Origin of the sequence: Paenibacillus sp. Soil787, assembly GCF_001429545.1 — a bacterium.
GTDB lineage: Bacteria > Bacillota > Bacilli > Paenibacillales > NBRC-103111 > Paenibacillus_E.
Genome location: NZ_LMSP01000012.1, coordinates 230,686 through 288,356 on the forward strand (window position 1 = coordinate 230,686; position 57,671 = coordinate 288,356).

The 57,671-nt window shown below is 42.9% G+C and carries 58 protein-coding genes (2 of these 58 only partly in view); 3 read left to right on the forward strand and 55 right to left on the reverse strand.

From position 1 onward, the window contains the following. From ASG93_RS36340 to ASG93_RS13605, 7 genes are all read right to left on the reverse strand, one after another. On the reverse strand, positions 1 to 371 hold the 5' portion of the coding sequence (locus ASG93_RS36340; protein WP_235550846.1) for a DUF3892 domain-containing protein. The gene continues 316 nt to the left of window position 1, outside the view; 371 of the gene's 687 nt are visible here — the first part of the coding sequence; the start codon lies at positions 369 to 371; the stop codon falls past the left edge of the window. An 84-nt stretch (positions 372 to 455) separates the two neighbouring features. Further along, a complete protein-coding gene (locus ASG93_RS13580; protein WP_082614898.1) occupies positions 456 to 1,301 on the reverse strand; it encodes an ABC transporter permease in 846 nt (281 codons plus the stop codon). Then, positions 1,285 to 2,088, reverse strand: a complete 804-nt coding sequence (locus tag ASG93_RS13585; protein ID WP_056832741.1) for an ABC transporter permease — start codon at positions 2,086 to 2,088, stop codon at positions 1,285 to 1,287. The genes ASG93_RS13580 and ASG93_RS13585 overlap by 17 nt, the downstream gene beginning before the upstream one ends. Continuing rightward, positions 2,063 to 3,082 (reverse strand): ATP-binding cassette domain-containing protein, encoded by a 1,020-nt coding sequence (locus ASG93_RS13590; protein WP_056832743.1) that lies wholly within the window; start codon positions 3,080 to 3,082, stop codon positions 2,063 to 2,065. The genes ASG93_RS13585 and ASG93_RS13590 overlap by 26 nt, the downstream gene beginning before the upstream one ends. Before the next feature lie 297 nt (positions 3,083 to 3,379). Beyond that, positions 3,380 to 3,676 carry a hypothetical protein gene (locus tag ASG93_RS13595; protein WP_056832745.1) on the reverse strand — a complete coding sequence of 99 codons (297 nt, stop codon included), beginning with the start codon at positions 3,674 to 3,676 and terminating at the stop codon, positions 3,380 to 3,382. A 64-nt stretch (positions 3,677 to 3,740) separates the two neighbouring features. Beyond that, entirely contained in the window at positions 3,741 to 4,616 is an 876-nt protein-coding gene (locus ASG93_RS13600) for a DUF3298 and DUF4163 domain-containing protein (RefSeq protein ID WP_056832747.1), read from the reverse strand. A 1-nt stretch (position 4,617) separates the two neighbouring features. Then, positions 4,618 to 5,121, reverse strand: a complete 504-nt coding sequence (locus ASG93_RS13605) for an RNA polymerase sigma factor (protein WP_156410915.1) — start codon at positions 5,119 to 5,121, stop codon at positions 4,618 to 4,620. Between the two features lie 205 nt (positions 5,122 to 5,326). Here ASG93_RS13605 and xerS point away from each other — a divergent pair, with 205 nt between their 5' ends. Next, positions 5,327 to 6,409: a tyrosine recombinase XerS gene (gene xerS / locus ASG93_RS13610; RefSeq protein ID WP_056832752.1), complete on the forward strand. Its 1,083-nt coding sequence runs from the start codon at positions 5,327 to 5,329 to the stop codon at positions 6,407 to 6,409. 3 nt (positions 6,410 to 6,412) lie between these two features. Here the strand turns inward: xerS and mgrA are convergent, their stop codons facing one another. The 8 genes from mgrA to ASG93_RS35085 all read right to left on the reverse strand — a co-directional run bounded on the left by mgrA (position 6,413) and on the right by ASG93_RS35085 (position 14,123). Continuing rightward, positions 6,413 to 7,402 carry an L-glyceraldehyde 3-phosphate reductase gene (gene mgrA / locus ASG93_RS13615; RefSeq protein ID WP_056832754.1) on the reverse strand — a complete coding sequence of 330 codons (990 nt, stop codon included), beginning with the start codon at positions 7,400 to 7,402 and terminating at the stop codon, positions 6,413 to 6,415. 171 nt (positions 7,403 to 7,573) lie between these two features. Next, positions 7,574 to 8,602 (reverse strand): phosphotransferase, encoded by a 1,029-nt coding sequence (locus tag ASG93_RS13620; protein WP_056832756.1) that lies wholly within the window; start codon positions 8,600 to 8,602, stop codon positions 7,574 to 7,576. A 24-nt stretch (positions 8,603 to 8,626) separates the two neighbouring features. Then, positions 8,627 to 9,133 (reverse strand): hypothetical protein, encoded by a 507-nt coding sequence (locus tag ASG93_RS13625; protein WP_056832758.1) that lies wholly within the window; start codon positions 9,131 to 9,133, stop codon positions 8,627 to 8,629. A gap of 146 nt (positions 9,134 to 9,279) precedes the next feature. Then, the gene (locus ASG93_RS13630; protein WP_056832760.1) at positions 9,280 to 9,873 is read right to left on the reverse strand and encodes a ribonuclease H-like YkuK family protein; all 594 of its coding nucleotides are present in this window, start codon (positions 9,871 to 9,873) and stop codon (positions 9,280 to 9,282) included. A gap of 247 nt (positions 9,874 to 10,120) precedes the next feature. Beyond that, positions 10,121 to 10,414: a hypothetical protein gene (locus tag ASG93_RS13635; protein WP_056832762.1), complete on the reverse strand. Its 294-nt coding sequence runs from the start codon at positions 10,412 to 10,414 to the stop codon at positions 10,121 to 10,123. A 70-nt stretch (positions 10,415 to 10,484) separates the two neighbouring features. Continuing rightward, complete coding sequence (locus tag ASG93_RS13640) at positions 10,485 to 12,788, reverse strand: thiamine pyrophosphate-dependent enzyme (RefSeq protein ID WP_056832764.1); 2,304 nt, start codon at positions 12,786 to 12,788, stop codon at positions 10,485 to 10,487. A 34-nt stretch (positions 12,789 to 12,822) separates the two neighbouring features. Continuing rightward, the gene (locus ASG93_RS13645; RefSeq protein ID WP_056832766.1) at positions 12,823 to 13,833 is read right to left on the reverse strand and encodes a 2-oxoacid:acceptor oxidoreductase family protein; all 1,011 of its coding nucleotides are present in this window, start codon (positions 13,831 to 13,833) and stop codon (positions 12,823 to 12,825) included. A 113-nt stretch (positions 13,834 to 13,946) separates the two neighbouring features. Continuing rightward, positions 13,947 to 14,123: a hypothetical protein gene (locus ASG93_RS35085; protein ID WP_156410890.1), complete on the reverse strand. Its 177-nt coding sequence runs from the start codon at positions 14,121 to 14,123 to the stop codon at positions 13,947 to 13,949. 213 nt (positions 14,124 to 14,336) lie between these two features. Between ASG93_RS35085 and ASG93_RS13650 the strand changes: the two genes are divergently transcribed. Together ASG93_RS13650 and ASG93_RS13655 are read left to right on the forward strand one after the other, a co-directional pair. Then, positions 14,337 to 15,584 (forward strand): sensor histidine kinase, encoded by a 1,248-nt coding sequence (locus tag ASG93_RS13650; protein ID WP_056832768.1) that lies wholly within the window; start codon positions 14,337 to 14,339, stop codon positions 15,582 to 15,584. Positions 15,585 to 15,673: 89 nt separating this feature from the next. Beyond that, positions 15,674 to 16,072, forward strand: a complete 399-nt coding sequence (locus tag ASG93_RS13655; protein WP_056832771.1) for a hypothetical protein — start codon at positions 15,674 to 15,676, stop codon at positions 16,070 to 16,072. A 176-nt stretch (positions 16,073 to 16,248) separates the two neighbouring features. On the opposite strand, the gene ASG93_RS13660 is transcribed toward ASG93_RS13655, so the two are convergent. The 40 genes from ASG93_RS13660 to ASG93_RS13855 form a co-directional block, all read right to left on the reverse strand. Continuing rightward, positions 16,249 to 16,737, reverse strand: coding sequence for a low molecular weight protein-tyrosine-phosphatase (locus ASG93_RS13660; RefSeq protein ID WP_056832773.1), 489 nt, complete (start codon positions 16,735 to 16,737; stop codon positions 16,249 to 16,251). Next, positions 16,734 to 17,468, reverse strand: coding sequence for a phosphonate ABC transporter ATP-binding protein (locus ASG93_RS13665; protein WP_056833475.1), 735 nt, complete (start codon positions 17,466 to 17,468; stop codon positions 16,734 to 16,736). Before ASG93_RS13665 ends, ASG93_RS13660 begins: the two co-directional genes overlap by 4 nt. A gap of 147 nt (positions 17,469 to 17,615) precedes the next feature. After that, positions 17,616 to 18,005 carry a RicAFT regulatory complex protein RicA family protein gene (locus tag ASG93_RS13670; protein ID WP_056833477.1) on the reverse strand — a complete coding sequence of 130 codons (390 nt, stop codon included), beginning with the start codon at positions 18,003 to 18,005 and terminating at the stop codon, positions 17,616 to 17,618. A 109-nt stretch (positions 18,006 to 18,114) separates the two neighbouring features. Continuing rightward, on the reverse strand, positions 18,115 to 19,584 hold the full coding sequence (gene miaB, locus ASG93_RS13675) for a tRNA (N6-isopentenyl adenosine(37)-C2)-methylthiotransferase MiaB (RefSeq protein WP_414858870.1): 1,470 nt from the start codon (positions 19,582 to 19,584) through the stop codon (positions 18,115 to 18,117). A gap of 138 nt (positions 19,585 to 19,722) precedes the next feature. After that, positions 19,723 to 20,292 (reverse strand): phosphate propanoyltransferase, encoded by a 570-nt coding sequence (gene pduL / locus ASG93_RS13680; RefSeq protein WP_056832777.1) that lies wholly within the window; start codon positions 20,290 to 20,292, stop codon positions 19,723 to 19,725. A gap of 94 nt (positions 20,293 to 20,386) precedes the next feature. Beyond that, positions 20,387 to 21,253: a 2-oxoacid:ferredoxin oxidoreductase subunit beta gene (locus ASG93_RS13685; protein ID WP_056832779.1), complete on the reverse strand. Its 867-nt coding sequence runs from the start codon at positions 21,251 to 21,253 to the stop codon at positions 20,387 to 20,389. Beyond that, positions 21,241 to 22,989, reverse strand: coding sequence for a 2-oxoacid:acceptor oxidoreductase subunit alpha (locus tag ASG93_RS13690; RefSeq protein WP_056832782.1), 1,749 nt, complete (start codon positions 22,987 to 22,989; stop codon positions 21,241 to 21,243). Before ASG93_RS13690 ends, ASG93_RS13685 begins: the two co-directional genes overlap by 13 nt. 205 nt (positions 22,990 to 23,194) lie before the next feature. Continuing rightward, the gene (locus ASG93_RS13695) at positions 23,195 to 24,136 is read right to left on the reverse strand and encodes a dipeptidase (RefSeq protein ID WP_056832784.1); all 942 of its coding nucleotides are present in this window, start codon (positions 24,134 to 24,136) and stop codon (positions 23,195 to 23,197) included. A 122-nt stretch (positions 24,137 to 24,258) separates the two neighbouring features. Further along, positions 24,259 to 24,519 (reverse strand): stage V sporulation protein S, encoded by a 261-nt coding sequence (locus tag ASG93_RS13700; protein WP_028558349.1) that lies wholly within the window; start codon positions 24,517 to 24,519, stop codon positions 24,259 to 24,261. Between the two features lie 113 nt (positions 24,520 to 24,632). After that, positions 24,633 to 25,427, reverse strand: a complete 795-nt coding sequence (locus tag ASG93_RS13705) for a TIGR00282 family metallophosphoesterase (RefSeq protein ID WP_029195281.1) — start codon at positions 25,425 to 25,427, stop codon at positions 24,633 to 24,635. Positions 25,428 to 25,544: 117 nt separating this feature from the next. Continuing rightward, positions 25,545 to 27,086, reverse strand: a complete 1,542-nt coding sequence (rny, locus tag ASG93_RS13710) for a ribonuclease Y (protein ID WP_056832786.1) — start codon at positions 27,084 to 27,086, stop codon at positions 25,545 to 25,547. A gap of 384 nt (positions 27,087 to 27,470) precedes the next feature. After that, on the reverse strand, positions 27,471 to 28,163 hold the full coding sequence (locus ASG93_RS13715) for a regulatory protein RecX (protein WP_056832788.1): 693 nt from the start codon (positions 28,161 to 28,163) through the stop codon (positions 27,471 to 27,473). A 76-nt stretch (positions 28,164 to 28,239) separates the two neighbouring features. After that, a complete protein-coding gene (recA, locus tag ASG93_RS13720) occupies positions 28,240 to 29,283 on the reverse strand; it encodes a recombinase RecA (RefSeq protein WP_056832791.1) in 1,044 nt (347 codons plus the stop codon). Between the two features lie 175 nt (positions 29,284 to 29,458). Continuing rightward, on the reverse strand, positions 29,459 to 30,709 hold the full coding sequence (locus ASG93_RS13725) for a competence/damage-inducible protein A (protein WP_056832794.1): 1,251 nt from the start codon (positions 30,707 to 30,709) through the stop codon (positions 29,459 to 29,461). Positions 30,710 to 30,825: 116 nt separating this feature from the next. Further along, complete coding sequence (gene pgsA / locus ASG93_RS13730; protein WP_056832796.1) at positions 30,826 to 31,410, reverse strand: CDP-diacylglycerol--glycerol-3-phosphate 3-phosphatidyltransferase; 585 nt, start codon at positions 31,408 to 31,410, stop codon at positions 30,826 to 30,828. Next, entirely contained in the window at positions 31,407 to 32,735 is a 1,329-nt protein-coding gene (gene rimO / locus ASG93_RS13735) for a 30S ribosomal protein S12 methylthiotransferase RimO (RefSeq protein WP_056832798.1), read from the reverse strand. The genes pgsA and rimO overlap by 4 nt, the downstream gene beginning before the upstream one ends. 128 nt (positions 32,736 to 32,863) lie before the next feature. Continuing rightward, the gene (locus tag ASG93_RS13740; protein ID WP_047672977.1) at positions 32,864 to 33,355 is read right to left on the reverse strand and encodes a YajQ family cyclic di-GMP-binding protein; all 492 of its coding nucleotides are present in this window, start codon (positions 33,353 to 33,355) and stop codon (positions 32,864 to 32,866) included. Between the two features lie 142 nt (positions 33,356 to 33,497). Continuing rightward, positions 33,498 to 34,391 carry a helix-turn-helix domain-containing protein gene (locus tag ASG93_RS13745; RefSeq protein ID WP_056832800.1) on the reverse strand — a complete coding sequence of 298 codons (894 nt, stop codon included), beginning with the start codon at positions 34,389 to 34,391 and terminating at the stop codon, positions 33,498 to 33,500. A gap of 48 nt (positions 34,392 to 34,439) precedes the next feature. After that, a complete protein-coding gene (locus ASG93_RS13750; protein ID WP_373291262.1) occupies positions 34,440 to 35,183 on the reverse strand; it encodes a DUF3388 domain-containing protein in 744 nt (247 codons plus the stop codon). A gap of 128 nt (positions 35,184 to 35,311) precedes the next feature. Further along, positions 35,312 to 36,163, reverse strand: coding sequence for a hypothetical protein (locus tag ASG93_RS13755; RefSeq protein ID WP_056832801.1), 852 nt, complete (start codon positions 36,161 to 36,163; stop codon positions 35,312 to 35,314). A 93-nt stretch (positions 36,164 to 36,256) separates the two neighbouring features. Then, a complete protein-coding gene (locus ASG93_RS13760) occupies positions 36,257 to 36,508 on the reverse strand; it encodes a DUF3243 domain-containing protein (protein ID WP_047672971.1) in 252 nt (83 codons plus the stop codon). A 94-nt stretch (positions 36,509 to 36,602) separates the two neighbouring features. Beyond that, the gene (gene ymfI, locus ASG93_RS13765; RefSeq protein ID WP_056832803.1) at positions 36,603 to 37,358 is read right to left on the reverse strand and encodes an elongation factor P 5-aminopentanone reductase; all 756 of its coding nucleotides are present in this window, start codon (positions 37,356 to 37,358) and stop codon (positions 36,603 to 36,605) included. Beyond that, a complete protein-coding gene (yfmH, locus tag ASG93_RS13770) occupies positions 37,355 to 38,644 on the reverse strand; it encodes an EF-P 5-aminopentanol modification-associated protein YfmH (RefSeq protein WP_056832805.1) in 1,290 nt (429 codons plus the stop codon). Before yfmH ends, ymfI begins: the two co-directional genes overlap by 4 nt. A 3-nt stretch (positions 38,645 to 38,647) precedes the next feature. Next, entirely contained in the window at positions 38,648 to 39,928 is a 1,281-nt protein-coding gene (gene yfmF, locus ASG93_RS13775) for an EF-P 5-aminopentanol modification-associated protein YfmF (RefSeq protein WP_056832807.1), read from the reverse strand. Between the two features lie 101 nt (positions 39,929 to 40,029). Further along, entirely contained in the window at positions 40,030 to 40,824 is a 795-nt protein-coding gene (gene sleB / locus ASG93_RS13780; RefSeq protein WP_056832809.1) for a spore cortex-lytic enzyme, read from the reverse strand. Between the two features lie 124 nt (positions 40,825 to 40,948). Beyond that, positions 40,949 to 43,498, reverse strand: a complete 2,550-nt coding sequence (locus ASG93_RS13785; RefSeq protein ID WP_056832811.1) for a DNA translocase FtsK — start codon at positions 43,496 to 43,498, stop codon at positions 40,949 to 40,951. Positions 43,499 to 43,562: 64 nt separating this feature from the next. Beyond that, on the reverse strand, positions 43,563 to 43,802 hold the full coding sequence (locus tag ASG93_RS13790) for a YlzJ-like family protein (protein ID WP_056832813.1): 240 nt from the start codon (positions 43,800 to 43,802) through the stop codon (positions 43,563 to 43,565). Next, positions 43,799 to 44,533: a ClpP family protease gene (locus tag ASG93_RS13795; RefSeq protein ID WP_056832814.1), complete on the reverse strand. Its 735-nt coding sequence runs from the start codon at positions 44,531 to 44,533 to the stop codon at positions 43,799 to 43,801. The genes ASG93_RS13790 and ASG93_RS13795 overlap by 4 nt, the downstream gene beginning before the upstream one ends. A gap of 218 nt (positions 44,534 to 44,751) precedes the next feature. Continuing rightward, entirely contained in the window at positions 44,752 to 46,428 is a 1,677-nt protein-coding gene (locus ASG93_RS13800) for a ribonuclease J (RefSeq protein WP_056832816.1), read from the reverse strand. Between the two features lie 170 nt (positions 46,429 to 46,598). Then, positions 46,599 to 47,462: a 4-hydroxy-tetrahydrodipicolinate synthase gene (gene dapA, locus ASG93_RS13805; protein WP_056832818.1), complete on the reverse strand. Its 864-nt coding sequence runs from the start codon at positions 47,460 to 47,462 to the stop codon at positions 46,599 to 46,601. Positions 47,463 to 47,489: 27 nt separating this feature from the next. Continuing rightward, positions 47,490 to 48,707 carry an aspartate kinase gene (gene dapG, locus ASG93_RS13810; protein ID WP_056832820.1) on the reverse strand — a complete coding sequence of 406 codons (1,218 nt, stop codon included), beginning with the start codon at positions 48,705 to 48,707 and terminating at the stop codon, positions 47,490 to 47,492. Between the two features lie 53 nt (positions 48,708 to 48,760). Beyond that, complete coding sequence (locus tag ASG93_RS13815; RefSeq protein ID WP_056832822.1) at positions 48,761 to 49,798, reverse strand: aspartate-semialdehyde dehydrogenase; 1,038 nt, start codon at positions 49,796 to 49,798, stop codon at positions 48,761 to 48,763. A 36-nt stretch (positions 49,799 to 49,834) separates the two neighbouring features. After that, entirely contained in the window at positions 49,835 to 50,428 is a 594-nt protein-coding gene (locus ASG93_RS13820; protein ID WP_056832824.1) for a dipicolinate synthase subunit B, read from the reverse strand. Continuing rightward, entirely contained in the window at positions 50,425 to 51,324 is a 900-nt protein-coding gene (dpsA, locus tag ASG93_RS13825; protein WP_056832826.1) for a dipicolinate synthase subunit DpsA, read from the reverse strand. The genes ASG93_RS13820 and dpsA overlap by 4 nt, the downstream gene beginning before the upstream one ends. 158 nt (positions 51,325 to 51,482) lie before the next feature. Then, the gene (dut, locus tag ASG93_RS13830) at positions 51,483 to 51,938 is read right to left on the reverse strand and encodes a dUTP diphosphatase (protein WP_056832828.1); all 456 of its coding nucleotides are present in this window, start codon (positions 51,936 to 51,938) and stop codon (positions 51,483 to 51,485) included. Next, a complete protein-coding gene (locus tag ASG93_RS13835; RefSeq protein ID WP_056832830.1) occupies positions 51,925 to 53,181 on the reverse strand; it encodes a M16 family metallopeptidase in 1,257 nt (418 codons plus the stop codon). Before ASG93_RS13835 ends, dut begins: the two co-directional genes overlap by 14 nt. Before the next feature lie 106 nt (positions 53,182 to 53,287). After that, complete coding sequence (locus tag ASG93_RS13840; protein ID WP_056832832.1) at positions 53,288 to 54,340, reverse strand: polysaccharide deacetylase family protein; 1,053 nt, start codon at positions 54,338 to 54,340, stop codon at positions 53,288 to 53,290. A gap of 153 nt (positions 54,341 to 54,493) precedes the next feature. Continuing rightward, positions 54,494 to 56,596 carry a polyribonucleotide nucleotidyltransferase gene (locus tag ASG93_RS13845; RefSeq protein WP_056832834.1) on the reverse strand — a complete coding sequence of 701 codons (2,103 nt, stop codon included), beginning with the start codon at positions 56,594 to 56,596 and terminating at the stop codon, positions 54,494 to 54,496. A gap of 272 nt (positions 56,597 to 56,868) precedes the next feature. After that, positions 56,869 to 57,138 (reverse strand): 30S ribosomal protein S15, encoded by a 270-nt coding sequence (rpsO, locus tag ASG93_RS13850; RefSeq protein ID WP_029195252.1) that lies wholly within the window; start codon positions 57,136 to 57,138, stop codon positions 56,869 to 56,871. 167 nt (positions 57,139 to 57,305) lie between these two features. After that, positions 57,306 to 57,671: the 3' end of a bifunctional riboflavin kinase/FAD synthetase gene (locus ASG93_RS13855; protein WP_056832836.1), read on the reverse strand. Its footprint extends 570 nt past the window's final position; the window shows 366 of its 936 coding nt (coding positions 571-936); the start codon falls outside the window, past its right edge — the gene reads right to left on this strand; the stop codon is at positions 57,306 to 57,308.

Sequence of the window (57,671 nt, forward strand, 5' to 3'; positions counted from 1 at the left end):
TATCCCCCTTGAAAGCCTACATTTCTCGCATCTGCATTGTTGATTCCTGTGTTTCGTTGACCATATTCGGCATTCATGTTGCCCGAAGAACCTGGAACTGGCATTCCACCTTGGGAAGATTGGGTTCCGCTGTTACGAGCTTGTGGAATAAATGACTGCTGCCCGCTTTGTCCCGCTTGCTGGTAAATCTGAGCATTTGGAATCGGTTGACCATTCCATGCATAATTCGCGTTGTGAGTAGGTTCGACCGCATTGCTATAATTTTGACTGGGTTCAAACTGTGTATTCGTCAACCCATACGGTTGATTCTGCATCATCGGTTGTTGCATCGGTTGTTGCATTGATTGTTGTCCACGTCGGCGTCGTGCCATAGATATCAGCTCCTTTGTTAATTCTAAAGCGGCTTCCACCTATAGCATGCGTCACCTCTATGAAGCTTATCCCTTTTAACCCAATTAACGCCGAAGCCCCATCATATTGCCAGAGGCATATCTCCGGAGTCCTGTGTAAAACAAATAAATGCCGCCAAAACAAAGCAGGCTTGTTACAGCTATGGCACCTGATATATAAGGAATGTCAACCTGACGTAACAACCCAATTGGTAAGTAACTTATGAATCCCGCCGGTAAAACTGTAAAAAGCACGATTTTACCCATCCCCCGAAATATGCTCGTTGGATATGTGGTGAATGTTAGAAGCCCATTATAAAGCTGAAAACTCAGTCCATCTGCACTTCCTAACCAGAATGCAAGGCAGTTCACAATAACCGTGAAAAATAAGAAAATCAGCGTCGATAACAGCATCGCTAGACCAAATTTAATAAAGCCTATCATCGATTTATCTCCAAATGAAACGTAAATTAAAAGTGCGAATAAGACGTCCCCAATTGCACTTACCGACATGCGGCTGATGAGAACATGAAGCAGAACTGGCTTAGGTTGTGTTAAATAAATATCAAGCTGTCCAGTTGAAATCAGATTCGAAATTCGCATGGCATTACCGAAAAACGTTGCCATAACGCCAAAGCCGCCAGCTGCTACAGCCCATAGCATCATCACATCCTGCAGTTCCCATCCGTTCAATACTTGAAATCGGCCAAAATAAAGTCCCCAGAACACGATCCAAACCACATTATTGATAATCATCATACCTGCCGTGAGAAAGAAGCTCATCCGAAACTCCATAGCGCCAGCAAGATTAAGTTTCCAACATTGCCAGACGAAACGTAGTAAACGCCCGAATTTACCTGGCTGATTAAATTCACTAATGGGTGTCAATTTGCGGCTATCCACCATTAACATTGAGCTTTTTCACTCCTTTTCTATAGACCAATAAGACAACTATGCCAATGATAATAACCCATATTAGCTGTGTGCTGAGCATTCGTGGCAATTGAACGGCATCGAAGGTCACTGTTGACTTGGCCGGGATGTAGACAATGGCTTGGAACGGCAGCCAACGACCTACCTGCTGCAGCATATCGGGAAATAATTCCAGAGGCATCAGCATGCCGCCAATTGTAAATAAAAATTTATTGTAGACGAATTCCAGTCCGCGTGTCTCCTCCACCCAAAAGGAGCTTAGCGCTAAAACCATATTTAACATGAAATTAACCGTGAAACCGCACAAGGCCATAATTGGCAACCATAGTAACCCATAACCAAAATCTGGCGGACCCATAATTAGTAATCCTAATAAACCGCCAAGCGCCGCGTTAACAAGAAAACGAATCGAGGCTTCACTCATATATTCGACATAATGAAAGGCGACAAAGTTGACTGGCCGCACAAATTTGAACACGATATCCCCGCTCTTTACTTCTTCCTCTACACGTGTGCAGAGACTTGGACAGGCGAGGATCATCGATTCCGTTATAACGAGATACCACATGATCTGCTTGAAGCTGAAGCCTGCTATACGCTCCGTTCCCTCGCCACGAAACGTTGTCTGCCAGAGTTGAAGAAAAATATAAAGAATCAGCAGCAGAAACAACGAGCGGATCAGAAAATCGGCCACATAAGCAAGTTGATTGCGAAGTGTGATTTTGCCGATAAAGGCATATTTAACCGATTTTCTCCAGGTGTTCATGTCCTTTCTCCTCCTTACCGAAGTTCCCGTACATACGTGTGATGATGTCCTCCATTGGTGGATCTTCGACGGTAACGTCAATGATTCGGTGCTCAGCCATGATCTGAGACAGCGCTGCTTCGATCGTCGTTTGACCCATATCAACAGAGAGCGAAATTCTGACCCCATTTCGTTCGAGTACCTTCACCCCGACAATTTCTATGGCATCCGGATCATCTTCCAGGACAAGACGGACTGTTTTCTGTGTCAAAAACCGCAGCTTCATAACCTCGACACGGTCATCGAAGACAATCCGCCCATGATTGATAACAATTGCCCGGTCACATAGCCGCTCAATATCACCAGCATCATGTGACGTAAGAAATACAGTTGTTCCTTCTTCACGTTTTAACTCTAAAATAAGCTCACGTATTCGCTGTTTAACGACTACGTCCAGCCCAATCGTAGGTTCATCAAGGAACAGCACCTGCGGGCGGTGCATCAAGGAAGCTGCGATCTCACAGCGCATCCGTTCGCCTAGTGAAAGCTTCCTCACTGCCGTATGCAAATAGGGTCCAAGTTCAAATCTCTCGATGAGATCATCTCGCCGGCGTATATACTCACTGCGCCTTAGCTCGTAAATACGGCTCATTAACTCGAAGGTATCGATTGGAGGCAAGTGATACCACAACTGCGACTTTTGCCCGAAGACAGAGCCTATTCGATAACTCAGTTTTGTACGCTCCTTCCATGGACAGCAGCCTAGAACTTCTGCTTGACCTGTTGTAGGATGAAGGATGCCTGTCAGCATCTTAATCGTCGTGGACTTCCCAGCACCGTTTGGTCCAAGAAAGGCAAGCGTTTCCCCCTGATCCACGGAGAACGTTATACCCTCTACAGCTGATTTGTCTTCATACTCCGGCTTTAACAGTGCCTTAACACTCGCCATAAAACCTTCTTCTTTTTTCTTGAGTCGAAAGGATTTCCCCAATTGCTCCACACGGATCGATGCCATCACTGTACCCTCCACTTTTTATTACGGTAAAGCAAAAAAGACCTCGGTCCGTTTCGCCTAAACAGGCGGAACTTTCCGAAGGTCTTTTATCCCTTACGGTGTAACACGTTATGTAACCGTGTCGGCTTCGCTCGGTTCGCCACCTTTGTAGGTTCGGATCCCTAGAAGCCCTTCCGTTTATTTTCCACATATTAACACATGATGTCATGTACAGACAATACTTTTTTTGCAACCCTTCCAAGCCTAAAAAGCCTGTTGCTAGTGCACAGACTTTTTACGCTACACTCTGACGTTGTGTTATTGGGATTGATGAGATTGCGAAGAGTGTGTTTGTTGTTGTTGGGATTGCTTCGAATCTTGTGTCGTTTGTAATTCTTGTTTCAAATCTTCCGTCTTTTGCTGGGCCTGCTGAATTTGTCCCTGAAGATCTTGCAGCTGTTGCTCTGCTTCGGTCAGTGCAGCTTCAGTCGCCTGTGAATAAATCTCCTGAGCAACTTGCAGCGTTTGTTCAGCAGCTTGCTCAGCCTTTTGGGCAGCTTCTTTTATTTGCTCAAAGCCTTGTTGATTTTGTTGCGGCGTTTGTTCTTGTTGCATAGAGATACCCCCAGCTGAATTTTTCATACCTGATTAATTTTAGTAAATGTTCCTTTTTTTATTCCTATTGAATATACTCGCCTCTCATTGTCAAAATATCAGACAGTACAGGAGTCGGAATAATAAACTCTACAACGCCCATATAACCGGGTGAAACCTCGTATTTTTGGAAAGAGATAACGAGTTGACCATTCGTATTGATGTAGAAGTTTTGATCCTTCGTAATGGTTTTGAAGTAAAAGTTCACCTTATTAGGCACACCCTCAACCCAATAAGTCTTCTGGGGGTCCCCCTTCATCTGCTCCTTCATTTGCTCCTTAATATTTTCACTAATAACATGGATATATTCATCATTTTTAAACAAACTTGGCAAAGTGATGAGCAATTGTTTCTTCTTGTCGATTGTGTCGTATTTGAATGTTGTTGAGGAGGATCCAACCGTATTTACATAGTATCTTCCTACTGAAAGGATGTGATCGTTATCGGTTTTAATCACATAACCGCTTACTACACCTACATGACCACCGCCATTTTGCTTCAAACTTTCCATCTCATTGATGAAATCTGTATATAACTTCTTACCTTCTTCCTGATATTTGTTATTCAGGGTATCTTCCAAGGTTTTATTATCCAAATTTGTGATTACAGGCACTTCTAGATTAGCTTTATAGGTTTCCTCATTGTACTTATATTCTCTAAAAGTTAGCACCTTAACGAGATCACCAACGATAGGCACCTCAGACAAAGCATGGGCCAAAGTAGGACTAGTATTGATACCTGTGACAAACAAGATAGCCGCTGCTGCAACTGCAAATCCCCATTTAACATTGTTTTTCTTTTTCTTATTTTGCTTAATGGCTTGGTTTACGATAAAATCAAGTTCTTTTGGAATCGGAATATCCATATAATGTTGTTTCATTTGTTCTAGTTTCTCATTCATTTTAGTTGACCTCCTCTAACTTATCGTCGACCATTTTAATCCGGAGTAATCGGAGGGCTTGATACAATCGCGTTTTTATCGTACTGCTGTTTTCTTGTAAAACCTCGGCGATTTCATCAATCTTCAAATCCTCGAAAAATCGTAGTACGATCACACTTCGATAGATTGTCGGCAAATCATCCAGGGCCCTTTCCAAATCAATATTGGAATAGGTATCTTCACTGCCTTGCGCATACGATTCCATCGTGATTTCATCAACGACTTGCATTTTCTTATGTTTCCTTAAGAAATCCAATGAAGTATTTACAACAATTCTGTAAAACCAGCTCTTCATAGATGCGGTGTCTTTCAGTGAGCCTGCCGAGGCAAAAGCCTTATGTATGGCGTCTTGAACGACATCAAGGGCATCATCCGAATTTTTCACGTAACTGTAAGCTAATCGATATACATTTTCTTTATGTTCCGTAATACATGCAATAAGCAACTTTTCTAACTTTCCATTCATCGTCATGAGATTAAAAGACGCTCCTTTTTCTACGCGCGTATAAGAATTGGCCTTGTATATGCTAGGACGTCCGAGTACGTAAGATAGTTTGGTACACTACATAATATCACAGAGTCATATGCTTCAAATCGACCTTCTTCTACCAATTTTCCTTCCCCACTGCTATACTAACAGCAAGAGAAAGCTAATGAGGTGACATTTACCAATGAATATCATTAAAGTCAAAGATCGCCTTGAATTAGAAAAAAGAATCCCTACTATGCCGTGGTATATTGAAAAGTTTATCAATTATAAGCTGCCAGACCTCTCTCCGTCCTCCTTACTTGAGTATGTGCGTGATTACGAAATCTTTCTATCCTGGCTGTTGGCCGAAGGATTAAGCGCTGCTCCCTCTATGAACCAAGTTCCTCTGGAGGATTTGGAGAAATTACATATGGATAGCGTTGACAACTTTCGCATGTTCCTAGCAACTCGTAAAGTTCAGGCTAATGTGAAAACCACGATTAACCGTAAGCTTTCCGCTTTGCGCTCCTTATTCCATTATTTAAGCCAAATTGCCGAGGACGATCATTTCTACCCGCTTCTGAAGCGGAATGTGATGGCCAAAGTGGAAATCAAACGCTCGCATAGGCCCAAGGACAGTGCCGCTAAGCTCGAGGGCAAGCTGCTTCAAGAAGAGGAGATTGTAGAATTTATTGCGTATGTACAGCATGGCTATGAGCACGATGTTGCAACCAATAAGCAAGCACTCTACTCCTATGAGTTAAACAAAATAAGAGATACTTGCATCGTTACACTCATACTAAATTCAGGGCTACGTGTATCTGAAGTATTCAATTTGAACGTCGATGATATTGACCTTAAGAAGAAGCTTACATATGTATATCGTAAAGGTAAAAATGATGACACGTTCAAAACTCCCGTATACTTCCGTCATGAAGCTATTCAAGCTCTAACGGACTATATCACCATCCGCTCAACCCGTTATAAGCCGCTTAAAAAGGAAAAAGCCCTCTTCCTTGCCATTGCAAATGGCAAAAAAGAGGGCGAACGTATGACGAAACGGGCTATCCAAGAACTCGTTATCAAGTACGCTAAGCGCTTCGGCAAGCCCTATCTGTCTGTTCATAAGCTGCGGCACTCGTTCGCCACCGATTATTACTTACAGAATGACTTGTACAAAACACAAGAGCAGCTCGGCCATGCCTCCCCTGAAACAACGCAAATCTATGCGCATCTCACGGATAAAACAATGTCCGAAGCGATTGATAAACGGCTGGAATCCTGAAGATTACTTCAGGATTTTTTCTATTTTAGCCAATTCTTCTGGCGTGAATGCTAAGTTTTTAAGAGCAGCTACGTTCTCCTCAATTTGGGACACACGACTTGCACCAATCAACGCAGACGTTACTCGCTCGCCGCGGAGAACCCAAGCTAGCGACATTTGCGCTAAGCTTTGGCCACGACTGCTCGCTATCTCATTCAGTTGATTAATTTGAGCAAGTTTTTCTTCCGTAATATCTTTCGTATTCAGAAATTGACTCTTCCCACCCGCGCGAGAATCACTTGGCACTCCACTCACGTACTTGTTCGTCAACAAGCCTTGTGCAAGCGGACAGAACGCGATGCTGCCTACGCCAGACTCATCCAGCACATCCTGCAGGCCATTCTCAATCCAACGATTCAACATGCTATAGGAAGGCTGATGAATCAACAGCGGTGTTCCCAGACCTTTCAGAATGGATACGGCTTCTTTCGTTTGCTCTGCCGTGTAATTGGAAAGTCCTATGTACAACGCTTTACCTTGACGAACAATTAAATCCAGGGCAGCCATTGTCTCTTCAAAAGGCGTATTCGGATCCGGTCTGTGTGAATAGAAAATATCCACGTATTCCAGTCCCATCCTTTTCAAACTTTGATCCAAGCTGGATACGAGATATTTCTTGGAACCCCAATCCCCATAAGGACCTTCCCACATGTGGTAACCCGCTTTAGTTGAGATGATCAATTCATCACGATATGCGGCCAAGTCGCTTTTCAACACCTTACCGAACATTTCCTCAGCTGACCCTGGTGGCGGTCCGTAGTTATTAGCCAAATCAAAATGAGTAATCCCTAAGTCAAAAGAACGAAGCAGCATAGCCCTTCCATTCTCATGAAGATCTAATCCACCGAAATTGTGCCACAAACCTAATGAAATGGCCGGGAGCTTAAGTCCCGATTTGCCTGAACGATTATATTTCATTTCTGCATAACGCGTTGAGCTTGCTTGATAGACCATGTTTGTCCTCCTTAGAGTTTTCGTAGAAAACTTTCTTCGTAAGCATCCACTTATGTTTTCATATTCTCAAATACTAGTATAGGTTAACCGAGGCAACAAGAAAAGAACTGAAAAAAACGTGTCTTACTTACCTCAAGGTTAGTGATGCATTTATTGCAATGACATTTCAAGCTATTTGAGCAAAGTAAGCACGAGCGCCGAGCCATTCATTTGCAGCCACTTCGTTTTGTCAAACGTATTATGAATAATATCAACGAGCACGCCTTGAGCATCCACACCATCTAAGTATCTTCCCAGAAAATGGATAAATACATCCAACCGACGAAGCTCAATCAGAAGAGGCAGTAACGTAATTTCTTCCTCCTCCAAATGGATCGATTGTCGATATCCCTCATAAAAGGCTTTGCAATTGCGTCGCAGTTCTTCGACCGGAAGCGTGATATCAATAAGATCCGATAAGCAGACGGCTAGCTCCATCACTCGGACATCTAACGTTACAAACTCAAAATCAAGGACGGCCACAATTTGTCCATCGTCATCAACCAGCATATTAGACCCATTGATATCACCATGGACGAGTTGATGAGGAAGCTCTCGAAGCGCAGGAATTGCCTTATAAAAAGCAGCAAATCGTCCAAATATATAAGAGAGCTCATCGCGCTGCTGCCTGAACGGTTCTGGTGGATGAAGGCAGAACTCATGAATCGCATCTGGCGAGCAGCGGGGATGGATATGTTCAATTTCATAATAAGGCGGGTAGACAGGTTTATGTTCCATGGAAATCTCAGCCAGTGCAGAAGACAACTGTCCGACGGCTTCTCCGAATTGACGCAGCTGATGCGTATTCCCCCAAGTAGGATTACAGCCATCTGTGAATGTAAATAAGGCAGCCAGTTTGCCTTCCTGAGCGTCTAATCGAACAACAGTCCCCCCTGATGGGAGCTCCACTGGCACAGGAACACGAAATGGAAGTTTATCTATTTCTTTATCTAAAGCCAAAAGAACACTATGCTCGAAAATAATTTTGTCCATGTCACGATGAGTTTCGTACAATCGAAGAACATAGGAAGTACCTTCCACGTCTACGAACCGAGTTGTATTATTCATGCCACCCGCGCCAACACGCATGGACCACGTTTGAGCAGGAAACCAGTATGATGGTAATGAGGTTAATTGCTCCTCTTGATCTTTGACACGCATAATTGCATTCCTCAACTCCTCTTTTTAAACCTGATTGTCACCTTCAACCGCAAATTCAAAATCCTCTACGTCATATGCATGGACTGGAATTCCTGCTTGAACCATGCGTTCAATGAAATCTAACTGGTCTGTTAACAAAGCAGCCTTTTCTTTGATCGCGGTCAGAATTAATTCGGTTTCAATCGGGTCGAAATTGTCCCCATACTCCTCATTGTCAATCGCAAATACAACCATCAAGGTCACATGCTCATTAATGGGCAAAGGTGGGCTTTTCCGCCATGGAACAGTTAATGCTTTTTCAATTTTTTTCTTATTAAAAGATTCCTCGAAGAAAGCAATTAGCTCACCAATCATTTGCTTCACGAAGCCATCGTCTTCTTCCTCTAACATAATCGGCTCGCTGCCTGCCTGAAGCTCGTATAATTCCTGTATGCTGGTATAAGGTATCACATAAGTAACAGGCTGTTCTGGCAGCATCAACTGACCATGCACCGCTAGCATGACGGCTTCGATAATAAATGTTTTGCTCATCTTGTACTCCCCTTTCTATCTAACCTTATAAAAGCATTATTTCGCTAAGAAGCGGAGGAATCCTCTTTTCACAACCTTCTCGGGCCAAACAAAACCGTCAGTTCTATGATCGAGGTGACCACTTCGAACTAACGGTTCTATTACTCTTATAGGATGCCATCGATGACCTCATGATTCTCATAAATTGGTTGATACGGCTTCTTCGAAAAACGATTAGCATAGGCCGAAGCTACATAACAATCCGGTTTAATAACCGGAACCATACCGACGGATTCCACTCTCCGCACCATTTCTTGGACGAATTTAGCAGTCCGGTTCTTATTCTCATCGTCACCAGCATCAATATGAATAAACATATCGAAGGAAGCACCTTGATACAGATGTGGAAGAATGATGTTTTCCATATCCTGTCGCTTAGACTCATCAAAGTACATCGCAATCTCTTCGCTCAAAGCAGTTTCCATCGAAAGCTTTTCTTTAATTGAATGTAGGGCCCGATGAACGATGACTTGACGATAACACGCCCACGCTCCTTTTCCTAACCGCTGAATAACTACACCGGTAATGAATTTCGTATGACCTGTGTGTACCTGACAATCCGTACCAATAATAAATTTGTAAGTTGCTACGGGGTCGTGTCGCATGAAATGGAGAATACGCTCGTGTACGGTATCTAGGTTTAGTCCTCTTTCCGTCGTGTTCCGAAATTCCAGTGGATGGTTCGTCGTCAAAGGTTTCAAAGATTAGGTTCTTCCTTTCTCCTTAGAATGAGGAAGAAGCAGATGCTGAAGCGCATCCGCCCCTATCTATAGTATATGGCAAAGTACCTCTGATCGAACCATCACTTATCGTAAAACACTGCCGTCGAACAAAAGTCGATAGTCCCATTGCTCCCCCCAACGATCGTATCCATATGAACACGCGGCTGAATATCTAATATAGGGATCTTTGGTCGGAGACCAAAGTCTCTCCTAATGATGCTACAATTCAATTTTCCAGTCTACGAACTTCCGGTTTTCGTGTAGGAGGCCAAAAGACTTGCAAATTAAGATCATTTTTCATCTTCACATTACAGAGCTTCATTTCCCCTTCCTCGAGCTCAATCACATGCCAGGCATCCGGCTCCAATCCCCCTATGTTGTGCAGTAAAGCTGGAAACTGCTGCTCAGCCTCTTCTAAATCGGGCCAAAATTTAACGCCATAATAGGCTAAACCATAGTGATTGACTTGTGTACATGTGAAAATCTGTTGCGATGTTTTGTGCTGCAGTACATAGGGCATCTTTCATTCCTCCGATAAAAAGGCACGTTCACCACAGAGGTGAATGTGCCTTAAATTTTATGATGACGACTTATAAATAAGCATTCTCATGCTTCGCTTTTAACATATTCCAGCGACGCTCAACTTCCGTCTCGAACGATTTCAGGGAACCTTCATACTCGGGCTTCGTCATATGCTTCGTTTTCCCCATCGTCTTGAGCCAATCCGACAGTGGAATCTTCTTGCTCTTATCCTCCGGGTTATACGTAATGGACGTAACCCCGTGCTCTACTTCATAGAGCGGAAAGAAGCAGGAATCTACCGCAGCTCCAACGATATTAGAGCCTTCCTGGTCATCCGACAGCCAGTTCAGCGGACAGGCAATGAGAATTTTCCCATATACCAACCCCTCATTTTGGGCGTACCATTGTGCTTTCGCGGCTTTCTTCACAAGATCCTGCGGATACGCTTCCGACCCCGTAAATACATACGGAATATGGGTAGCAGCCATAATTTGCGCTGTATCCTTGTGATGGAACACTTTACCACCCTGATGTTTCCCTACGTTCGAAGTCGAAGTGCGATGCCCCATTGGCGTCGAATATGACAACTGCGCACCCGTATTCATGTATCCCTCGTTATCGTACTCGAGAATAATCATTTTATGATTGCGCAATGCCGCTCCGATCGCTGGTCCCATGCCTATATCCATTCCGCCGTCACCCGTGATCATTACGAAGGTGAAATCGTCCTTCAAACCCAAATGGTCGAGCTCGCCACGACGCTTGCGCTCCCAGAACATCTCCACAACCCCTGAGAGGGTCGCTGCGCCGTTCTGGAACAGATTATGAATATACGTCGCTTTGTGCGCCGAATACGGATAACCCGTCGTTACAACCATGGCACAGCCTGTATGGAAGATCGAGACAATATCGCCTTCAATCCCTTTGAAAAACAGCTCCAAGCCGGAGAAAATACCGCAGCCTGGACACGCGCCGTGCCCCGGAGCAATACGCTTCGGTTTCTTCGTCAGTGCCCGTAGTGGCGGAATACGTACATTCAGCTTGCCCGTGCTCTCATCCGGTGTTACTGTGATGAGTCCCGTCTTAAGATCCTCATACTTCATCGGCGTCAACACCCGCTTCGGCGCTTTCAAAGGATCACCCGGTGTGTGGCCGTAGTAATCGAAAGGAACTTCCACCTTGCCGCTTTGTACAGCGTCAATGGCAAACTGGAACAAATTATGCCCATCTTCGGCATAAAAGTCCTTGCCACCTAAGCCGTAGATTCGGCTTATGACAAGCGTATCTCTGTTCCCATGTGTGAACAGCGCCGCTTTAATTTCGTTGACCATATTGCCGCCATGGCCGCCATAGGAATCCGCGCGATCGCCAACCGTGATCGCCTTCACATGCTGCAAAGCTTCAGCGATCTGCTTTGCTGGGAATGGACGGATGATATTCGGCGCGATCGATCCGGCCTTAATGCCCTTCTCGCGGAGCTGGTCGACGACGTCTTTGATGATTTCGGAAGCCGAATTCATCAAGAACACCGCGACTTCCGCGTCCTCCATCCGATATAGCTCAAGAATCGGATAATCACGGCCCGTCAGCTCAGCGTATTCCTGCCGAATACGATCATAAACACCTTCTGCGTTGTACATGGCCATGGACTGCTGATAGCAGTTATTGATATAATCCGGCTCATTCATATAAGGACCTACGGTAATCGGATTATTACGATCCAGCGTATCCGGGAAGCCCTGTGGCTTCTCTCCGATGAATGCATGCACATCCTCACGATGCGCGAACGTTTGAACTCTACGCTTTTGGTGGGACGTGAAATAGCCGTCCGATGCAACCAAAACCGGCAAACGAACTTCCGGATCTTCCGCCAGTTTTAAAGCTATGATATTCATGTCATAGACCGCTTGCGGGTCCCGACACATCACAATCGGCCAACCCGTATTCAAAGCATAATACAAGTCAGAGTGATCCCCATGAATATTTAGCGGTCCGGAGACGGAGCGGCATACCAAATTCATTACCATGGGAAAGCGTGTCCCAGATTGTACCGGCATTTGTTCCAACATGTACAAATAACCGTTGGCGCTAGTCGCGTTAAATACGCGGCCGCCAGCAGTTGAAGCGCCATAACATATCCCTGCCGAACCATGTTCACCGTCTGCTGGAATGAGCACAATATCATGCTGTCCGTTGGACTTCATAAGATCTAGAAATTGGGCAACCTCCGTAGATGGAGATATCGGAAAGTATCCCATTACATGATAATTTATTTGATGAGCCGCATATGCCGCCATCTCGTTACCTGATTCATATACAATGCGCTGTTCGACCTTGGCTTGCCCTAGTTCCTTCTTGATATCAATGGACATGCGAGTAGTTCCACCCTTCTCCTATAAATACTCTCTAAGAGTTTACAGCCAGATTGAAACGATGCGGCATGCGATGTAAGTCCGCATAACCATCTTCTTCTCGCTCATTAGTGAGCGCTTCGGTCGGACAAGCCTGTACACATTTAAGGCAACCTTTACAATATTGATAGTCAATGCCCTGTAAGAACATTTGAGGCCGCCCTTTCTTGTCGGGGAGTTCATCCCAAACGAAACAGAAATCCGGACAAACATTATCACAGGAAGCACAGTGGATACATTTATCTTCATGGAAATGCGGCATCATCCCCGCACGTGAAATGCTTAAATCTTTCAGAATGCTGTTTCCGGGATTCGTAATGACGCCCCCAATGGACTGCGTTTCATAGCCAAGAACCGGCGTATCGAAACGAACAAAATCGGGCATCGTTTCCCCTTCTGGAAGCGCATACGTTTGGAACTTAACTTCATTGTAACCGCGGTCAAAAGTTCGTAAGGCGGGTGCAACAGCAAGCGGATATTTCTTTTCTAATGATTTACGAATAACGCCTCTCATGACATCGGGATCAAGGAAATCACATAACCGGAACAGCGCGCCAAGCATCGCCATATTCACACGGTTCTTCTCTTCTAGCGAAATTCCAATGGCATCGATAACGGCAATTGTACCGCCCCGGAGCTTCATCTTTTCCTTCAACTCATCCGGTGTTTTTGTCGAATTTACAAGTACTGTACTATCTTCGTAGATGCCACTGATAACGTTTACAGTTTTGGAAAGCGATTCATGAAAAACACCCACAACATGCGGTCGTTCAACCGGTGAAGTATCTCGAATTCTCGTATCCATGTCACAAAATCTAATATGTGCTTTCACTGCCGAACCTTTCTTCTCAGAACCATAGGAAGAAAAGCTAACCCCGTTCAAACCCACCCCTACGACTCCCGCTTCCGCCAGCATCTTACCCGCTAGATTTGCGCCGAGTCCACCGATGGATTCCAGTCTAATCTCAAAAAAACCGAGATCGTTCAATTTAGGTAAAGTTACCATACCAGGTCTCCTTTCAAAAATGAACTGCATAAAGAATGAATAGTATGAATAGTAAATCTACTCTCATTGTAACAATAAATCTCTGGTAATCAACCTTTTTTTGAACGGTCCATTCATAGCAAATAATCGATGATAAGGCCGCACCCTCCCAAATAGTAACTTCTCGGCCCTGCATGCTCGTCTTGAGCAGAATTATCCTTCTCGGCATCCTCACAATCCTCACATACGTCCACATAATCATCATCAATCGGATTAAAGACAACACCGCAAACCTGTGAGCACGCCCGCATTCTCATCTCTCCTTGTTAGCCAAGCAACTTAGATTGTAAACGCTTGCATCGTCGTGTTCCTTTATTATACCGCGGTTTATAGGAATAACACCATAAGTCTTTATCAAATCTTTAGCATTCGAAATGTCCCATTTCCCTTGATAAGGTCAGTTTTTGTGAGATAATGTAGAAATAAAAAAGATACTGTCGGACAGCGGAAAGGATGGCATTCATTTGTTCCATTCAATCATTTCCAATGAACTACATGGTCTCTTCTACATCATGAGTGCTATATTAATCCATCTAGTTCTTACCCCAATTTTCATTTACAAAGAATATCAGCGTAGGTTTCTATTCGCAATTATTTTAATCATACTCATCTTTTTGTATTGGAAATTTGAAGACATTGATCCCTTCATTTATTCCCTCCATTTATTTCCGATCAGCTTGATTGCTATGCTTCTGTATGTCGGCTTCATACCAGCTTTTATAACCTGTACCTTATTTAACATAGGCTGTATGGTCGTCCTGAATTACTACTGGCAACCCGCTTTAATAAGCAGTGCTGTTCTATTATTAGTTGGATTTCTCTTCAGAAATACGATAAGTCAACTAACACTCAGGATGAAATTAACACATGCAACGGCTATGCTGCTCGTGTACGAAGTATTGTATGCGCTTCTAGCGCTATACATACAATCTCATATCACGATGTATGCTGTATACACCGTAATTTTTTCCTTTTTTTCACTTTGGATGATTACATACTTACAATTTTTTGTGAAAAAGCATGAGATGCACAAACAGAGACTTGTCGCATTGGAAAAGGATCGAATGCTCGGCCAGTTTGCAGCCACCATTTCTCATGAAATTCGTAATCCGCTCACATCAACAAGAGGCTTTCTTCAATTGCTGGATCAGAAAGAGCTTTCCTTCATGGATCACAAACGCTATGTCGACCTCGCATTGTCAGGAGTGGATCAGGCGAACGCCATCCTCGGTGATTACTTAAACTATGCCAAGCCATCTTCTAACTTGCAGGAACAATTAGAACTCAAAGAAGAGATAGAAGCCATGCTGCGTTTCATCACGCCTTTTGCTACAGATCACCAGGTTGCTATCCATACTAGTCATGAAAATGAAGAACCCCTTTACATCCTAGGTGAATCCAAAAAGCTGCGCCAATGCTTGATGAATCTGATTAAAAATGCGATTGAGTCCATGCCTAACGGCGGTAAAATTTCATTAAACACCAGTAAACTGCCTAATGCCGTTCAAATTTCTATTTCTGACACTGGTGTTGGAATGAGTAAACAGCAATTAAATTCAATCGGTATGCCATTTTACACGACCAAAGAACAAGGAACTGGACTTGGACTCGTCGTGGTCATGAGCATTATCAAAATGATGAACGGAAAAATCTCCTTCTCCAGCCATATAAACCAAGGCACCCAATGTTCCATTTTATTTCAGCAAAAGTGAGCACCCAGCACCCTCCATTAACAACCTTGATGATCTGTGCTATTCTGTTAAGACAAGCGGTCATCATGGCTGGTTAGGAGGGCTTTACTATGAATTCAGATTTCATTCCGATTAAATCACTTGAGGGCGACTTGAAAATGTCGCATAAGAAGAGGGATTTCGGTCTTACCGTCTCATCCAAAGAGTTGATCCTTCACAAACCTCACATTAATTATTATTTCAAGTTGGAACATATAATCAGCATTATTCCATACGATAAATCTGCTCTCAAAGCTGTCACCTTCGTAAACTCGCGATCAGCCAATCGAGAATTCACACATGTAGCTCCGGGTTCTGATTACTTCCGCATTTATGTCCAAGCAGCAACCGTCCATAACCGCAGTGGGCTGTTCGAAATAGGGCCAACCGATATCATCATTCCCATCCATCCGAGTATGCTCAAAGTCATATCTGAATATATTCAGCTCGTCGGTATAACCATATTTTAATACTACTCCACTACAAAAAAGCAAGGGTGAAAAGAAAAAACTCTTTTCTAACCCTTGCTTTTATTAGTAGATAAGAAAGTATAAATTTTATACTTTTGCTTCGCATCTACCTTGACAAACGCGCTCGTCCCTAAAGGACGACGGAGTCGTTTATCCTTGTTTCCTAAGAGGTCATCTTACAGATTTTCGCTCTCGACAATAAAGGCTAGTAAACGTTCACAGCTCTCTTCTACCATTTCGTACACCTCTTGAAAATTACCCGTGTAATAGGGGTCTGGAACATCTTTATTAGAGCGATCAGGTGCAAAATCCAGCAATTTATGAATGGCAGCTCGTTTCTCACCTTCTACTAAAGCTAAAGCAGGAGCAAACGATGCCAGATTCGTTACATTACTCTCATCCATCGCAATTATATATGTAAATTGTACAAAGTCATTGGACTTAACTTGCCTTGCCTTTAGACCCTCACGATTAATTTGTTGCTGATCCAATATGTCCCTAGTTCCTTGATGTGGGGGGTGTCCGATGTGCCAATCACCGGTTCCGGCAGAATCAATAGCAATTACAGCATCGAGACCCGCCATTTTGACCTGATGACGAAAAACAGCTTCAGCCATGGGAGAACGGCATATATTTCCTAAGCAAACGAATAAGACCTGGATCATACTTCACCAAAGATGAGCTTTTTTTCACGCATGGTGAGTGACCTAGCCGGAATATCCAGCACAATTTTACCTTCTGAGAGTCCCCAAATGCGAGTGGCATATCTCTCCGCAAGCTCAACTTGGTGCAAAGTAGCAATGACGCTCATATTACGATCTTTGCAAAGCGATTTCAAATCCTGCAAGATATATTCCGTTGATTTTGGATCAAGTCCAGAGACAGGTTCATCCGCGACAAGTACTTTGGGTCCAAGAATTAGCGCTTTAGCAATAGCAACACGCTGCTGCTCACCGCCGCTTAGCTGGCCAACCTTCTTATCACCCTTATCAAGCAACCCCACTTTTTCCAAATAATCCATGCTGTCCACATGTTCATCTCTTGAAGTCATACCAGTCAAAATACGCAGAGGAGCTTGATAGACACGACCCATCATGACATTCTTGACAGCGCTTTTATTTCGATTCAAGGCAGGTTTTTCTTCAAGAAATGCGAAATCTCTACCTAATTTGAAGCGTTCGAATGGACCTGGCTTCGATATATCGATGGAGTTATAGATCAACTGACCACTTGTCCATTTCTCTTGATGGCTGATACAGCGAAGTAACGTGGTTTTCCCACTTCCACTTCCCCCAATAACCGCAATGAATTCGCCTTCATCAACTTGAAAGCTCACTTGTGAAAGTACCTGATTGTCCGGAGGATATACTTTACTTAAATTACGAACTGTAAGCATGACAATGTCTCCTTCGAGTAAGTCTTCTTCCGTCTTTCCGATCGAAAGACTCATTTCATAAGCTGCCCTTTTGGGAAAAAATCGCCACTCATTTCAAGCAGCAAGCCTGAGTAGAGGGCGATTTTCTAATTCCCAGAGGACGTTATCTTAATCGCAAGATGTCGGAGCTTCCGCCGTACCTGCTTCTACATTTATTTTATCCGAAATCGTATCACGAATGACCGACATAACAAGCTGCAATAGATAATTGATATCCTCTTGCGTTTGCTTAAATTCATTCACAATCGGAATCTCGTCTAATTGATCCTGCAGCACTTCAATCTCATTCTCAATTTTCTCGATCATTTTAGCATTTTGGAAAGTCTCGAAAGCAACGACTTCCTTCTGTTTCTTTTTGATCGCACTAATGAGCACTTGGATATCAGGATTCGTAGCGATTTGCTTCTCAGCCTTTTGATAAAATTGTACCTCATTCGAAGTCGTTAACAATTCAGCCAATTCCTTCGCTTTGGTTAAAATATCTTCGCGAACGATCATTTCCGTATTTGTAAACTCCTCTACTTTAAAAGCATGAGGCTCATTATCGTTATGTTTATGTTCACATTGGGACACTTCTAAACACGCTCCTATCTCTTTCAACTTCAAATTATATGGACATTTTCATGGGCTTGTGAACAATCTCACCCTTCAAAATCCATGTCTGTGCATGCGTAACTTCCACTTCAACCATTTGACCGATTAAAGACTTATCACCAGTAAAATGAATCAATTTATTCGTCCGCGTGCGACCAGCTAGTACATCAGCATTATTCTTGCTTTCACCTTCAACAAGTACTTCAACGGTCTGATCTAACAATCTCTCATTGCTCGCTTTACTGTGTTTATTAACAAGCTCATTCAACCGATAAAGTCGTTGTTTCTTTACTTCCATCGGTACATTATCTTCCATATCGGCAGCAGGCGTACCTTCTCGCGGCGAATAAATAAATGTAAACGCGAAATCGAAGCCTACTTCCTCATAAAGAGACATGGTCTCATCGAACTGCTCATCCGTTTCACCTGGAAAACCAACAATAATATCTGTTGTCAGAACGACATCAGGCATTGTTTCTTTAATTTTACGGGCCAACTGTAAATAATGATCTCTGGAATACTTTCTGCTCATTCTTTTCAGAACCTCGGTATTACCCGATTGAACTGGCAGATGAATATGCTCTACAAGATTACCGCGTTTACCTAGTACTTCAATCAAGCGATCATCAAAATCTCTTGGATGTGAAGTAGTAAAGCGAATGCGCGGCACATCAATTTTACGAATATCGTCCATCAAATCAGCGAATGAATACGTAATATCCTCAAAATCTTTACCATAGGCATTAACATTCTGTCCAAGCAGCGTAATTTCCTGAAACCCTTGCCGAGCCAAGTCCCTAACTTCAGCTAGCACGTCTTGTGGTCGGCGACTTCTCTCTTTACCCCGCGTATAAGGAACTATACAGTATGTACAGAACTTATCGCAGCCGAACATGATGTTCACCCAAGCACGGATTCCCTCACGTTTTTTTGGTAAATTTTCAACGATATCGCCTTCTTTGGACCAAACCTCAACGACCATTTCCTTGTTATAGAAGGCATCCTTTAAAAGAGACGGAAGTCGATGAATATTGTGCGTTCCGAATATCAAATCTACAAAAGCATGCTTTTGCATAATTCGATTCACGACCGCTTCTTCCTGCGACATACAACCACAAACACCCAGTACAAGGCCCGGTTTCTGTGCTTTCAGCGCTTTTAAATGGCCAAGCTCACCGAACACCTTGTCTTCGGCATTCTCCCTTATCGCACAAGTGTTGAGCAGAATAACATCTGCTTGGTACTTGTCCTCTGTCGGTTGATAGCCCATTTGCTCGAGTAAACCCTTCATTACTTCTGTATCATGCTCATTCATCTGACATCCGTAAGTGCGAATCAAATAATATTTATCTTTGCCGAACTCCTGCATGTCCTCAGGAATGGTGAAGTCATAGTGTACGGCGATCTCTTCTTTTCCGCGCTTCTTTGCATCTGTCAGTGAAGGAGGCTGAAAATATTGGGAATAATCCTTGTCGGATTTCACTTGGTTAGCCAATTTCTTTCCTCCTAAGAGTTTTCGTAGAGTTTTGCAGTAGTAAACTGACGCAACTTTTATTATAGCATCACAAGCCTACATAGTACAAAAAGAAATTAGCATATATATGAATATTTACTTACATAACTAATCAATTATTTCAGCTAAATCGCCAGTTTTCACACCAGCAGCATTACCCTCATCCGTGTCAATATGCATGTCTAATGCATAGTGATCAGATACGCGCGCAATGACATTCTCGAAAATCAACGGTCGTTCTCCCTTCACTTTGACACGCAGAAGCTGTTTATCTTGAATACCCCATTTCACAGCATCCGAAGTATGAAAGTGAATATGTCTAGCCGCGACAATTACGCCTTGCTCTAGATCTATCTCACCCTGTGGACCAATGACACGGAGGCCAGGAGTGTTCTCTATCTGTCCGGATTCACGTACCGGCGGGCTTATCCCTAAAGAAAAAGCATCCGTTCGCGATACTTCAATTTGTGTACTAGGACGAGCGGGTCCAAGAATACGCACTTTCTCGATCTTACATTTTGGCCCAACAATCGCAACCGTTTCTTGCGCAGCAAATTGCCCTGGTTGTGAGAGATCTTTAAACGTCGTCAATTCATATCCCTTACCAAATAAAACGTCGATATGAGCTGGAGATAGATGTATATGTCTAGCTGAAACTCCTACAGGGATTGTTTTCATAGTATCCATCCTTTAACTTTGTAATAGTAGCCATTATTGCCGCTCAGCAAAAAAGGCATACGGAAAATCTCCATATGCCTTCAAGGTATAACTATTATTTGAATTCAGTAAGCATTTTACTGAAATCAGCTTCCGAAAGCTTAAGGTCTTGTTTCGCAAGTCCTTCTTTAGCAAAGCTTGGAATGGAATCTTCATAGCTCTTTTTCTCTTTGTTTTGATAGATAATGCCCGTCAGCATGGAGTTTGTTTCCATGATTTTGGTCATTGCCATCACACGGTTTGTGTAATCATAATCAGGAATTTCATCCAGATCCACGATGTTCTCTTTGAACCAGTCATACGTGTTTACTTTATTGAAAGTTACGCATGGGCTAAATACGTTAATCAAAGAGAAACCTTTGTGATTCAAACCAGCTTCGATAACAGCCGTTAACTGTTTCAAGTTACTGGAGAACGATTGTGCTACGAAAGAAGCACCGGCAGCCATAGCAACTTCTAAAGGTGAGATTGCTGACTCAATTGTACCTGATGGAACGCTTTTCGTTTTGAAACCTTCCGCACTACGTGGGGATGCTTGACCTTTTGTCAAACCGTAGATTTGGTTATCCATTACGATGTATGTTACATCAATGTTACGACGAATCGCATGTACAGTATGTCCCATACCGATAGCGAAGCCGTCGCCGTCACCGCCTGAAGCGATAACTGTCAAATCGCGGTTAGCCATTTTCACACCTTGTGCGATTGGCAAAGATCTACCGTGAATTCCGTGAAAACCATAAGCATTGATGTAACCAGAGATACGACCAGAACAGCCGATACCAGATACGATTGCTAGACCTTCAGGCTCTAAACCAACATTAGCTGCTGCACGCTGAATTGCCGCTTGTACGGAGAAGTCTCCGCAACCAGGACACCAGTTAGGCTTTACATTGTTACGAAAGTCTTTTAATGTTGCCATGCTAAAGTCAACTCCTTACATTTTTGTTCAATTTCTGCTGGCAAGAATGGGTTACCGTTGTATTTAAGAACGTTTTTAATTTTATCTGCATGACCAACATGCAGTTTAATTTGATCTGCTAATTGTCCAGTTGCGTTGTTTTCAACAACGATAACTGTTTTCGCTTTTTCAACAAGAGGTCTCAGCTGCTCTGCAGGGAACGGATGAATCAAACGCACTGTAGCGTGATTTGTCTTAATTCCTTCCAGTTCAACGCGGCTTCTTGCTTCATCGATCGTTCCACCAGTGGAACCCATTCCGATAATCAGAAGATCTGGATTCTCATGAGGTGCGTCGAATTTAATTGCATCTGTTACTTGAATGTGTTTTAGCTTCTCAAGACGCTTATCCATCATACGTTGACGGTTTTCAGTGCTTTCTGAAGGACGCCCCGTTTGGTCATGCTCAACACCTGTAACATGGTGAATACCATTCTTCACGCCAGGAATCACACGTGGTGAAACACCGTTCTCAGTGAACTCATAGCGTTTGAACAATTGATTCGCTTCTTGTTCAGGAGCTTCTGAAACTAGTGCTCCGCGATCAATCACAATGCGGTTGTAATCTAGCATTTCTGCGGATTGTTTACCCAAGGAAAGCTGTAGGTCCGTCATCAGAATGACTGGAACTTGATATTTTTCAGCAAGATTGAAAGCTTCAATTGTATCGTAGAAGCACTCTTCAATTGTGCTTGGGGAAAGAACGATTTTTGGGATTTCTCCGTGTGTACCGTATACCATTGCGTTCAAGTCAGATTGCTCTTGTTTCGTTGGAAGACCCGTACTTGGACCACCACGTTGTGTATCTACGATAACTACAGGCGTTTCAGTCATACCAGCAAGGCCAATGGCTTCCATCATCAAAGATAGACCAGGACCTGCAGATGCTGTTAGCGCACGAGCACCAGCGTAGTTAGCGCCGATAGCCATTGTACATGCTGCAATTTCATCTTCGGTTTGGATAACAGTACCACCTAATTTAGGAAGTGCTTTTTGCAAGTATTCCATGACTTCAGATGCAGGTGTAATTGGATAAGCTGGCATAAAGCGGCAACCTGCTGCTACAGCTCCAAGAGCAATTGCATCGTTACCGATCATGAACAATTTTTGGTTGCCGTCAGCTGGTTCCAATTGGAAGTCAGCGATAGGTCCACCGGCTAACTCTAGAACGGATTCTGCACCCTTACGAACAGCTTCAATATTTTTTTCTACAACTGCTGCGCCTTTACGGCCAAATTCTTCTTCAACAGCTTTATTAAACACGTCAAGCGGCAAACCGAGCAATGCCCAAGAAGCGCCTGATGCGGCCATGTTCTTAAATAAGGAAGTTCCTAACTCTTCTGCAATCGCTGTAATTGGAACTGGAAACAAACGTGCTTTAATTCCTTCCGGTAAAACGGGGTTAAACTTAGCATCTGCAACGATAACACCGTTATCACGAAGTTCGTGTGCATTAAAATCGATACTTTCTTGGTCGAAAGCGACCAAAATATCCAAATCGTCTGAAATTGCGCGAATCGGTTTAGTGCTGATGCGAATCTTGTTATTTGTATGTCCCCCCTTAATCCGTGAAGAGAAATGACGGTACCCATACAAATAGTAACCGAGACGGTTCAATGCAGTAGAGAAAATGCGGTCTGTACTTTCGACCCCTTCACCCTGCTGACCTCCGATTTTCCAAGATAACTGACTAATCACCGTACGTCCACTCCTTTTGATTGTAGCTGCATGAAGAACTTAAAAAGCTAATTTGTGGTAATTTAAGATGAAGCTATAAAAAATTTCTTTCACTTGTCATCCAAAATTGTATGCCTTTACAGACCAAATTGCAAGGGTTTAAACGATTCTAAAACATAGAGTTTTTAGATCGAATCCATATCAATATTAGAATGATTCATAGCTTTCACTTCGGGAGATTGGTGAGCATGAAATTCCGCCAATTTCCATACAGGAATGCCTCCACTTGTGCTTCCTTATAGTTTTTACATAAAGCTTCTATTATATTTCCATATTGACCGACATGTCTCAAGCCTTTCATCCATTGCTCGATCCCATCAAAATCCGATCCAAAGCCAATATGCCCTTCCCCGCCCATTGAACAAACATGATCAATATGTTTCAGCAATGCCGTAACAGGTACAGCTAAATTCGTGCTATCTACAAAGTAAGGAACAAACGTAATCCCGATCAGTCCTTGACACTGGATGATAGCTTTGATTTGATCGTCTGATAAATTTCTTGGATGAGGACATACTTTTTGAGCGTTCGAATGGGAGGCAATAAATGGTTTCGAATACACCTCAACCAATTCCCAGAACGCCGCTACGGATAAATGAGATACATCTGCTATTATACCCATAGTTTCTAATTCTTTTAACATCAGCTTGCCTTTTCTTGTAAAACCACCTTTACGCGGCTCCATAACACCATCTGCAGCCCAATTTGCATAGTTCCAAGTCAAGCCAATACTTCTAACTCCAAGAAGGTGAAGAATCCTTAAATGTGTCATGTTACCAGCTAAAGCATCTAAACCTTCAAGAGTTAGAATAGCTCCAATCTGTTCCCCTGCTTCAACAGCACGCCAGTCTTCTACATTTTGAATAAATTTCATGCCTGGATGACGTATAATTTTTCGATGAAATAAATCAATCATTTGCAAAATATGATCGAATGTAGGCTGCTGAATAGAGTCCGATAAGTAGATAGCAAAACACTGAACTTTAACTCCGGCTTGCTTAAGCCTTGGATAATTAACATCCAACTCTTGTTCTTCCTTATCGAAATCCAGCTTGGGGTTCATATACAATTTCGTAAGTGCATCGCAGTGACCATCCATTATTCTCATCTTTGCAGCCTCCTATACACCATCTAGACAACACAAAAACCCCTAAGCAGAGGTTTGATAGGCATTGTGAAAAACCTGTCTACTAGGTAAACAGGCTAGGTATTTAGTATGATCCGGCTTAATTACCTTGGTTCTACAATAAGTTTAATGGCCGTCCGATCTTCCCCGTCAATCACGATGTCTGTGAAGGCTGGTACACAAATTAAGTCAACTCCACTGGGCGCGACAAATCCTCTTGCGATAGCTACTGCTTTGATGGCTTGGTTTAAGGCGCCTGCACCAATAGCTTGGAGCTCCGCCGCTCCACGCTCACGCAAAACACCTGCCAATGCACCTGCTACGGAGTTTGGATTGGATTTTGCTGAAACTTTTAATACATCCATGAATAGTACCTCCTCGGGAATGATGGATAGATTCCATTACCCATCATATTCTCAAGGATTAACAAACATGCTATGGTATTCAATTATATATTTGCAATAGTTAGAATTATCTGCTAATCCATGAATACTTGATCTTCATCATAACGGATAAGGTTAATTCCTTTTGCCAAACCGGTCTGATCGTTCAATTCAATCACGACAGCATGGAAATGCCATTTGCCTTCGTCGGTTACAAAACGAACTGGAAGCTGGGTTTTGAACTTTTGCAGTACAGCATTACGTTCAACGCCAAGAATACCATCGCGCGGCCCTACCATCCCTACATCGGTTACATAAGCTGTTCCTTGCGGCAGAACACGGTTATCATTCGTTTGTACATGTGTATGTGTGCCGACAACTGCAGACACTTTTCCATCCAAATGCCAACCCATCGCAATTTTCTCAGAAGTTGCTTCCGCATGAAAATCAACAAATACAAATTTATGTTTTTTCTTATCCGCTTCAAGAATTTCATCCACTTTACGAAATGGGCAATCAATCGGCGGTAAAAATGTGCGTCCCTGCAAATTAATAATCAATAGTTCTTGATCCTTGACCTTAATAACCGTATGTCCTCTACCCGGTGTTCCTGGAGGAAAGTTAGCGGGTCGAACCATCTTCTCGTCACGATCAATGAAATCAAAAATCTCTTTTTGGTCCCACGTATGATTGCCCATTGTCAGAGCCTGAATGCCCATCTCATAGATTTCTTTAGCGATAGCTGCTGTAATCCCTTTTCCTGCGGCAGCATTCTCGCCATTAGCAATGAACACTGCGTGAGGATGAGCTTGCTTTAGTCTAGGCATAATATTTTTTAACGCTTTTCTTCCAACAGATCCTACAATATCGCCAATAAATACAATTTTCATAACAATTTAATAACTCCTTTATAAATCGAAGATGCAAAGACGAGCAATTGATGGATTCAATGACCAGCCTGAAAATAAGGAAAAGTGGCTATATCAGCCACTTTTCGCATTGGGATCTTATTTAGCGTATTCAACAGCTCTTGTTTCACGAATGACCGTAACCTTAATATGTCCTGGATAATCGAGTTCACCCTCGATTTTCTTCGTAATATCGCGGGCTAGACGGAACGCTTCGGTATCATCCACTTTCTCCGGCTGAACCATAACGCGTACTTCACGACCTGCTTGAATGGCGTATGATTTCTCAACACCTTCGAAGGATTCCGAAATCTCTTCAAGCTTCTCCAGACGCTTAATATACGTTTCGAGCGTCTCTCTGCGTGCTCCAGGTCTGGCTGCGGATAAAGCATCTGCAGCTCCTACTAACATCGCAATAACAGAGGTTGCTTCTACATCACCGTGATGCGATGCAATACTATTAATAACGACTGGATGCTCCTTGTACTTCTTACCAATCTCAACACCGATTTCCACATGAGATCCTTCAACCTCGTGGTCTAGCGCCTTACCGATGTCATGAAGCAGCCCGGCACGTTTCGCCAAAGTTACGTCTACCCCGAGCTCCCCGGCCATCAGACCAGCCAGATAAGCTACTTCCATGGAATGTTTCAACACGTTTTGACCGTAACTTGTTCTGAATTTCAAGCGACCCAAAATTTTGATCAAGTCAGGATGCAATCCGTGTACACCAACCTCAAACGTGGCTTGCTCCCCATATTCGCGAATACGTTCGTCCACTTCTTTACGGGATTTCTCAACCATCTCTTCAATGCGTGCTGGATGAATTCGTCCATCAGCAACAAGCTTCTCTAAAGATGTACGAGCAATTTCGCGTCGGATTGGATCAAATCCTGATAAAATAACTGCTTCTGGCGTATCATCAATAATAAGGTCAATACCCGTCAATGTTTCCAGAGCGCGAATATTACGTCCCTCACGACCGATGATTCGGCCTTTCATTTCTTCATTTGGCAGTGATACAACTGAAACGGTTGTTTCAGCAACGTGATCAGCAGCACAACGTTGAATGGCGAGCGTGATGATTTCACGAGCTTTCTTATCGCCTTCTTCTTTGGCCTGCTGTTCGATTTCTTTAATAAGCTGTGCGGTTTCGTGACGAACTTCCTGTTCTACATTTGTAAGAATGATACTCTTAGCTTCATCCATTGTAAGACCAGAAATTCGCTCTAACTCCGAAACTTGGCTTTTATAAAGCTGATCAATTTGTGATTGTGTATCCTCGATCCGCTTCTCTTTGTTGGCAACTTGCTCTTCTTTACGCTCGAGAGATTCTAATTTTTTATCCAGCGATTCCTCTTTTTGCAACAATCGTCTTTCTTGTCGTTGAATTTCATTTCGACGTTCACGAATGTCTTTTTCAGCTTCGGACCTCAGTTTGTGCACTTCGTCCTTTGCTTCCAGAACCGTTTCTTTTTTCAGTGCTTCTGCTTCCTTCTTGGCAGATTCTCTAATCTGTTCAGCGGCTGTTTCAGCACTGGAAATTTTCGCTTCTGCAAGAGATTTACGGATAAAATAACCAATCCCTAAGCATGCAGCTCCAACAATGAGAATGATCAGGATCCAGATGAATGGCATCATCTTGTTCACCTCCTCGTTGGTTTCTCCAAGGTGTTAGCCTGGGATTCCCTTCGGTTTTTTAATCCGATTTTTAATTGTTTGACTAGTCATACATACCCTACTTATTAAGAGCATGGCTTTTAAATGAATGCGCACCGTGCGTTAGAGGCACTATAGTGCTAATAATCCATAATCAACAGTGTAAAAATTGGCGGTTTCTACATCTGTCCCCTCAAAATCAATGAATTAAGTATGATTTTGAATACATTATGAAAATATACACTGTTATTTTATCTTTTGTCGAAGAAGCTTGTCAAGCGAATGTCCCTGAGATGACAGAATAACTATTTCCAGCACCAGATAATATTTAATGTCATTAACTAATAAAACATATAATTAATGACATTAATAATCGAACGAGTCATCTGAGATTTCAAATTCCTCTTCACTCGATTCACTGCTTAATACACCCAAAACCTTGTTAACAATAGAACCTGTATAGCCTCTCCGCATAAGAAAAGCTCCCGTCTTTCTTTTACGATCCATAGTCTTTCCTGAGGTTTGCTTCCATTTCGTTTGCCCCAACTTCATTGCCCCTGCAAACTCATCTTCAGGATCGATAGTTTCCATGGCATTTTTGACCAATTCTTTATCAATACCTTTTTGTTGAAGCTCTTGTCGAACGAGATTACGACCTTTTCGCTGCGAAATAATGCGATTATCTGTCCACATTTTCGCAAATTCCTCATCATTGATATAATTTTGCTGAACTAGCTTCTCACATGCCCATGCAATAATAGGCACTTCGAATCCTTTCTCTTTCAGCTTACGTTTTACTTCACTTAATGAATGAGGTCGTCTGCCTATCATGCTTATTGCCTTTATATAAGCCATATTCTGTTCCTCATCAAGCGTTATACTTTCGATTTCTTGGAGATGTATGGTTTCCCCTTTATTTAACCGATGCTTGATTAAAATATCTTCATGAACGGAGAATGCGTATTCTTCATTTAGAAATATATTGTATCGATGCTTACCACGCTTCTGTTTCTCAACCTTGGTGATGATTAACAATGGTTGTTGCTCTTCACTATTCAAAACTAACCAACTCCTTCAATGAAGAAAAGCACCTTAACACAAGGTTTAAGGTGCTTTCATGTATGATCATTAAAACTTATTCGAAATCTGGTTCCAACTCATCATCTTCCTCGTCAACATTAAGAGGGATTGCTTTGATTAAATTACTGTTCTCTCGAATCCGTAATTCAATCGTTTCCGAGATACTTTTGTTATCTTTCAAAAACTGCTTCGAATTCTCACGGCCTTGACCAAGACGCTCACCTTCATACGAATACCAAGCTCCGCTTTTATTAACGATATCCATCTCTGTTCCGATATCAATAATACTGCCTTCGCGTGAAATTCCTTCACCGTACATAATATCTACTTCTGCTTGTTTAAACGGCGGAGCTACTTTATTCTTAACGACTTTAATTCTTGTGCGGTTACCAACCATATCATTACCCTGTTTGATGGTTTCCACACGACGAACATCTAGTCGAACGGATGAGTAGAACTTGAGTGCACGGCCGCCAGGTGTTGTCTCTGGGTTACCGAACATAACGCCAACTTTTTCACGTAATTGGTTAATGAAAATCGCGATAACTTTGGACTTGTTGATCGCACCAGACAGCTTACGAAGTGCTTGGGACATCAATCGAGCCTGAAGACCCACGTGAGAATCACCCATATCGCCTTCAATCTCTGCTTTAGGCACTAATGCCGCTACGGAGTCAATAACAATAATATCTACAGCTCCACTTCGTACTAATGCTTCAGCGATTTCAAGTGCTTGTTCACCTGTATCTGGCTGAGAGAGTAGAAGCTCATCTATATTAATACCAAGCTTGCTTGCATATGAAGGATCCAATGCGTGCTCCGCATCGATAAAAGCTGCTTGTCCACCATTCTTCTGTACTTCTGCGATAGCATGCAGAGCTACCGTAGTTTTACCAGAAGACTCAGGTCCATATACTTCAATAATTCTTCCGCGTGGAAATCCACCTATTCCAAGCGCGATATCAAGCGCAAGAGAGCCGGATGAAATCGTTTCAACTTGCATATGTGTAGATTCTCCAAGCTTCATAATGGAGCCTTTTCCGAACTGCTTCTCAATTTGACGTAAAGCATTATCAAGTGCTGCGCGACGATCTGACAAAACACTCACTTCCTTCTTCTATCATTATAGGTATATGATAACTTGTTTTCAGGTGTTTGCCAAGCATTTTTTCGAACATACATTCGACTTTTTAGCGAACAAACAAAAAACCGCAACAAAGTTATCGCTTTGCTACGGTTCTTCCGTTAACACTTAGCCTTATTATATGCGAACTCTAGCTATCTTTCAACTGTTTCCATAATTGATAGAGCGCATTTTTGGCTGCTCTATGCTTGATGGACTCCCGATTACCAGATAGCTGCAAAGTAATAACCCTTGTTGCTGCGTTCTTTTGAGCAAAACCTATATAAACCAGTCCTACAGGCTTGCCTTCAGACGGACTTGGACCGGCTACACCCGTGACGGATAGACCAAAGTCACTTCCGGTCACAGTAATCAATTGCTCCGCTAAGAGGGTCGCTGTCTCGCTGCTAACAGCACCTGGGGAACCCTCCCCTTCCAGTACTTCCATTGGAACACCAAGGAGCTTATGCTTCAAGGCATTAGAATAACAAATAATCCCTCCAAGGAAAGATTGGGAACTCCCCGGTACCGAAGTAATCAAATCGCTTAGCAGGCCGCCTGTGCAGCTTTCAGCCACAGTAAGTGTCTGGTTCTTCTCGCCAAGCAATTGCAGCACAATCGTTTCGATAGGAACATCTTGGTCGGCATAAAGATGCTCTCCTAATCGCGTTCTAATCTCTTGCTCGGTCGCATGAAGATTCCGTTCACCTTCTGAAGCTGTCTGTGCACGTGTTGTTAAGCGAATCGTCACTTCGCTTTCTTTGGCATATGGAGCGATCGTTGGGTCCGTTTGAGCTTGGATTAGATCAAGTAATTGATGTTCCAAGTTAGATTCACCGATGCCGGCAAATTTAAGCATTTTGGAATAAAGCGGAATCTCATTAGTCATCCGTGCACGCAGCCAAGGAACCGCATACTTGGTGAACATTGGCTTCATTTCTTTGGGCGGGCCAGGCAGCAGAATGAAATGTGTCCCTCCGTATGTAAATGCATTACCTACTGCAAGTCCTGTTTCGTTATGTAAAGGATCACTTCCCTCGATCATCATCGCTTGTCGTCTGTTGCTTTCCACCATATGGATCCCGCGTGACTCGAACATCTCCGTAATTGTTTTCATAGAGGGCTCATGGACAATCAATTCACGACCTATAAATGCAGCAAGCACATCCTTCGTCAAATCATCCTGCGTAGGTCCAAGACCTCCCGTACAAATAACGACGTCAGCTCTTGAAACGGCTAATTTGAAGCTATCTAGCAATCTCTGTTCATTATCACCAACGACCGTTTGGAAATACATATCAACACCAAGCGCAGCACATTCTCTGGAAAGAAATTGAGCATTCGTATTTACAATTTGGCCTAATAAAAGTTCCGTTCCAACAGCGATAATTTCAGCTTTCATTCCTAGTTCCCTCCTTAAAATGAGAAAACCTCTACCCTCGGCCATTTAAAGATGAGCGACCGCGTTTAGAGGAGAGACTTTGGCCTACGACCAAAGATCCCTATATTAGGTAAGTTTTAAGCTTTTTCCGAAAAATCAATGACATGCTTATTCTTTACAAAGTACTCTACACCAGAATACACGGTAATAATTGCTGCTACCCAACTAGCTATAACATCAAAAGGGAAGTGCAGAAACGTAAAAGGAAAATTATTGATAAGTAGTGCAATGATGGCTGTAATCTGAGCTGCCGTCTTCGCTTTTCCCCATTTGCTAGCCGCCATCACGGTACCCTCCAATAGAGCAATTTGGCGAAGTCCTGTGACAGCCCACTCTCTACTGATAATGACAATGACAATCCAAGCATCTACTTTACCCATTTCCACTAATGAGACGAGAACAGCCGTTACAAGCAGCTTATCCGCTAAAGGATCAAGCAGCTTGCCCAAGTTGGTCACAAGATTACGTTTTCTGGCAATGTAACCATCTAAACTGTCTGTACTCGCTGCAATAATGAAAATTAAAGCAGCAATAATTTGATTATACGTTATGCTAAATTCCTCTATCCGTATATGAGGGAATTTCACCTTAATCAACAGAAAAAACATGATAATAGGTACTAATAAAATCCTCGCCACGGTGATGCGATTAGCTAGGTTCATGCAATTACCTCCCCGGATAAGTCAAACTCGTAAGAGTGGGTAATACGAACTTTAGCTAGTTCACCTATGTTAAGCTTCGCATTCGACACGAATACTTCTCCATCAATTTCAGGAGCATCAAATTGGGAACGACCAATATATACATCACTTCTGCCATCGTATCTTTCGATTAGCACGTCGATTTCCTGCCCGATGCGGCGTCCGCCACGCAAATTTGATATCTCACGTTGAATTTCCATAATCGCGTTCGCTCGATACTCTTTTACATCATCAGGAACTTGGTCCGGCAAACGTGCTGCTGGTGTATCATCTTCCTTGGAATAGGCAAACACACCGAGACGGTCAAACTGAACATCGCGAACAAATTGTTTCAAGTTTTCGAAGTCCTGCTCAGTTTCACCTGGGAATCCTACAATGAGTGAGGTACGTAGGGCTACATCCGGAATCGCTTCACGAATTTTACGAACCAGTTCACGTGTATCCTTCTGGCGGCCAGGTCTACGCATCCTTTTAAGAATAGAATCTTCACTGTGTTGAAGCGGCATATCAATGTACTTACATACCTTCGGATTAGATGCCATAACAGCAATCAATTCGTCACTAAAGAATCCAGGGTAAGCATAGTGCAGCCGCACCCACTCGATGCCTTCCACTTCGCTTACTTTATTCAGCAAGGTAGGCAGCATGAAACCATCATAAAGATCTGTTCCATAATTCGTGGAATCCTGCGCAATTAGACTAATTTCTTTAACGCCTTGAGCTGCAAGATTGGCTACTTCCGTAACGATGGACTCCATACTTCTGCTTTTAAAGCTGCCTCGCATGATTGGAATACTGCAGAATGTACAAGCGTTATCGCAGCCTTCTGCAATTTTCACATAGGCTGTATATCGTGGAGTTGTCATGAGTCTTGGCAGATCCGCATCATAATTAAATACCGGATTCCCTACAAGGACCGGTTTCTTTCCGCGAAGCGCCTCATCTACGATATGGTTGATCTTATCGAAATCTCCGGTACCCACGATGCCATCAATCTCTGGCATTTCTTCCATCAACTGCTTTTTGTAGCGTTGTGTAAGACATCCGGAGACGATTAGCGCCTTGAGATTCGCTGTTTGCTTTAGTTCTGCCATATCCAAAATTGTATTAACGGATTCTTCTTTTGCTGCATCAATGAACCCGCAAGTGTTCACGATAATGACAGTGGCATCTTCCTTGTTATCAACAAGCTGAAAACCACGGCCATGAATTAATCCTGACATAATCTCGGAATCGACCAAATTCTTTTCGCATCCAAGAGTAACTACTTTAACCTTTTCTGTCATGAAAGAAACAACCTCCAATAGTCCTAAAAAACACTCCCTACCAGTATAATACAAGCCCTATAGGGTGTCAAAATGTAAAAACCCCCTACATGTAGGGGGAGACACTTCAAAGAACTTCGTATGTATGCCTATTTCAAGTTTACAAATTGTAAATCAAGAGGAATTTCCGCCTTACGCAAGAGCGCAATAACGGCCTGTAAATCATCTCGACTCTTCCCGGTTACGCGGATTTGATCACCTTGGATTTGCGTCTTAACTTTAAGTTTGGAGTCACGAATAAGAATGTTAATTTTTTTCGAGTTCTCCTGATCGACACCTTGTTTCATGCTAATTTTCTGCCTTACGGTGGAACCAGCCGCTGGTTCTACTTTACTGTACTCGAGATTTTTAATCGAGATACCGCGCTTCGTCATTTTAGCGTGCATAATATCAAGAACATTCTGAAGCTTAAACTCATCATCGGAGGTGACAACAAGCTGGTCCTTATCCAATTTAATGCTGCTTTTACTGCCTTTAAAGTCAAAGCGGGTGAGGATCTCTTTTTCCGCCTGCTGAATGGCGTTGTTTAGTTCCTGCATATCCACCTTGGATACGATATCAAACGAGCATTCTGAACTCATCTTAGACAAAACATCCTTTCCATCAAATTACAATAGCATTATAGCAAGAAGCCGTAAAAAAAGAAACATCCCAAGCCCTCTCGGCCTAGGATATCTCTTCGTATTATTCATTACCCGGGAAAGCGCAGGAACTGCCAAAATGCTAGCTTTTTTGCAAATTAAGCTGTATTCTTTTAGGGTTTGGTGTATCTCCGACAGGAACAATCGTACCATTGACAGTAAGTTCCAGAGCACTAGCCGCACCTACATTTAAATAAGCAGAACTGGTTAGATCAAAATTGTCCGTGTCACCGGCTTTGTAAAGCTTCTGTCTAAGCATTTCTTTACCGCCTGCGTCTGTAAGAGAATCCACACGAATCCAACAGGAACCTGTTATTTTCATCTCAATATTCAGATTGGCAGCACCGGTTATCGTGTAGTTATCTACGCCTTTCTCGCTAGTGCTAAACTTAACCTGAACAGATGGCGTTGGTGTTGGTACTGGTGTTGGTACTGGTGTCGGTATTGGAGTCGAAAGAGGCGCCACTTTACCGTCACCGGACGTATTCATTGTCGTACTTGGAGCAGTGCTAGCCGATTGATTCGTAGAATTAGTGATTCTCGGAGATTGCGTTTGAGCAGGTTTTTCATCTGCCGGCGTTCCCTTATAATTCTTGTACGTATAGTAGTATACGATACCGAATATAAGCAGAATGAAACAGACAAACATCGTTCCAGAAGCCCATCTGCTCAATTTCTCAGTATTACGGACACTTGTTCTATTTTTACGAATCGTTTCTACAACTGGTTTCTCTACAGCTGGGGATGGATTCGTCGTTTGGTACATGCCCAGAACTTCAGCAGGATCAAGCCCCACCGCTTCAGCGTAGCTTTTGATAAAGGCACGTACATAGAAGCTGCCAGGCAGAACCTTGTAGTTTCCCTCTTCAATCGCTTCCAAGTAGCGTTTACGAATTTTCGTAACTTCTTGAAGATCGTCAAGAGAGATTTTCTTTTCCTGGCGTGTTTTGCGTAAAATGTATCCGAGATCAGACATATGGTCACCTCCTCGCGGGATCTTTTTTATTTAATGACGTTACAGACATTAAAAAGGTTCGGATGTATACGTAAATGAATCATAATTGATTTCTTCATCTGGGCTATTTCGCAGCTCAATAATATAATCGAAGTGATTATATGTGTATTCTGACTCCCGAATAAATATATCCGGATGCTCGATAACCTTCGTAGAAGGCATACCCATAATGTCCTGCAAAAGGCTGTAATGCTTCTCATTGGAACGTATAGTGGAAACGATACCATCAATAATATATACATTATTGGGAGTCATTTCATCTTCCGACAGTTGACTGCGCACGGTTTGCCTGAGTAACGTAGAGGAAACGAAAGTCCAACGTTTGTTTGCGCATACACTGCCTGCAATAATCGACTCCGTTTTACCAACTCGCGGCATACCGCGAAGACCTACAACTTGGTTCCCTTCTCGCTTGAAAATTTCACCAAGGAAGTCAACTAATAGCCCTAATTCATCACGAGTAAAACGGAAAGTTTTGCGATCATCCGAATCGCGCTCAATATAACGGCCATGACGCACAGCCAAAATATCAACAAGCTTTGGGGGTCTAAGAGCGGTAATAGTAATATTATCTACTTTTCTTAACATTTTACCCATTAAGTCAATTTTTTCTTCATCATTGGTTTGTAAAAGCATACCGCGTGTACGATCTTCTACCCCATTAATGGTTACAATATTAATATCTAGCATCCCCATCAAGGAAGCTATATCCCCTAATAAGCCGGGACGATTTTTGTGAATTTTGTACTCCATATACCATTCTTTAACGTCCAATCTTTCCACCTCATCGCAATATCTGTAACGAACAAGTCGATACCTATCCAAATAATTTCTACAATTTCCGTCAATGTCCTTCTTTTATCGCGTAAAAATTCATAAATTCATTTCATTTTTAGTTCTTTAAGCTCTTGTTCGTTGTAAATTATACCACCTTTTTTCCATGAACTGGTTTTCATCATAGCGAGTCGATTGTCCAAGATTTGGGCCCAGTTAAGCTCAGCTGATACAGCTCCTGCAATATCCACAACCGATACTCCGATAGATTTAGCCTTTTGTACTTGCGCCTCATCTACTGGTGTGAAGAAAATAATGTTGCTCGAATGATGCTGCCTCGTTTGGAAGGATAACTGCTGAAACCATTGTTCATTATTATCGAGTATTACGATATGATCCGCTTCCTCCGAAGGTGCCCAAGCAGAGGGAATGGGACGATCACTTCGAGTCACCCACTCCACGACAACGTTTTGTGCTAGTAGGTCTTGAATCCATTTATTTTTCAAGGTCTCAATCTGAAGAGCATCAATTTGCAAGAACGAAGCTTGCTCATTGACTTGACTTGTGATTCCTTTGGCATCAAGCTGACTTTGTAATAAGGTCCACTTACCCATCGAAAGTCCTTGACCAATCACTCCATTAGCAGAAGGAAACAGTTCATTACCAATGACATATATGTAATCATATTTATTTGCTTTCAACTTTGTTATAACGCTTTCATCCAGTTGATTCAAATCCTTGATCCAATCGAAGGCTATGAAATTCGCATCTCTCCACTGCTGAAGCGCATTCCCTACCAGCTCCTTAGCAGGCGCAGACATACTAGCTCCTGTCAGCATAAGCACAGATAATTTATTATCCAACAATTCTTGCTTAATGGCTGGAATTCCACGATTTCCACACCCTGTTAAGATAAAAGAGAAGAGCAATAAAATAAGCACAAAACGTTTGATTACCATGAAGTTACAATTCCTTTCTTCCTTATAAAGCGTGCAAAAGCCTCCGAAAGAGGAGGCTTTCACATAGTACCCTATTGAATTGTAAAACGGTTATTAACCTTTGTCTACTAATTTTACCATGAGGCGGGCAATTGTAAGCTTTTCTTGCTCATCCCCTGCATCCCACAGCTCTTTGAGCACTCGCTCTTGTTCATTTTCAGGATCCACTTTATTGGCCAGAAATTCACCGATTTGAAAAGCGAGCTTAGAGATGGTTTCCTCACTCATCCCCGCATGTCCCGCCTGACTCACACGTTCAGCCAAAAACTCTTTCCACTTATCAAATACTTTAAGTACAGTAGCCATTGTAAGAAGCCTCCTTAGATATGAGAAATGGTCATTACATACGTAATATTCGCTTCCCAGCTTAAAATTATGCGCGAGGCTTCCTACTCTGTACTTAGGTTAACCATCCACCATTTGGACTTATGATTTGACCCGTAATATAACCGGATTCAGGCAGTGCTAAAAAGTATACAAGCGAAGCAACTTCATCAGGTAAAGCAAAACGACCTACCGGAATTTCATTGGCGATCGCTTCCCGCTCCTCAGGTTGAAATCCTGCCATCATTTCAGTATGTACCGCACCCGGCGCTACGGCATTCACCGTCACACCAGAAGGAGCCAGCTCCTTCGCTAACGCCTTCGTAAAGGCATTCAACCCACCCTTGGCTGTTGAGTATACAACTTCACAAGAGGCGCCAGAGATGCCCCATATGGAGGATACGTTAATAATGCGGCCATACTTTTGTTTGACCATTGCAGTCATGAAAGTTTGTGTACAAAGAAAGGCGCCTTTAAGATTAACATTCATCACCTGATCCCAGTCTTCTTCGCTTACATCAGAAAGCATACCAAAGTGAGAAATTCCCGCATTGTTTACGATAATATCAGGGACCATGTCTCTTTGTTCCAGCTTTTCTTGCATCTTATAGATTTGTTCACGAGATTTTACATCCGCAGATATAGTTAATACTTTGGCGCCATGCTTCATGCAGGATCTGGCCACTTCATTAGCAGCTTCATGCGACTCACGGTAGTGAATAACAACATTCATGCCTACCGCGGCAAAACGCTCAGCAATGGCTGCACCAATCCCCCGACTAGCCCCTGTTATAAGAACTGTTTGTTCACTGAATGGCTTAGGAAACGTCACGATGGCTTACGACTTTGCACAATTGAGATAGCAAGTCTGCTCCAATCGAAATGCTCGCGGAATCGACGGTTCACATCTTCAAGTGTAATTTGCTCGTAAACAGGCAGTATATCGAATAAATCAATATCTTTGAAACGGTATTTAGTGAATTCATTCGCTATGGATTCCGGTGAGTTCATCATCCGTAGGAAATTACCAATTTTCTTCTTACGGCTCCGCTCGAAAGTGACTTCATCGAGTCCAGAATCCTTCCGTTTTTCAACCTCTTCGCGAATGCGCGCAACAAGTTGGTCCGGATCTTTGGTATCTCCTCCAAGAATGGAGAAAGCATATCCCTCACTGCAATTATATTCATGACCGAAATTATCAGAAATCAATTGTTCATCATATAGTGCCTGATAAATATCAGAGCTTGAACTGAACAAAACGTCTAACATTAATTTCGTCGTCAATTCTCTAACTAACAAGTCTTTCCCGCTTACAGAAGGCGCAGGCTCTTTGAATCCGATTAAACATTTTGGCATTGAAACAGGAAGTAGAGTTACTCTGCGAGCTTCCTTCACTTCTAATGGCTCTTCTGGGAAAAATCGTTGGATATCACCTTGGGGTGGAAACGTTTTGGCAGCTTGATTCTCTTTAACTAACGAAATAACTTCTTCTGGATCTACGCCTCCAACCACAAAAAGGCTCATATTGCTGGGGTGATAGAATGTGTTGTAACACTCATACAAGGTTTCTTTTGAGATTTCGGCAATGGATTCCACTGTACCAGCGATATCAATATGGATGGGATGCTTAGCATATATGGATTCAATTAATCCATAATAGCTTCTCCAATCCGCATTATCTTCGTACATTTTGATCTCTTGACCGATAATCCCTTTTTCCTTTTCTACATTTTCATCTGTAAAATAAGGATTTTGCACAAAATTAATTAATGTCGTTAAATTAGTTAAATAGTGGTCCGTTGACGAAAATAAGTACGCTGTCCGATCAAAGCTTGTAAAAGCATTAGCCGAAGCGCCGTTTGAAGCGAAAGTAGCGAAAATATCACCTTCAGGCTCCTCAAACATTTTGTGCTCCAGAAAATGAGCAATACCATCCGGAACTTGAACTGCCTCTTTCCCTTCAACTTGGAAAAAGTTGTCAACAGATCCGAATTGTGTCGTGAACGTCGCATAGGTTTTCTGGAAACCATCTTTGGGTAGAACAAATACATGTAGCCCATTATCAAGCTTCTCGTGATAAATGGTTTCACCAAGGTGTGGATAAGGAATAACCTGCATCTTCTACTCTCCCTTCTGGTCCCGCAAAAAGTATATCGTATCCAGTTGAACACGCTTGGCAGCCTCAGCAATAGCCGCCACATCTACCTGCTCCACAGATTCAATCAAGCCTGAAACTGTACGTTCTTTTCCAGATAAAATCGCATTAAAGTCAAATGAAATTAATTCAAATGCGGAATCCTGAATTTCGCGGAGTTGATTGGCAATCATGGCTCTGGTTTGCTTCCATTCAATATCACTGATTTCACCTTGCTCCATGGCAATCAACTGCTTCCGAATGATGTCAACCGCTTTCTCATAATTCGCCATTTCAATCCCTGACTGAATCGTTAGAATGCCTTTGTGACCGTCAAACCGAGAAGAGGCATAATAGGCCAAACTCGCTTTCTCACGAACATTCGTAAACAATTTGGAGTGTGGGTAACCTCCGAGAACGCCATTATACATAAGAGCTACTGGGTACTGCTCATCTCGATACGAAATATTTGTACGAAGTCCCATGTTCAGTTTCCCTTGATTAACATCCAGACGTTCAACGATTGTCTTTACATCTCCTGTTGCTCCCCGCGGGGCAGATGTTACATACCCGACATCCTCCTTACGTTCAATGGAGAAAGCTTGCTTTACAATACCCTCTACCTCAGAAAGCGTCGTATTTCCGACGACATAAATATCGATAGGTGCCGATTGAAGCCAGTTTTTATATTGTTCGTAAAGTTGTTCGGCATTGATAGGGTCCAAATCATCTATTTTGCCCAAAGGGTGTAGTCGATAAGGATCATCCTTACACATTTCTTCGATACAACGTTCAGCCGCATAACGAATTTTGTCGTTAATGACTGATTCTATTCGCTTCTGGAGAGTCTGCTTCTCAGCATCAACATATTTGTTACGAAAATGTCCTTCTTCGAGCGCTGGCTTTGTCAAAGTTTCCCCAACGAATTCAAGTCCCTGCTTTAATAAAGATTGTGCTGATTTCACGAATCGGTCATTGATGATATCCATACGTAACTGAACAATTTGGTAATCGCCACGTTTGTAAATATCAAAACCGAATCCTGCGCCATATAAATCATCTAAGTATTCTCGAAATTGCTTCGTTTCTGGGCGTAATTCCGTACCTCTACGCAGTACAAATGGTGTCAAAGCGGTGCTCGTGACCGTTTCTTCCTCTAGAGGACGGCCTATGTACACTGAAATGGCAAATGTTTTAAACCGATCTGTCGGCAGCACATGTAAACGTATATGATTCCATGTAGTGCGCTCAAATTGTTTATGCTTCAAAGGTCGGTCTCCCTTCTTTGTCCGTGATATAAATCCATTATATTCCTATACGAAGAGGAGAAGCAACCAAAGCTGGTTCCTTCTCCTTGTCCATGTCTAAATTATTTACAGAAAATATGCTTCCCAATCGTTTTGATTTGCGTCCTACTCCAAATCCATTTGGATGTTGCCGTTGCAGGGTTGAAATAATAAATGCAACCACCCGAAGGATCCCATCCATTCAGCGCATCTTTTACGGCCTTTTTCGATGATTCGTCGGGTGTTAACCATATTTGGCCATCCGCTACGGCTGTGAAAGCACCAGGCTGAAAGATAACACCAGAAATCGTATTAGGAAAACTAGCTGACTTCACCCGATTCAAAATGACGGCTGCAACGGCAACTTGCCCAATATAAGGCTCACCGCGAGCCTCTCCATGCACCGCATTCGCCATTATCTTTAGATCTTGCTCAGATAAGCCAAGGTTATTAGAGGGCAGCAAATTGGCTGGCTTTTGATTTGAAGTTGCCGTTTCGTTGCCTGCACTTTCGTTGCCTCCGCCGCTTTGTCCTCCTGTGGATGGAGCTGTAGGCTTCCAATTCTTCGTAGCTTCCCACAGTTTAAGCTTGGTCTTGGGACCTACAATGCCATCTACTTTCATCCCAAACTCACCTTGGAATCGCTTCACGGCCAATAAAGTTTTATACCCGTAATCTCCGTCTATACTACCGCCATAGAAGCCAATGAACTTCAATCTGCCTTGCAGTTCGTTAACATCAGCTCCAGTTGCTCCATAACGCACTTCATTTTTACTAAACGTTTCTTCAGCAGGTGGATTGAACTTTCCTTTCAACTGAAAAGCGACAACTAGTACGAAAACAATACAGAATGTAAGTACAATTAATCGTTTATTCATTCCCCTTCTCAACCTCACTTTTCAAATTACAGCCTTTTCTTGCTTATTATGAGAAAGGGACTCTCTGTTTATGCAAAAAAAAACACTCTCATGAGGAGAGTGCTTGTACAATCGTTTATTTATGCTAGGAACTGATCCGATTATGATGGTATTGTTCAATCGACATCAGCACTTCTCGAGGCTTACTGCCTTCGTACGGGCCGACAACCCCTTTGGCTTCCATTGAGTCAACAAGCCTTGCCGCACGTGTATAACCGACTCTCATACGCCGTTGAAGCAGGGAAACAGAGGCTTGCTTGGCTTCCAGTACAATTTGAACAGCCTGGTCGTACAGCTCATCTTCAAATTCATTTTGTTGCTCGGGCATTTCTTCAACATGCGGGACCATTTCTTCCTGATAGTTCGCCTGCTCCTGCGTTCGAACAAAGCCAACCACATGTTCAACCTCTTGATCAGATAGAAAGGCTCCCTGTATGCGAACTGGCTTAGATGCGCCTACTGGCAAATAAAGCATATCGCCTCGACCTAACAGCTTCTCGGCTCCAACCATATCTAATATGGTCCGTGAATCCACTTGAGACGAAACACCGAACGCAATACGTGATGGAATATTCGCTTTAATCACGCCCGTAATAACATCTACGGATGGTCGTTGTGTAGCAATAATCAAATGAATTCCCGCTGCGCGTGCCATTTGAGCAAGGCGGGTGATGGAATCTTCCACATCATTAGCAGCAACCATCATTAAATCGGCTAACTCGTCTACGATAACTACGTAATATGGCAGAGGGACTGCTGTTCCGCTCTCTGTCAACATAGCGTTGTAGCCCTCAATATTTCGCGTTCCACTTTTCGAGAACAGCTCATAACGCTTTTCCATCTCAACGACGACTTTCTTAAGAGCTAGCGATGCTCGTCGAGGATCCGTTACAACCGGTGCCAGTAGATGAGGGATCCCATTGTAGACATTCAATTCAACCATCTTCGGATCGATCATTAGAAACTTCACTTCATTAGGCTTGGCTTTGTACAAAATGCTCGTAATAATCCCATTAATACACACGGATTTACCTGAACCGGTGGCTCCGGCTACAAGTAAGTGAGGCATTCTCGCCAAATTTCCGACGATGGGTTGTCCAGAAATATCACGTCCAAGTACAACAGATAGCCGCGAGCTTGATTCCTGAAAAGCGGATGTTTCCATGACTTCACGCATCGTCACGATCGAAACCTCGAGATTCGGCACCTCAATGCCGATCGCAGCTTTACCAGGAATAGGCGCTTCCATCCGAATATCCTTGGCGGCAAGCGCCAACGCGATATCATCGGTCAAAGAGACGATTCTGCTGACTTTCACACCCACGTCGGGCTGTATCTCGTAACGTGTTACGGCTGGGCCTCTGACGACCTCCAGCACCTTGGCACGTACCCCAAAGCTCTCCATGGTGGCTTCAAGCTTCCTTGCATTCGCTTTATAGTCCGCCATCTCACTGCCTTTGCCAACAGCAGGCTTCGCTAATAAATCAAGTGAAGGCATTTCATATGGACGTGTTTGCACAATCGGCACATTATCCTGAAATTCTAGCGTAACTGTCTCATCCTCTGTGTTAACAGCCCCTGCCCCTTGTACGCTTGAGACCGGCGCTGTAGAGGAAGCTGCAGGATGTTTGACAGCCTGCTGAGCTTCTTGAAAAACCTGCTCCTGAAAATCACGAATAATGGGTGTGATTGGTTGATCTGTAGAAGGTGAATCTGATTCTGCAGCTTGCTTCGAACTTGACTTATAAACAACTTGCTCGGTTCCATCTACTGCATCTAAATCATTTAATTCATCTGTATTTGAATGATTCTCGACTGCTGCCTTTTTCCGATTTTCCTTATTAGGACGAAGAAGTTCCATGAAAAGTGGTGTTTTCTTCGCCCTTTTGACAGGTTGGAAAACCTCTTCATCAAATTCATCATCAACTGGAACATAAGAGGATCTCTTCGCCTTAGTTGCACTAGCACTTGTGGAGGCTGTTTGAGGCTGACGTGTTTCCCGATCCTGCAGCCACTCTTTCATTCTATCTTTAAAATTTTGGCCAACATTACTGAATCGACCCTTCACGATATTGCCAATGTCTACGTAAGAAATGCCTGTTGCCAGAATAAAGCCCATAACAAACAGAGCATATTGGATTAATCTCGCGCCCAAATAATCGAACAGAAAATAAAGGACACTGTATAGCATAGCGCCAATCATGCCGCCGCCAATACCATGTTCGAGCGCCGCTTTGCCTGCTTCTGTTGGTTTCAGACCATCTAACATGGCATTCCATGTAGATCCAATGATTTTACCTGACGAGAAACCGCCATCAGGATATAGTTGAGCGAACAAATCAATATGATTTTTTATTAGCAGTCCAAGAACAAATAGCAATATGCCTGCTTTCTTGGGCGTAACCATCTGCGGCCATGCTCTCTTAATCATCGCATATAAGGCCACATATATGAAAATCAGCGGTATAAGTGAATACCACGTTCCCACAAAAAATCGGAAAAGGTAAATCAACGAATTCCCGACATGCCCTTGATGAGCAAGTGCAATGACGGAGAAGATTAGAATGAGAATACCATATAACTCGAATAACAAGCTTGTTTTTAGTGCCTTACCTTTTTTCTTGCGTTTCGCCACGCTTGCCACCCCCAAGTCCACATTATACCATATTTGACTTGGGGGATGATACAGGAAGAGCAGGCTAGATAGTTAAAGTTGCCTCAACTACAGGACTATATGAAATAATAGTTCCAGGGGCATATTGATTATTCAAATAATCCTGAGGATTACTGCTAAACAGTCTGACAATTCGAGCCTGAAAGCCACTAATCGGTTCAATTTGCATTTTGACTCCACCCTGATCGATCTCGATAAATTTGGGTTCATACGTATCCATTCCTTCAAAAATCACATCCATAGGAATAACGGAGTAATGTATCATTGTACGATGCCTCCGCTCGCTGCAGCTTTCTTACTCTCTATACGCTGATTAAGCTCTCGGATTGCATCCCCGATTCCGCCAACTTGATCTATTAAGCCATATTTAACAGCGTCAATACCAATAACTGTAGTCCCAATATCCCTTGTCAACTCACCAGTCTTAAACATCAACTCTTTAAACTTTTCTTCTGTTACATTAGAGTGCTTCGTTACAAACCGTACAACCCGTTCCTGCATTTTATCCAAATATTCAAATGTTTGTGGGACTCCAATAATTAAGCCATTTAATCGGATGGGGTGAATCGTCATCGTTGCCGTTTCAGCAATAATGGAGTAGTTAGCTGATACTGCGATGGGAACACCTATGCTGTGCCCGCCACCTAGCACCAAAGCAATGGAAGGCTTTGATAATGTTGCAACCATCTCCGCGATGGCTAGCCCAGCTTCGACATCTCCCCCAACCGTGTTTAAAATAATCATAACGCCTTCAATCTTAGGATTTTGCTCTGCGGCGACTAATTGTGGAATGATGTGTTCATATTTGGTCGTTTTATTCTGGGGAGGGAGAACGATATGCCCTTCCACTTGACCAATAATGGTGAGGCAGAAAATATTAGATTCGCCAGAAAGCGTATTAGTTTGACCTAGCTGTTGAATGTTTTCGAGGACTGCATTTTTTTTACTTTCTTCCGTTTCCGGTTCTTGTTGTTTCGTTCCTGTTGGTGCTGCCACTGAAAATCCCCCTTCGAGTTTTGCTTTTATCAAAAACTGCTTTAAGCTTTAACTGCATTTTGCTAGCAAACTTTGCATGTACTAATCATAATCTCCCATAGTATGAATAAATTTGTGTACTTTCATGCATTTGCACCTTTGAACTAAAATAAAAAAAGCTCCCTCCAGTGATGGAAAGAACTTTACTATTTGCATAGGTTCAAGTGACTTGTTCGAGCCTAGACTTCCATGATAATAGGAAGGATCATCGGTCTTCTTCTGGTTTGTTCATATAAAAAGCGTCCGAGAACATCTTTCACGTTTGTTTTTAAAGATGCCCACTCATTTACATTTTCATTCATTAATTTCGTTAACGTATTCGTTACGATACGATTGGCTTCTTCCAAGAGACCCTCAGATTCACGTACATACACGAATCCGCGAGAAATAATATCTGGTCCAGATAAAATTTTGCCATCTTGTTTGCTGAGTGTAACTACGACCACAAGGATTCCGTCCTGAGACAGTAATTTACGGTCACGCAACACAATGTTGCCTACATCTCCAACGCCAAGTCCATCAATCAGAATGTTGCCGCTTTGAACTTTAGATCCTTTGCGAGCAACGCCATTTTGAATTTCTACCGTATCACCGATATCGCACATAAATATATCTTCTTTAGGAATGCCGACAGACTCGGCAAGGATGGCATGTTGACGCAGCATGCGATATTCGCCATGAATCGGAATAAAGTACTTAGGCTTTATTAGATTGAGCATTAATTTCAATTCTTCTTGGCTACCGTGACCTGATACGTGTACGCCAGTAACAGAACCTGGACCGTAAATCACATTAGCGCCAATACGGAATAACTCATCTACGGTACGGCCTACATAACGCTCATTCCCCGGAATTGGAGTTGCCGCAATAATAACCGTATCACCAGGTAAAATATCGATTTTACGATGGGTTGAACGTGCCATTCTTGTAAGAGCAGACATTGGCTCTCCTTGGCTTCCTGTGGAAAGAATGACAACGCGATCAGCGGCAAGCTTGTTAACTTCCTCTGGCTCAATTAGCATGCCATCCGGAATGTGCAAATACCCTAACTCGCTAGCGATCGAAACCACGTTAACCATACTGCGACCGATTACTGTTACTTTGCGATTTGTTGCTGCGGCTGCATCAAACACCTGTTGAACACGGTGAATGTTGGATGCAAATGTCGCAATAACAACTCTTTGCTTAGCCTTACGGAACACTTCTTCAATTTCAACCCCAACACTGCGCTCAGAGCCTGTGTAACCAGGCCGTTCTGCATTTGTGCTATCGGATAGTAAGGCAAGTACGCCTTTCTTCCCAATCTCTGCCATACGATGCAAATCCGCATATTGATCATTCACAGGAGTTTGATCGAACTTAAAGTCTCCTGTATGAACAACAACACCTTCTGGTGTATCTAAAGCGACACCCACAGAATCAGGAATACTATGGTTGGTTTTGAAGAATGTTGCTGTAAGAACGCCTAAGGAAAGAACGGATTCTGAATTAATGAGGATCCGGTTCGTAGTACCGAGTAAATTTGCTTCCTTCAACTTTGCTTCGATAAGTCCCATTGTAAGCTTAGTTGCATAAAGTGGAACGTTAAGATGCTTAAGCACGTAAGGTAAGCCGCCAATATGATCTTCGTGGCCGTGAGTGATGATAATGCCGCGTACTTTATCCCGATTCTCCGTTAGGTATCCAATATCTGGAATGACAATGTCGATTCCAAGCATGTCCTCCTCTGGAAATTTCAAACCACTATCAATGACGATGATATCGTTCGCATACTGAACGCAATACATATTTTTTCCGATTTCGCCCACGCCGCCAAGAGCGAAGATCAAAAGTTTATCAATATTTTTTTTGGACAAGAATATACCTCCTTCTTAGATTGGACGACGAATTTTAAATGAAAAAACCGAACTAGTCACTTGCAACCATTATACATGAAAAAAAACAACAAATACAAGTTAATACCGATTACTTTAGATTCCCCAAAAAAAGAAAACCGATGCCGGAAGCACCGATTCATTAGGCGTTATCATACAAAAAGTGATTGGATGAATTGTCCTTCTTGCTCGGATACACGAACTAACGGAAGTCTTACGCCTCCAGTTTGAATGCCTTTCAATGCTAGAGCATGCTTAATTGGAGCAGGACTCGGTACACGGAAAATGCCAGTAAAAACTGGATGAAGCTTACGATGAAGTTCTGCCGCCTGCTGAATGTTACCTTCTAAATAATACTTTATCATAGATTGCATTTCTTTTCCAATCACATGACTAGCAACACTAATAATACCCTGACATCCTACCGCTAGAGCAGGCAGCGCACTGCTATCATCCCCGCTATAAACAAGGAAATTAGGAGCTGCACCATTAAGTATACGTGTCAATTGATCCGTGTTAGCGCAATCTTTGGTAGCCACGATATTAGAAATTTGGGATAGACGAATAGTGGTCTCCGCATCCAAATTCACACCTGTGCGTCCCGGTACATTATAAAGCATAATCGGTACCTGAACAGAATCAGCTACTGCTTTAAAATGCTGGTACAACCCTTCTTGGGAAGGGCGATTATAATAAGGGGCTACGATCAGTAACGCATCGACGCCAAGTTTTTCCACTTTTTGGGAAAATTCAACAGTATCCAGCGTGTCATAACTCCCTGTCCCTGCAATGATCTTGCAGCGCCCACCGGCATAACGAACGGATAATTCAATAAGCTTCAGCTTCTCATCATCTGTTAATGTTGGCGCTTCACCGGTCGTGCCACAAATAACAAGGCTATCCGACTGCTGCTCTTCGATCAAATAGTTAATTAATGGTTCTACTTGCTCCCAGTTCACTTGTAAGCTCTCGTCAAAAGGAGTGACCATAGCTGTAATTACTCTTCCAAAATCCAAAAGATATACCTCCTCAATCTCGCAAATTCACTTATTTAAATTGAACTTATGGTGTAGTGCCCTGACAGATTTAATCATATCAATACCATGAACAAGTACCCAAATCGTTGTATTTGAATCCGCTGATTGAAGGATACGTATGTCCTCTTCCGTTAATGCCTCAACAATATGCGCCATAATACCCGGCACTCCGTTCATACCGCCGCCGATTACCGAAACCTTCGCACATCCGCTCACAGCCTTAGGATCATAACCTTGACTTCTGAGCAGCTTTAGAGCGCGTTCCGCTTCATGATCGAATACCGTATAAACGACACCCGATGGATTAACATTTATAAAATCAACACTAATCTGATGCAGTGCCATCGTTTTAAAGACGCGAAGCTGAAGATCGAATTGACCTTCAACAGCAGCAACATGAATTTGAGTAATATTCGTAAAATGGGCTATTCCCGTAACGAAGCGATCCCTTACCTGGCTCATATCCGAAGGGATACTGTCTGAAGCTGTAACCAATGTTCCTTCTTCTTTGGAAAACGTAGATCGCACGCGAATCGGTATATTAGCCTGCATGGCTACTTCTACCGCGCGTGGATGGATAACCTTGGCACCATTATGTGCCATATTGCAGATTTCAGCGAAGCTAACGCGAACTAGCGGTTTAGCATCTTCAACGATTCGTGGATCCGCTGTCAATATCCCGTTCACATCTGTGAAGATATCTACAATTTCAGCTTTAAGGGCAGCACCAAGAGCAGTAGCCGATGTATCACTACCCCCGCGTCCTAGTGTTGTCAATTCATCCTGACTTGTTTTACCCTGAAATCCTGTAACAATGACTACCATATCTTGCTCCAACAATTCAAGGATCCGGTTAGGCTGCATAGCTACGATCTGCGCATTACCATGAACATCATTCGTCAGAATGCCAGCTTGCCCACCTGTCAAAACTGTAGAGTTAATACCTATTGCTTGTAATAGGCTGCACAAATGTACTGCAGAAATTAACTCTCCGCAGCCCATTAGCATATCGAGTTCCCTCGCTGGCAGCCCCTCCCCGTTCTTTCGAACGAGGTCTAAGAGCGTGTCAGTCGCATAGGGTTCTCCTTTTCTTCCCATCGCGGATACAACAACAACTAATTTATAATGATTAATTAGTGCATCTTGAATGTGTCCAATAACATGTTCTCTGGCATGAGCGGTGGAAAGCGAAGTGCCTCCAAATTTTTGTACAAGGATTCGCATGAGTTTCCCCCATATTCACTGCATAATGATTAACGCAGTCATACTTGCTGATATTATTGTTCTATAGCAATATATTCAGCAATTTGTACAGCATTCCATGCAGCGCCTTTTAGCAGGTTGTCAGAAACAATCCACATGTTTAGCGCTTTCGGATTGCTCAAATCACGGCGTACACGACCTACGAAAGTTTCCAATTTACCCGCTGCATCTGTTGCAAGTGGATATTGTTGCTCAGCCGGATTGTCTACAAGGACAATACCAGGGGCATTAGCAAGTAACGTCTTCACTTCTTCTACGTCGAAATCTTCTTTTAATTCAACATAGACAGATTCCGAATGACCATAAACAACTGGAATACGAACGCATGTAGCTGTAACTTCAATGGACTCATCACCCATAATTTTTTTCGTTTCAAGAATCATTTTCATTTCTTCATTCGTAAAACCGTTATCGAGGAATTTATCAATTTGCGGAATCGCATTGAAGGCGATCTGGTGTTTCACTGGCAAAGAACCAACCGGCAAAATATCCGGATTCGCAGCATTTCCTTCAAGCACTTCTTTGGATTGTCTCAACATTTCGTTAATCGCTTTGGCACCTGCTCCAGAAACAGCTTGGTACGTAGAAACGATGATACGGGAAATCCCATAACGATCATACAATGGCTTAAGTGCAGCAACCATTTGAATCGTGGAACAATTCGGATTTGCAATAATGCCTTTGTGTTCGTTAATTTTCTCTACGTTTACCTCAGGCACCACAAGTGGAGTTTCAGGATCCATGCGGTATGCACTCGTATTATCAATACAGATCGTACCTGCTTTAACCGCGTGAGGAGCTAATGCCTTCGTAACATCGCCCCCGGCACTAAATAAAGCAATATCAACGCCTTGAAAGCTTTCTGGTGTCGCTTCTTGAACGGTTACTTCTTGACCTTTAAAAGAAAGCTTTACGCCCGCTGAACGAGCGGAGGAAAGTAATTTCAATTCCTTGATGGGGAAATTCCGTTCTTCTAATAGACGGATAATTTGTTCTCCTACTGCGCCTGTAGCGCCTACGACTGCAACGTTAAAAAGCTTCTGGTTCGACATGAGCTGGACTCTCCCCTTCAAGATGTTATATATGAATTAGTATTGAAATCTCTCAATAATCATGGGCTGTAATTGCTTACCTTCAAGAGCAGCTTCACAGGCTTCCATAATCAAGTCCATCCGAGCTACCAACGAATTTGGCTTCGCTCCAGGTGCATCTTGACCATAGGGCACAAAATAAATGTTTTTGGTAATAAGAAGCTTAGCGATATTCATCGCGTTCAATCCCAACCCATCATTCGTCGAAATGGCTAAAACTAGCGGCCGCAAGTTTCTCATTTGCGCTTTTGCAGCCATAAGTACTGGACTCTCTGTCATCGCGTTTGCTAGTTTACTAGTCGTGTTCCCTGTGCATGGTGCAATAACCATCACATCAAGCAGTTTGGATGGACCTAGTGGCTCAGCGGCTACAATCGTAGATATAATGTCGTTCCCGGTTATATCCTTGATCTGTTGCTGCCAATCTGCTGCATTGCCGAAACGTGTGTCGGTGGTCATGACTGTATTCGATACAATCGGTATGACACGTGCACCTGCATCTACAAATCTCTTAATCTGCGGCATGACTTCTTCCAACGTACAGTGAGAACCAGTTAAAGCATATCCGACTGTTTTCCCTTGCCAATTCATTCCACATCGCTCCTGTCTTTGAAGTCTTCCTCGATCAGCTGACTAAGTGTCTTTGCCATGATGCGGCCAGCTGTTTTGGGGGCGACGATGCCAGGTAAACCGGGCGCTAGCATCGCTTTGATGCCTCTTTTCTCAGCAAATCGGAAGTCCGTTCCGCCAGGTTTAGAAGCCAAATCGATGATGAGCGCGCGATGTGGGATATTAGTAATAACTTGCGCTGTGACTATCATAGTCGGAATTGTGTTAAAAAGCAAGTCAATATTCCCCACTTCCGGGTACAGGTCCTTTGTATAAAAAGGCTGAAAACCCATCTCCCACGCCCTTGCAAAATGCTCCGGTTTCCTCACGCCAACCTTCACGGTTGCCCCTAATCCCTGCAGAGTTTTGGCCATTGTAAAACCTGTACGACCAAAACCTAAAACCATACAAACTGAACCGTGGATGGTAATATCGGTGTTCTGGATCGCCATCATTAGTGCTCCCTCGGCTGTCGGGATGGAGTTATAAATCGCTATATCATCACGCTCGAATAACTCCACTAACTCAATTCCGTTTGCCGCACAAAGCTTTTTCAGAAAGCTTTTGGCCATTCCTGTATACACTTTGGCATGCTTCGGCAGTGACGACATAAGTTCGTCTGTCAGTCTCATCTCTTCACTCGAGAATATAGATTCCACTTGTCCTGAATCATCCGTACCTACAACTGGCAAAATAAGTACATCAACGGTTTGAAACAGCATGGGATCGAGTTTAGCATTTGAAACACCGCTAAATTGTCTTCCTAGATTATCAAATCCGAATAATGTCACCGTAGCATCAAGTTCAATAAATTTCTGAATTACTTCAAGTTGCCGGGCGTCTCCACCCATAATTGCAACCGAAATCCCAGTGAGCATTCTCGCTTACACCCCTTTCTCGGTCCGTTTCGATACGTTATAGTATGCGTTCGCCTAAGGATGGGTGACTTACCGCACTCAGTTCCTTGGAAAACAAAAAGAACCCCTTCCATTGGAAGAGGTTCTGGCAGTTGATGCTTACGTATGTAGTAGATCTATTACCGTCCTGTGTGGCCAAAACCGCCTGATCCTCGATCCGTCTCTGTTAATTCCGAAACCTCACCCAGCTGGATCTGCGGCACAAGCTGGAAAACCATCTGCGCAATTCGCTCATTCCGCTGAATGGTGAACGGCTCCTGTCCATGGTTAATCAGCAGCACTTTCACTTCCCCGCGGTAGTCGGCATCGATCGTTCCCGGTGAATTCAGTGTTGTGATGCCATGCTTGTAAGCAAGCCCGCTCCGCGGTCGGATCTGAGCTTCAAGCTCAGGCGGCATACTGAGTGCGAAGCCTGTCGGGATGAGCTGACGCTCACCTGGACCTAGCACTACCGGCTCGCTCACGGCAGCATGAAGATCGAAGCCGCTGGCAGCGGCGGACATTTTCTGAGGCAGAAGGATATCCTCCTGTCCGGATACCCGTTTAATTTGGACATCAAAGTTATTGAGAGACAAGTTGATCCCTCCTGAAGCCGTTAATTACATCATCCGAATTTCCCACCATAGATAGAGCAAAAGGTGCCCCGAAAAGCGTTTTCGTTAATTGACGAATGTCCTCCATCTGAACGCTTTCAATTCGCTCGATCATTTCGTCGAGACTGTAATGCTTACCAGTCATCAGCTCATTTTTCCCAAATCGGTTCATACGGCTGCTGGTGCTCTCCAAACTAAGGATCAAGCTGCCCTTCAGCTGCTCCTTGCCTTTCTTGAGTTCAGAATCTGTCATACCTTTCACAGCCATATCACGCAGCAGCTCCATAGTTACCTTAAGCACTTCTTCCGTCTGTTTCGGTGCTGTGCCTGTATAAATCGTAAACATACCGCTGTCGATATGCGAGGAGTGGTAGGAATAGACGGAATAAGCAAGCCCGCGTTTCTCCCGAATCTCCTGGAACAATCTTGAACTCATTCCACCACCAATGGCATTATTGAGCAGTACCATCGGATATAGATTCTCTTCTTGAAGCGATAGACCTGGAAGCGATAGACAAATGTGATTTTGTTCCGTTTTTTTCGCATGGAAAATCAGTTCTCCAAGGAAATCCGGTGCATCATAACTTGTTTCCACGCCTGTTTGAGCGAATTCACCGAAATGCTTCTCAATAAGCTCGCGCACACTATCATCAATATTGCCAGCAATGCTAAGAACCGTATTTTCTGTATTATAGTATTGCTTCATATAGTTACGCAGATCATCCGATTTCATTTTCGATAAATTGTCCTGGGTTCCAAGGATCGTATACCCTAGCGGATGTAAGCCATAAGAAGCTTTGGCCAATAAATCATGAACCAAATCGTCCGGTGTATCTTCATACATTGAGATCTCTTCATATATGACATTCTTCTCTTTTTCTAACTCACTCTCATCAAAAGCAGAATGGAAAAACATGTCCGAAAGCATATCCATGGCAAGAGGCAAATGATCATCAAGAACCTTCGCATAATAGCATGTATACTCTTTGGAGGTGAATGCATTCACATTTCCTCCGATTCCATCAAATATCTCCGCGATATCTTTGGCTGAATGGCGCTCTGTCCCTTTGAATAACATGTGTTCAATAAAATGCGAAATGCCGTTATTATCTTGTGACTCATTACGCGAGCCCGTCTTCACCCAAATCCCGAACGTAACCGATCGAAAAGTAGGAATTTGTTCCATGACGACTCTCAAGCCATTATGTAAGCGATATTTGATCACCAAGGTTCCTCCTCGAATTGTAACACCTAAAGTCCTATTCCCAAATTATACTTACTCAGTCTAACAAAAATGTGAGGACGACTCAACTTTCCAGCTGATTCATCGATTAATTGACAATTTGACCCGCTTCAGCAACACGTTTAGAGGATAGAAGCTCAGATACGGTGCCAATCGTCAATCCTTTATTTTTAATAATACGGATCATACCTGGCAATGCGTCCTTGGATGAGGTCGTTGGATGCATCAAAATAAGGGAACCAGGCTCGACACTTGTCGATAGCCTCTGAAGGATTCGCTCAGCTCCTGGATTTTTCCAATCTACCGTATCGAATGTCCAAAGTACAGTCTGTAGATTGAACTCCGAAGCAACTTGAACCGTTTCTTGGTTAAAATAACCCGAAGGAGGCGCAAATAACATGTTTTTCACACCAAGCTGCTGCTTCAACAGTTCCTCTGTTTTAGAAATTTCCTCAACAGCTTTACTGCGAATAATACTTCTCATATCTTTGTGCGAGTAAGCGTGATTAGATATTTCATGCCCTTCGCTTTGGATCTTTTTGGCCATTTCGACGTTCTTCTTCAACCACGACCCATCCAAAAAGAATGTCGCATGTACATTTTCTTTACGGAGAGTCTCTAGCATACTAGGCAAATACTCATTTCCCCAAGCAACATTGATCATAAAAGAAGCCATAGGCTTCTTGGGATTCCCTTTATAAATCGGATTTGGACCGAGATCGTTCAATTGAATACTTGGCTGCACTTCCTTCATTACATAATTGATTTTATTCGGCGTTAAGTTATGCTCTGCTAGTTTGAGCGTCTCCTCAATATCGACTTCCAATCCATTGTAACCGGGAATAGCTTTCCAAACAGGATCAAGTTTAGCGTTAATTGGGGGAATCTTTCGTTTTTCAGCTTCTTTCATAATCGTTTCTAGTAAAATGCTTATCTTTGACTTCATTTGTTCGGTTGAATTCAAAGTCACAGAGGCAAAGACCGGGAGTGCTTCTTCGTCCATCCAATTGGAATCTGCTAGATACGAAATTTGATTAATCTTCACTGCATTAATATAAGTTCCTATGCTAGGGATTGCATCCAATGTAAGCAAAACCATAGCAAAAAAACTTCCAAGAAGAAGCCATTTTTTGTGGAGCATACACCGATCCCCCTTCCTATGTCCTGATTTTATGCAGGAAAGGACAAGAGTAGAACGTGGCATGTCCGGCTTTGACTAGAATGCAAAAAAGAGACAGATTGATCTGACTCTTTATCCAAAACTATTTAAAAGGGACTTCACAAGTCACGCGGCTTAGGTTTGAGCCGGGACTTGCGAAGTTAATGTTGCTTTGCGAGAAAGATTAACTCTTCCTTGTTGGTCAATCTCGGTTACTTTAACTGTGATTTGATCGCCAATGTTCACTACGTCTTCCACTTTCGCTACACGCTCTGTGGAAATTTGTGAAATATGAACCAAACCTTCTTTACCAGGCAAAATTTCTACGAATGCTCCGAATTTCTCAACGCGTTTTACTGTTCCGAGGTAAGTTTCACCCACAATAACTTCGCGTACGATGCCTTCAATAATCGAACGTGCTTTTTCGTTCATCTCTTGATTGGATGAAGCGATGAATACACGGCCATCTTGTTCGATATCAATTTTTACGCCGGTTTCTTCAATAATTTTATTGATGATTTTGCCACCTGCGCCAATAACATCACGGATTTTGTCCGGATTGATGTTCATCGTAAGTATCTTAGGCGCGTATTTGGAAAGAGCTTTCTTAGGCTCAGAAATACGAGAAACCATTTTACCCAAAATGTGCAAACGGCCTTCTTTGGCTTGCTGCAAAGATTGCTGCAGGATGCTGCGATCAATCCCATCGATTTTGATATCCATTTGCAGGGCTGTAATACCTTCAGCTGTACCCGCAACTTTAAAGTCCATATCGCCAAGGTGATCTTCCATACCCTGGATATCGGATAGAATGGAGAAGTGATCTCCGTCTTTGATCAGACCCATCGCAATACCAGCAACTGGAGCTTTAATTGGAACACCAGCATCCATAAGAGCAAGTGTGCTTGCACAAATACTCGCTTGGGATGTAGAACCGTTCGATTCCAACACTTCTGACACGAGACGAATTGTGTAAGGGAATTCTACTTCATTAGGGATGATTGGCTCAAGGGCTCTCTCACCTAATGCACCATGTCCGATTTCACGACGACCTGGTGGACGAAGTGGTCTTGCTTCCCCAACGGAAAACGGAGGGAAATTATAATGATGCATGAAACGTTTCGTTTCTGTAAGATCCAAGCCGTCCAATATTTGAACATCGCCTAAAGCGCCTAATGTACAAATACTAAGTGCTTGTGTTTGTCCACGTGTGAACAAGCCTGAACCGTGAGTACGCGGTAACAAATCAATATCACAATCAATTGGACGAATTTCTTCTGGTTTACGTCCATCTGGTCTTACTTTATCATGCGTGATCAAACGACGTACTTCTTCTTTAACGATATCATAAAGCGTTTCTTTCACATCACCTAGTAAGCCAGGAGTTTCTGCATACAAGGCTGTAAAATGTTCCACAGCTTCGGCGTTCACAACATCGATTGCTTCTTGTCTAGCATGCTTCTCAGGAATTTTAATCGCATCAACTAATCTAGCTTGAGCAAATTCACGAACTGCACGATTTACCTCGGCATCAACCGTATGAAGTTTAACTTCCATTTTCGGCTTACCCGCTTGTTCAACCAATTCTTCAATTACCGCGACAATCTTACGGATTTCATCATGTCCGAACATGATAGCTTCGAGTACAACTTCCTCAGAAACTTCATTCGCACCAGCTTCTACCATCATTATCGCATCTTTGGTACCGGCAACAGTCAAGTGAAGATCACTTTTCTCTGCTGTCTCACCCGTCGGGTTAATAACGAACTGCCCATCAACTCGTCCAACAATTACACCACCAACAGGCCCATTGAAAGGAACGTCAGAGATTGCCAGAGCAGCAGAAGTACCAATCATAGCTGCCATTTCTGGTGGACACTCTTGGTCTACACTCATAACGATAGAAACGATTTGTACGTCATTACGGAAGCCTTCTGGGAAAAGAGGGCGAATCGGACGGTCCGTTAAACGGCTCGCAAGAATTGCTTTCTCACTCGGACGTCCTTCACGTTTAATAAAACCGCCAGGGATTTTACCTACGGAATACAATCTTTCTTCGTAATTAACTGTTAACGGAAAGAAATCCAAATCTTTCGGTCCGTTTGAAGCCGTTACTGTACTCAGCACAACCGTATCGCCGTAACGTACAGTTACAGCTGCATTAGCTTGTTTGGCCAGCCTACCCGTTTCTAGAATGAACGGTTTGCCGCCAAGTTCCATTTGTACCCTTTTCTCCATAACATCCTCCTAAGGAATTGTTCTATTCAATTCATATGTGTTTGATAAACATTTGCACAGAAAGTAACAGTATAGAAACCATTACTATATTATGCTCCGTATGTACTCAAAAATTGCCTACCGCTGGAGTCATCACTATTTCTGCGTAATGTCTAGTATTTCCTTCTTTTTCCGTTTTAAAAATACAAGAAAAAGCAACCTCGTTGCTTTTTCTTCGCCAAAGCTTTATCAAGCCCAGCAAAGGAGCAACAGGTTGCTTCTCATTGTCGGTTTTATCGACGTAAACCAAGCTTTTCAATCAAAGCACTGTAACGGCTCACATCTTTATTCTTCACGTATGCTAGAAGCTTACGGCGTTGACCAACCATTTTGAGCAAACCGCGACGGGAATGATGATCTTTCTTGTGAGTCCGCAGATGATTTGTCAGGTTGACAATGTTTTCTGTAAGGATAGCTACTTGAACTTCAGGTGAACCCGTATCGGTATCATGTACCTTGTGAGTTTGAATCAGTTGTGTTTTACGCTCTTGAGTTAATGCCATGATTGTTCATCTCCTAAATTCTATTGTATCCCCGCTAGCCTAGAAATCGCCGATGATAGCGTATGTCCAAGCTAAGGTTCATGCCAGAAGGTATAGATCCTTTTGGCAACGTTATTCAGTATAACATAATCGCACAGTAGAAGTAAATGCTTGTTTCAACTGAAGCGTTATAATTTGTTCTTGGCTGTTTCGACGTCAAGTTTAATTTGAGTAACTAAATCGTCCAGCGATGAGAATTTACGTTCTGGTCGAAGGAAAGTAATGAGCTCAACATTCATATGCTCGCCGTAAATTTGTTCGGAGAAATCAAATAAATGAGCTTCGAATGAGGGCTTCAATTCTCCGGTTGTAAAAGTAGGCTTTACACCAATGTTCATAACCCCTTTATAGGTTTCCCCTTTAACAGAGGCTTTAATCGCATAAACACCATTAGTTGGAATGACGTAAGACTCATCCAATTGAATATTAGCAGTAGGAAAGCCAAGTGTTCTCCCACGCTTCTCTCCATCCACAACGATGCCGCTAATACTATA

Excerpts from the sequence above, each read along its gene's own strand:
- ASG93_RS13580 (WP_082614898.1), bottom strand. The coding sequence starts at position 1,301 with ATGTTAATGGTGGATAGCCGCAAATTGACACCCATTAGTGAATTTAAT.
- ASG93_RS13585 (WP_056832741.1), bottom strand. The coding sequence starts at position 2,088 with ATGAACACCTGGAGAAAATCGGTTAAATATGCCTTTATCGGCAAAATC.
- ASG93_RS13590 (WP_056832743.1), bottom strand. The coding sequence starts at position 3,082 with ATGGCATCGATCCGTGTGGAGCAATTGGGGAAATCCTTTCGACTCAAG.
- ASG93_RS13595 (WP_056832745.1), bottom strand. The coding sequence starts at position 3,676 with ATGCAACAAGAACAAACGCCGCAACAAAATCAACAAGGCTTTGAGCAA.
- ASG93_RS13600 (WP_056832747.1), bottom strand. The coding sequence starts at position 4,616 with ATGAATGAGAAACTAGAACAAATGAAACAACATTATATGGATATTCCG.
- ASG93_RS13605 (WP_156410915.1), bottom strand. The coding sequence starts at position 5,121 with ATGAATGGAAAGTTAGAAAAGTTGCTTATTGCATGTATTACGGAACAT.
- xerS (WP_056832752.1), top strand. The coding sequence starts at position 5,327 with ATGAATATCATTAAAGTCAAAGATCGCCTTGAATTAGAAAAAAGAATC.
- mgrA (WP_056832754.1), bottom strand. The coding sequence starts at position 7,402 with ATGGTCTATCAAGCAAGCTCAACGCGTTATGCAGAAATGAAATATAAT.
- ASG93_RS13620 (WP_056832756.1), bottom strand. The coding sequence starts at position 8,602 with ATGCGTGTCAAAGATCAAGAGGAGCAATTAACCTCATTACCATCATAC.
- ASG93_RS13625 (WP_056832758.1), bottom strand. The coding sequence starts at position 9,133 with ATGAGCAAAACATTTATTATCGAAGCCGTCATGCTAGCGGTGCATGGT.
- ASG93_RS13635 (WP_056832762.1), bottom strand. The coding sequence starts at position 10,414 with ATGCCCTATGTACTGCAGCACAAAACATCGCAACAGATTTTCACATGT.
- ASG93_RS13640 (WP_056832764.1), bottom strand. The coding sequence starts at position 12,788 with ATGTCCATTGATATCAAGAAGGAACTAGGGCAAGCCAAGGTCGAACAG.
- ASG93_RS13645 (WP_056832766.1), bottom strand. The coding sequence starts at position 13,833 with ATGGTAACTTTACCTAAATTGAACGATCTCGGTTTTTTTGAGATTAGA.
- ASG93_RS35085 (WP_156410890.1), bottom strand. The coding sequence starts at position 14,123 with ATGCGGGCGTGCTCACAGGTTTGCGGTGTTGTCTTTAATCCGATTGAT.
- ASG93_RS13655 (WP_056832771.1), top strand. The coding sequence starts at position 15,674 with ATGAATTCAGATTTCATTCCGATTAAATCACTTGAGGGCGACTTGAAA.
- ASG93_RS13660 (WP_056832773.1), bottom strand. The coding sequence starts at position 16,737 with ATGATCCAGGTCTTATTCGTTTGCTTAGGAAATATATGCCGTTCTCCC.
- ASG93_RS13665 (WP_056833475.1), bottom strand. The coding sequence starts at position 17,468 with ATGCTTACAGTTCGTAATTTAAGTAAAGTATATCCTCCGGACAATCAG.
- ASG93_RS13670 (WP_056833477.1), bottom strand. The coding sequence starts at position 18,005 with ATGATCGTTCGCGAAGATATTTTAACCAAAGCGAAGGAATTGGCTGAA.
- pduL (WP_056832777.1), bottom strand. The coding sequence starts at position 20,292 with ATGAAAACAATCCCTGTAGGAGTTTCAGCTAGACATATACATCTATCT.
- ASG93_RS13685 (WP_056832779.1), bottom strand. The coding sequence starts at position 21,253 with ATGGCAACATTAAAAGACTTTCGTAACAATGTAAAGCCTAACTGGTGT.
- ASG93_RS13695 (WP_056832784.1), bottom strand. The coding sequence starts at position 24,136 with ATGAGAATAATGGATGGTCACTGCGATGCACTTACGAAATTGTATATG.
- ASG93_RS13700 (WP_028558349.1), bottom strand. The coding sequence starts at position 24,519 with ATGGATGTATTAAAAGTTTCAGCAAAATCCAATCCAAACTCCGTAGCA.
- ASG93_RS13705 (WP_029195281.1), bottom strand. The coding sequence starts at position 25,427 with ATGAAAATTGTATTTATTGGCGATATTGTAGGATCTGTTGGAAGAAAA.
- rny (WP_056832786.1), bottom strand. The coding sequence starts at position 27,086 with ATGATGCCATTCATCTGGATCCTGATCATTCTCATTGTTGGAGCTGCA.
- ASG93_RS13725 (WP_056832794.1), bottom strand. The coding sequence starts at position 30,709 with ATGAAAGCTGAAATTATCGCTGTTGGAACGGAACTTTTATTAGGCCAA.
- pgsA (WP_056832796.1), bottom strand. The coding sequence starts at position 31,410 with ATGAACCTAGCTAATCGCATCACCGTGGCGAGGATTTTATTAGTACCT.
- rimO (WP_056832798.1), bottom strand. The coding sequence starts at position 32,735 with ATGACAGAAAAGGTTAAAGTAGTTACTCTTGGATGCGAAAAGAATTTG.
- ASG93_RS13740 (WP_047672977.1), bottom strand. The coding sequence starts at position 33,355 with ATGAGTTCAGAATGCTCGTTTGATATCGTATCCAAGGTGGATATGCAG.
- ASG93_RS13745 (WP_056832800.1), bottom strand. The coding sequence starts at position 34,391 with ATGTCTGATCTCGGATACATTTTACGCAAAACACGCCAGGAAAAGAAA.
- ASG93_RS13750 (WP_373291262.1), bottom strand. The coding sequence starts at position 35,183 with ATGGAGTACAAAATTCACAAAAATCGTCCCGGCTTATTAGGGGATATA.
- ASG93_RS13755 (WP_056832801.1), bottom strand. The coding sequence starts at position 36,163 with ATGGTAATCAAACGTTTTGTGCTTATTTTATTGCTCTTCTCTTTTATC.
- ASG93_RS13760 (WP_047672971.1), bottom strand. The coding sequence starts at position 36,508 with ATGGCTACTGTACTTAAAGTATTTGATAAGTGGAAAGAGTTTTTGGCT.
- yfmH (WP_056832805.1), bottom strand. The coding sequence starts at position 38,644 with ATGCAGGTTATTCCTTATCCACACCTTGGTGAAACCATTTATCACGAG.
- sleB (WP_056832809.1), bottom strand. The coding sequence starts at position 40,824 with ATGAATAAACGATTAATTGTACTTACATTCTGTATTGTTTTCGTACTA.
- ASG93_RS13790 (WP_056832813.1), bottom strand. The coding sequence starts at position 43,802 with ATGATACATTACTCCGTTATTCCTATGGATGTGATTTTTGAAGGAATG.
- dapG (WP_056832820.1), bottom strand. The coding sequence starts at position 48,707 with ATGCGAATCCTTGTACAAAAATTTGGAGGCACTTCGCTTTCCACCGCT.
- ASG93_RS13815 (WP_056832822.1), bottom strand. The coding sequence starts at position 49,798 with ATGTCGAACCAGAAGCTTTTTAACGTTGCAGTCGTAGGCGCTACAGGC.
- ASG93_RS13820 (WP_056832824.1), bottom strand. The coding sequence starts at position 50,428 with ATGAATTGGCAAGGGAAAACAGTCGGATATGCTTTAACTGGTTCTCAC.
- dpsA (WP_056832826.1), bottom strand. The coding sequence starts at position 51,324 with ATGCTCACTGGGATTTCGGTTGCAATTATGGGTGGAGACGCCCGGCAA.
- ASG93_RS13840 (WP_056832832.1), bottom strand. The coding sequence starts at position 54,340 with ATGCTCCACAAAAAATGGCTTCTTCTTGGAAGTTTTTTTGCTATGGTT.
- ASG93_RS13845 (WP_056832834.1), bottom strand. The coding sequence starts at position 56,596 with ATGGAGAAAAGGGTACAAATGGAACTTGGCGGCAAACCGTTCATTCTA.
- rpsO (WP_029195252.1), bottom strand. The coding sequence starts at position 57,138 with ATGGCATTAACTCAAGAGCGTAAAACACAACTGATTCAAACTCACAAG.